The organism is Saccharospirillum salsuginis (assembly GCF_014651855.1).
Taxonomy (GTDB): Bacteria; Pseudomonadota; Gammaproteobacteria; order Pseudomonadales; family Natronospirillaceae; genus Saccharospirillum; species Saccharospirillum salsuginis.
The window spans coordinates 1-54,762 of the sequence record NZ_BMXR01000003.1; the positions used below are offsets into that span (position 1 = coordinate 1).

A 54,762-nucleotide genomic window follows, 5' to 3' on the forward strand; every position below is an offset into this window, starting at 1 on the left:
GCCGGTTTTGTAGCGGCGGGCAGGCACTGGAAAGCTCCTTTTGAATAGCAAGCCGTGATTTTAACCTTAAAGAAGGGATACTTTCACAGCCTCACCGCCCACCAAGGAAATATAAATCGCCACCCGAACTGAAACACGGACACAAAACCTGACCACTAACTCAAACAACCAACCACCTCACATAAATCGAAAACACAAGGAAAAAGTTTAGCGATATAAACTTTTGTGCTTGAGCTAGAACGGATGTTGTTTTAACCTAAGCCCTGTTGTCGAAGTTCGGACAACAGCAACCACAAACCAATCACGAATCACGAATCACGAATCCATTTAAACAGGCCGGAGGAAAAGCGATGAATAACCAAGCTCTCGCAAATTATACCTCCTGCTCCCGTTGGAACATGCCAACCGGAGTACGAGCACTGTTGCACCCGCGATTCGTGTAATCTTGCCACACGAGCCGCGGATTCATGCCGCGGCACTGTAGGTAAGTTATATCCCCCTACCTGTTAAAAGCATGACTCCGCAGCTCCAGCGGCAAACTGACCATTGCCTGGAGAAAGACATGCAACTCGTTAACTTTTTTCAATTGATCCAACAGCGTCGTGCCTTGAACAAATGGTTGAAGGAACAGCGTGAAGAACGTTTCGTCGCCGAGCATCTGAACGATCACATGCAGCGTGACATTGGAATTGGCCAACAAGGCGTGCAGGCTCCTTTGACCTGGAAGGAACCCAAGCGGGAGACCCGGGAGCAATCTCGAAGTATCAAGGAAAGAGCCGGGCCCAGTAGCGCTTAAGCCAGGGGGACGTCGGCTAAGTCAGCCAGGCTGTCTGACTCGGCGTACCCCCAACACCAGGATGGAATCCAGGGAGACCATCGATTCCGTCCTGTTGTCTTCAGCACCGTTCCGGGTGCTGAAGGTTTTGTATAACCCATCCCTCGATGCCTTTTCTGTGTTTGACCCTCTCTGCCCCCGGTGGTAACTGTTAACGCCTTGCTGATTCTCGTCTTTGCAAGGAACTCGATATCAGGAGCCGTCGATGAATATCTATCTGTTGTGTACCGCCCTTTTGGTGTTGTTGTACTTCACCCTGAGTTTTAACGTGTCCCGGGTTCGGGGCCTCAACCGCAAACAAAACGTCGATAAGGATGTATTGCTGAGCAAGGCGATCCGTGCTCATGGCAATGCCAGTGAGTACATTCCGTTGTTTGTTTTGGCCTTTCTGTTTTATCGGGAATCCGCGTCCTGGATTTTGCTGGCATTGACGGTCGTCGCCACGGCGGGGCGTGTGTCGCATGCACTGGGCATGCTGACGGCGGACCATGCTCAGCAAAAGAACCCCATGCGCTACATGGGCGCACTCGCTACGTACATCGGACTGCTTGGTTTCGGTTTGGTCTTTCTTATCGATGCCTTTACCGATTTTCCCATGGCGTGATTGGAATGAGGCGTTACAAGGGACGGATCATTCTGGTCGTGATCGCTGTAATCGTGTTGGTCGGTTTGTTGCTGCCGGAGCGTCGCTGGATGCCGGTCGACGGTGCGACCTCGGCGGATTGGCATCCACAAACCTTCTGGTATGAGCCCTGGGGGACGAGCGGTACGCACAAGGGCATCGATATTTTTGGCGAGACGGGGACGGCGGTCGAGGCGGCCACCGGTGGCTGGGTGGTGTATTCCGGGACACTGAGCAAGGGCGGTCAGGTGGTGGCTGTGCTCGGCCCCAAGTGGCGATTTCATTATTACGCCCACCTGGACACCCGGGCTGTTCGGACCGGTGAATGGGTCGCCGCCGGGCATCGCCTGGGCCGGTTGGGGGCCAGTGGGAATGCGGCGGGCAAGCCGCCCCATTTGCACTACGCTATTGTGTCGCTGGTACCGTTACCCTGGCTCGCGACGACCGAGTCTCAGGGTTGGAAACGCGCTTTCTTTCTGGATCCCGGCCGTTGGTTAACCGACTCTGGAGCATGACCATGAACGAACTGCTGGAACGGTTGTACCAAACCGAATCCCGACCGGTGCTGGCGACGCTGATTCGTCTGCTGGGTGATTTCGATCTGGCCGAGGAGGCGTTGCACGAAGCCTTCGCCGCTGCGCTGAAGCAATGGCCACAGAGCGGCGTTCCGGATAACCCTCGAGCCTGGCTGGTGTCCGCCGGTCGGTTCAAGGCCATCGACCAAATACGTCGTCGCGCCAAGTTCGACGCTCATTTGAATGAGTTGGCAACCCAGCTGACCATCGAGGCGGAACAGGCGGGCGATGAGGAACCGCCGGACATCGAGGACGATCAATTGCGGCTGATCTTCACCTGTTGCCACCCGAGCCTCGGCACGGAAGCGCAACTGGCGCTGACCTTGCGCGAGGTCTGCGGCCTGACCACCGAGGAAATCGCCCGCGCCTTCCTGACCAAGCCGAGCACCTTGGCGCAGCGCATCGTTCGCGCGAAGAACAAGATCCGCGATGCCGGCATTCCCTATGAAGTACCGGAAGCCCGTGAACTGCCGGAGCGGCTCCATGCGGTCCTGCAGGTCGTCTATCTGTTGTTCAACGAAAGCTATTCGGCCTCGAGTGGCGATACCCTGATCCGCACCGATCTGTCCCGCGAAGCCATCCGGCTCGGCCGTTTGCTGTGCCAGTTGCTGACGGCGAACGAAGCCCGGGGACTGTTGGCCCTGATGATGTTGCACGACGCCCGACGGGCCGCCCGGACCGACGATGCCGGCGACCTGATTCGTTTGGAGGACCAGGACCGGTCGCTGTGGCATCACGAGCAGATCAGGGAGGGAGTGGCACTGGTCCAGGACGCGCTGGCGTCCGGTCCCGCCGGCCCCTATTGCCTGCAGGCCGCCATAGCCGCTGTCCATGCCGAGGCCCCGTCCGTGGCCGAGACCGACTGGGGCGAAATCGTGGGCCTCTACGATCTACTGTTCGAGCGAATGCCGAACGCGGTGGTGGCGCTGAACCGGGCCGCCGCCATCGCCATGCGCGACGGGCCCGAAGCCGGCCTGAGCCAGATCGAGTCGCTGCTCGCTCAGGGGAATCTCGCCAACTATCACCTGGCGCACGCCGCACGGGCCGACCTCTACCGGCGTCTCGGTCGGGTCGAGGACGCCCGCCAAGCGTACCGGACCGCCCTGGCCCTGACCGAGCAAGGTCCGGAACAACGTTTTCTGGAGCGCCAACTGGAGGCATTAACCGAGTGACGATTTTTCAAATTGGATGTCGAATCGCGCTCACCGGATTCGACTAGGGAAGGAACCCGACACCCATCGGTGTCATTGAACCCAACCCCGATACGGAGGGAATCACCATGAGATTCATGATTCTGCGCAAGGCCGACGATCAGACCGAAGCCGGTGTGATGCCTGGAGAGGCACTGATCGAGGCCATGGCCAACTACAACGACCGGCTGATCAACGCCGGTGCCATGGTCACCGGTGAAGGCCTCAAGCCCACACGCGAGGCCGTTCGGATCACCTTCAAGAACGGCGAACCGGTGGTTACCGACGGCCCCTTCGCCGAGACCAAGGAACTGCTGGCCGGCTACACCCTGATCGATGTCGCCTCGAGAGAGGAAGCGATCGAATGGGCCAGACAATGGCCACCGGAAGACGGTGACGGCAACGCGACCATTGAGCTGCGTCCGGTCTATGGTCTGGAGGACTTCGAACCCGGCCCGGCCATGGATCACATTACCCATCAATTCGAACGCGAGCAGCGCCAGCCGACCAGCGGCGCCATACATCTGAGCTTCGACGGCAATTGCTCGGAAGCCTTCGATTTCTACGCCGAGTGTCTGGGCGGTCAGATATTGGACCGGTTTCTCCACGGTGAGACACCAGCCGGTGAAGAGGTGCCGGACAACTGGCAGGACAAGGTTCTCCACACCACGCTCAGCATCGGCAAACTGACCCTGATGGGAGCCGACGCACCGCCGGGATACTATCAATCCCCGCAGGGGTTTAACGTCCAGCTCGACATCGACGATCCCGACAAAGCCAAATCGACCTTCGAGCGTCTGGCGGAGGGCGGCGAGGTCTTCATGCCGTTCGAAGAGACGTTCTGGGCTCGAGGTTTCGGCATGGCGCGGGACCGTTTCGGCATCCCCTGGATGATCAACAGCGGTAAGAAGTGAGGAGCAACACCATGAAATATCTCGCCCTGGTCTACCAATCCGAAAAAGCCATGAACGCCATGGGCCAGCAAGCCTGGGACGCCCTGAACCAGGAATGCATGGCCTGCGGTGCGGACCTGACCGGCAGCGGCCACATGCTGATGGGTCAGGCGCTGCAGTCGGTCGAGACCGCCACCACGGTGCGCGTGCGCGACGGCAAGGTCACCACCACCGACGGCCCCTTCGCCGAGACCAAGGAACAGTTGGCCGGCTTCTATCTGCTCGATGCCCGGGACCTGAACGAAGCCATTCAGCTGGCCTCGAAAATCCCGCCGGCGCGGCTCGGATGTGTCGAGATTCGCCCGGTTCGGGAACTGGTCGAGGAAGGCAATGCGCTTTATGGCAGCGAGGAAGAGGACACTAGTCAACCAGCCAAATGATGCCCAGCGTCACCAGGCCGACCAGCAGGGCCTTGCCGCCGCTGAGCAACCAATGGCCACCACCGATGCGTCCCAGGAAGACGCCCAGCAGAAACATCAGGGCCATGCCCGTGGTCATCGAGGTCAGCAAGGGGGACCAGGGAAACTGAAGACCACCGATGTGCAGTATGATCGGCAGGATGATCAACAGCGAGATGATCAGCGGCGACAGACCGTTGATGACTCCGATGACCCAGGGCGTCCACCGGGCGGCTCGGCCGTGGTCCGTGTCGCTCAGGTCCCGAGCCATGGCCTGTTCGATCTCGGCCAGGTCACGCTGGCGTTCGGCGGATTCGCTGATATAGGCACTGCTGATGCCGCTCATGAACAGGGCCACGGCACCCCCCATGCAAGCGCCGACGACGACGTCGAAATCGGTGGTGCCGCCGAGGAAAAAACCGGTGATGATACCCAGCATCGACAAGGCGCCGTCAAAACCATTGACCACGAAATAGCGTCGGGCGATGCCGGCCCCCTCGGAAAATTCAGCCAGGCGCAGTATCCGTTTAACCCAATTCATTCGGTGGTTCGGTATTCCACGACATCGATGCTGTGCAGCGACGCCCCCTGTTCATCGATGGCCTTTTCGATGGCCTCGAAATCCAGGTGTTCCCCGGTGAAGGTCAGTCGCAGCGAGTGCGTCTTTTCGTCCATCTCAACCATCTCCAGGTGCACCACCATGCCCTCGGCGGATTCAGCCAACAGTCTGGCGAAATCCAGCGAATTGGGTTGGTGGGGCTTGAGCACGTCCAACACCAGCTTGGTCAGTCGACTCATGAGGCAAGCACCCCTCGATTCAGTTTAATCCAGTCTCACGTTAGCAGGTGGACCGGTAACTACCAACTCCGGCATCCAGGAAGCTGTCCGAGAGCAGACTGCCTAGGCTGGATCGGGAATCGCCCATCGCATTCACCGGCTGGGAGGATTGGGACGACGCGGGCGAGCTGGTTTCAGCGCACCCTCAATACTGGCGGTTGTGACACCACTCAGCGACCCAAAAGCCGGGCGACATCGGGGTCGGTCTTCGGGTGCAACGCCACGCCCAGTCGCCGGATCCTGAACGGTTCCGGCATGACATCGCCCAACGGCAGGCATTGCAGGTCCGGCCATTGGTCCTCGATATCGTCGCTGACGGCCATGGCCGTGACGCCCTGCCGGTGACGCACCAGGCTGACGGCCAGGTCCTCGGTATCGACTTTGAGCTGGGTACGTTCGGCCAGCATCGGCACCAGGTCCAGGAAATGGTCCCGCAATTCACAATCGAGACGATCGATCCAGGGATAGACCAGCACGTCCTCCATGCGGACCGGTTTGGCGATGGGCCAGGCCGTGGGTGCCAGGAGCCGATATTCCTGATCCAGCAAGGGGATGAATCGATATTCCGTCGGACACAGGCGAGCACTGGTCAGCCAGAGGTCGGGCGCTTGCGCCGGGCTTACCTGTACGTCCAGACGATAATCGCCCAGTGTTTTGGCGACCACTTGCAGCAGGTAGCCACTGTCGTGGCTCGCCAGCTGAGAATGGATGCCCAGGTGCAAGGGCGTCTTCGAGGTTGCTTTGAAGCGGGCTTCCATCTGCCGCGCGGAGGTCAGTAATCGATTGGCTTCGCTCAGGAAGATCTGTCCGTCCGGAGTCAGTGCGACCCCTTTCTTGCCCCGACTGAACAACCGGAGACCGAATTCGCTTTCCAGTTGGGCAATGGCGTTGGAAATGGACGGCTGGGCGACGTGGCACTGGTCGGCCGCAGCAGTGATGCTGCCTTGCTCGGCGGCCGACACGAAGTAGCGCAGGCTGCGTAGGTCCATGCGGAGTCAGTCCTCGAATTGCGGAAAACGGGCCAGGGTGTCGGCGACAAACTCATCGTGGGCCGGGATGATATCCAGGTCCGGCTGGTCACGACTGAGCCGATGAATGCGCTGGAGCACCGACAGATTTTGCTCGCGATCCGCATCGACCCCGGCCAGCCATTGTACCAGCTTGGGCCTGGGCTGCGCCTGTTCGACACCGCGCAGGGTCCAGCTGGTGTCGCCGATGAAAAACAGGTCGCGACCGGAATCGAGATGAATGAAGAGGCCGACCTGACCATGCGCATGACCGCTGAGATCGACCAGGATGAGTCGGCCGTCTCCGAACAGGTCGAGGCTGGGTCCGAAGCCCCGATAAGCCGGACCGGTCAATTCGAGGGTCGTCCAGTCTCCGGCGGCGTTGATCTGCTCGACCAGAAACGCCGGACGATGACCGTGTTCGGCTTCGGTCAGGGCCTGCTGCGGCGCCCAGACCGGCGTCTGCGGGAAATCCGGCGGCCCGCCGACATGGTCCCAATGCAGATGGCTGGGAATAATGAAGTCGATGTCGTCCCGGGTGTAACCGGCCTCGCGCAGCTGGTCGACGGCCGGGTTCAACTGCTCGTAGTCGAGCAGGGAGCGATGCCACCAACGGTTATCGGCGAAGGCGTCGTTCGTGGTTCGCCCCAGACCGGTATCGTACAGAAAACGCCCGTCGGGATGCTCGACCAGTAAGGCGGCGTGAATAAGATGCCGCTCCGTAAACAGGCGGCCGCCTTTGACGACCAACGCCTCGGCCGCGCCGGAGGACTGGGCGGTTTTGATCAGCGAAATACGCAGGCCGTCCGGGGGCGGGGCGGCGCCCAAACGGCCCAACAACGCCAGGCCGACGAGCAGGGACAGACCAAAACCGTGGATACTGCGAATCATGTGAGGCTCCATGTGCTTAACTGTTGGCACCAGTCTGCGCCTGCTCTGACCATATATAAATTATAGTTTTTATGGGTTTATCCAATAATTTTTATAGATTAATTGAACGCCTCTCCCATTAAACCTCCGCACTAGGCCCAATGAACCTGAAGTCAGCCGGGTTTGATGTTGTGGTTCATCCGGAACAGATTTTTCGAGTCCCACTGCGCCTTGAGCGCGCGTAAACGCCGGTAACCCTGAGGGTAGGTTTTATCGATCGCCTCGGCGTCGATCGGCTCGAAGTTCAGGTACCCCCGGTCTTCGGCATAGGCGCCCATACGCTCGCACGTCTGCCGGGTCCAGTCGATGTTGGTGTCGGACTCGCGCGGGTCGTCCCAATTGGATTCGATGCCCAACAGGTATTCGGGCGCGCGATGCTCGAACGCGGTGTCGCCACTATTGGCGCGGGCCATGGCGCCGCCCAAATGCCAGATGTCCACTGTGGTCAGCGACGACGGGCGCTCTCCGGCCAGTGACAGGACCTGCTCGATGGCGTCATCCGAAAGCGCCGTCATATAGAGTGACTTCCAGTAATAGTGCCGGCCCTCGGGGTAGTCGCCATCCAGCAGTTGCTGGACATCGACGAACGGCATGACGTCGCTCATATCGTGCATGGGCGTTCCGAGCTCTCGCAGCGGCTGCAAGGTTCGGGCACCCGTTTCGGCCTCCCCGGCATAACAGGCCGCGATCAGCACATAGTCACGCCCATGCAGTTCGGTCGGGAAATCGGGTTCGTCCGGAATGGTGCCGCAGATGGCGAACGAACTGACGGCATCCGGCGCGGTTTCCGTAAAGGCACGGTATCGCTTGAGCACATCGACACCCTGTTCGGACGGATAAAAGGCGGCGACGAACATCACGTCCGGCCCAACCGGGTGACAGTCGAATTCAAACCGGGTCACCACGCCGAAGTTGCCACCGCCACCGCGAATCGCCGAGAACAATTCCGGCTCGTGACGGGCATCCAGCGTGCGGAGCTCGCCATCGGCGGTGACCACATCGAGCGCCCGGACGTTGTCGCAACTGAGCCCGAATGCGCGGCGCAACCAGCCAATGCCACCGCCCAGGGTCAAACCGGCGACGCCGGTGGTGGACACCACGCCACCCGGCACCGCCAGGCCGACTTTCTGGGTGGCGGCGTCCAGCTCGGCCCAGGTCACGCCGGCATCGACCCGGATGCGTCGTTGCCCGGCATCCAGTTCGATGCCTTTCATCGGGCTCAAGTCGATCACCAAGCCACCGTCGCACACAGCCAGACCCCCGACATTATGGCCGCCGCCGCGCACGGCGGTCAGCAGTTCATGACGAGCGGCGAAGCGCACCGCCGTCGCTGCATCGCCGGCGTGGCGGCAGCGCAGAATCAGAGCCGGACGACGGTCGATCTCGCCGTTCCAGACCCGGCGGGCGTCGTCGTAATCGCGGTGTTCGGGTGTGATGACATCACCATCGAACTCGGCGCGCAGCTGCGTTACCGCGTCGTCGGCTAATGCTGTGGCGTCACCGTTCAAAGTCACTGCGTTCAGGTTGGACATAAGGCCTCCCTTTCGGTCTTGGTCAGCCGGATGCGGGCGCGACATTCTCGTGCGCGAATCCGGCTTTCAACAGATTGCGATAGGAATCCTGTGAGTCGCCGCCCGGTAGCTCCAGCCCCAGGCGATCAATCAGTTGCGAATCGGCGGCGGTATGAAGCTCTACCAACACCGTCCGCTCCAGAGACTCGGCCCGGTGGACCGTTTCTGTCGGTGTCGGGGACTGTTCTTGTTGCGTGGTCATCAGCGCTCCTCCCATCGGTTTTCGTAACATACCAACTGGTTGGTATAAAAATAGAAGGACACTCAACTGGATCAAGTACGTCGTTGTTACGGCGTGTAATGCAGGTAAGCGGGTATTGGACAGGGTGTTAGAAGCTTGAAACCGACCAGTCAGTCTACTACTTTTCAGGACAACTCAGTTGTTGGAAGCACCCATGCCCAGAGACGGTTCGTCCACGCGGCTGCGCATCATGGATGCCGCGGAAGCCTTGATCCTGGAAAAAGGGTTCGCCGCAACCTCGGTGGACCGCATTCTCGAACGTGCCCAGGTGACCAAGGGCTCGTTCTTCTATCATTTCGACACCAAGCAGGCCTTGGCCGAAGCGCTGGTGGACCGCTACAGCGAGCTGGATCTGTCTCACTTGCACGGCAATCTCGAGCGGGCGAGGACGCTGAGCCGGGACCCGCTGCAGCAATTGCTCATCTTCGTGTCCCTGTTCGAGGAATCGGCCCGCGCGCTGACCGAGCCGTATCCCGGCTGCCTGTTCGCGTCCTATTGCTATGAGTCGGATTTGTTCGATGCGCGGATTCACGAGGTCATCGTGCGCAACATGCAGACCTGGCGCACGGAAATCAGCCAATTGCTGTCCGTTGTGGCCAAACGCTATCCACCCCGCCTCGATGTCGATCTTGGCAGCCTGGCCGACGCCATTACCGTGGTGTTCGAAGGGGCCTTCATCGTCTCCAAGACCCATCGGGATCCACAGGTCGTGGCCCAGCAGCTCCGGCACTACCGAAATTACCTGGATCTGCTGTTCAGTCCGGATCTGGAAGCGCGCTAGCCAAATTCGGCTAGACTGTGGGATACGACAGACGCGTCGGACCCATTCGGGCCGACCCTTCGTTGAACCAACGAGGAGGGATTCGTCATGGCAACGTCCGTAACGCCGCATTTGATGTTCGAAGGTGACGCCGAAGAAGCCATGAACTTCTACACGTCTTTGTTCGACAGTGCCGGCATCATTCAACTGGAACGCTACAGTGCCGGTGAACAAGGCCGGCAGGGGGCGGTTAAACGCGCGCAGTTCTCGTTGTGCGGTCAGTTGTTCGATTGCATCGACAGCCCGGTCAAGCACAACTTCGGTTTCACGCCCTCCGTCTCGCTGTTCGTGGAATGTGACAACGCCGACGAACAACAAAAACTGTTCGATACCCTCTCCGAGGAAGGAAAAATACTGATGCCGCTGGATTACTACGGCTTCAGTCCACGCTTCGGCTGGGTGGAGGATCGCTTTGGCCTGTCCTGGCAGTTGAACCTGGCGGGGGAGTCGTTCTGACCCCTCCCGGTGCCGAAGCACTCAACTAGAGGAACGGCGCCACGTCGCTCGCGTACAGGGAATAGCCGGCACTGCCCAGTTCCGAGACATGATGTTCGATCATCATCGTACCGGTCACCGACATCGGTTCGTCCAGCGACGGCAACTCGAACCCGCCCTGGGTCTGCACGTAAACGATCTGGTTCGATGGCGGCGGCGGGGTGTGGATGCAGGCGCCGAAGTAGGGCACCAGCAGGAAATTCAGCACCCGGTCACCGTCCATATCGAGCGGGACCACAAAGCCGGCCAGGCGCACGTTCACGCCGGCGAAGCGGTCCACCACCGGCGCGTTGGCCAGCAGCTGTTTCATGTCCTCGAACAGGCGCTGGGCTTCGGCATCCTCGTCCGACAGGTCGTCGAGGTCGTACTGGCTGTAGTCGATTTGCTCGCGCACGCTCTGAAAGCTGAAGTCCGCCGGCACCAGATCGTCCCAGCGCAATTCCACCGGGTCGCGTCCCGCGCCCAACGCCTGGCCGCCCAGTACGAGGCCAATCAAAACCACGATTCTATAAATCATAACGACTCCTCAGGTTCGCGCCGTCAGGCCATCGCTGAGCGATTGCCGGTAGGCTTTCCAGCCCGGTACCAGACCCACCAGAAAACTGATGGTCAGGAACACGGCCAGAGCGATCAACAACGTCGGTTCGGGCCAGCCCACGGTCAGTTCGATGCCGTAGGCCGGTTGCACCCAGAGTCCGGCGACGGCCATCAGGCCCCAGTGCACCGCCAGCCCCAGAACAAGCCCGATCACACCGTAAAAGCCGGATTCCAGCACCAGCAGGCCGAGTATATGCGGCGGCCGGGCGCCCAGGGCCCGCAGAATGGCCATTTCCCGGCGGCGCTCGTTCAATCCGGCGAGAATCACCGTCACCATGCCCATCATGCCGGTGACCACCACCATGGCGGAGACAGCGATCAGGGCGTTTTCGGCAATGGCGATCATCTGCCACAGCTGCTGCAGGGTCGCTCCCGGTATGATGGCACTGAGTGGTTCCTGGCGATACTCATTGATGCGTCGCTGGAACTGAAAGGTCTGGATGCGCGATTTCATCCCGACCAGTGTGGCGGTAATCGACTCGGGGGTCAGATCCCGTTCCAGCGCTTCGTCCGCGCTTATGTTCAAACCCGGCACCTTGACGCCCGCCTGCCAGTCGACATGCATGGCGGTGATGCCCTCGAGTGGCACGTGCAGGGTCCGGTCGACCGGGGTGCCGGTCGGTTCGAGAATGCCGACCACGGTGAAGGGTTTGTCGTCATGGTTCTCGAAGGAGGTGCGTCCCAGACCGTGGGAGACGACGATCTCCCGCCCCGGTTCGTAACCCAGTGTCTCGGCGACCTCGGCCCCGAGCACGGCCTCGTATACGCCCTCGAAAGCGCGGCCTTCAGCCAGTTCCAACGGCTGTTTGCGACCGTACTGGTAGTGGTCGAAATAGTCGTTGGTGGTGCCGAGCACGCGAAAGCCCTGGTGTGAATCGCCGAGCGAGATCGGTACCGTCCAGGCCACGGCGTCGTTGGCGCGGATGTCCTGATAAGTCTGCCAGCTGATGTTGTTGGTGGCGTTGCCGATGCGGAAGACGGTGTACAGCAAGAGGTTCAACCCGCCGGTGCGGCCGCCGACGATCAGGTCCGTACCGGAGAGGGTGTTGGCGAAGCTGGACCGGGTGTCCTGACGCACCCGGTCGACGGTCAGCAGCATGCACAGGCTGAGCGCGACCATGAAGACGGTCAGTATCGCGGTGGCGCGGCGGTTCCAGAGGCTGTGCAGGGCGAGGGACAACCAGTTCATGAGGCCACCTCCGCGTTCCGCGCGGCATCCAGCGTCAGGTGTTGGTCGAACCAGGCGGCCAGATGGCGGTCGTGACTGACAAACACCAGGGAACTGCCGATGGACCGGCACTGTTCGGTCAGCACCTTCATAAAGTTATCCACATTGTCCTGATCGAGCGCCGAGGTCGGTTCGTCCGCGATCACCAGCTCCGGCGAGCCGATCAGTGCCCGGGCACTGGCGACCCGCTGCTGCTGGCCGACGCTGAGCGCCGATACCGGTCGCGACCAGAGCGATTCGGGAATGTTCAGCCGGGACAGCCAGTGCGCGGCCGCCGACTCCAGTGTCTGATGCTGATCCAGGGCGCGTTGTCGGCGCAGTCGGGATAACCGCGCCGGCAGCATCACATTGCCCTGAACCGAGAGATACGGCAGCAGATTGAACTGCTGGAAAATGTAACCGATGTGGTCGGCGCGGAATCGGTCCCGCGCCTTGCCGCGCTGGCGGGAAATCGGCTGGTCCAGCAATCGGATTTCACCGGCCTGCGGCACCAGGACACCGGCCATCAGGTTCAGCAGCGTACTCTTGCCGCTGCCACTGGCCCCCTGGACAAAGAGCGAGTCGCCCTGGGTCAGGGTCAGGGCCTCGATCCGCAACAGGGGCGCCTGTTGGCCGGGCCAGTTGAAGCGCAGGGAATCGATGGACAGTGCCTGGGTCATATCATCCTCCTGGTTCAGAAACGCAGCGACGGATTGGCGGGCGACAGCTCCTGTGCGCCCTGGGCGTTGTCCAGCAGGTACTGGGCATCCAGGTCCATCAGGTTCGGGAAGACGTCAAAGAGCCCGACGTCGATCCCGGTCAGGTCAGCCGGATTGTCGCAATGGAAGTGCCATTCGACGACGACATCGCTGTGGCCGCCTTTGGTTTCAGCTTCGCGTTCGTCATGATGGTCTTCCTCATGACCGTGTTCGTCCTCGTCGTGATGCTCATCGTCGTGGTCATGGTCGTCGTGATGTTGCTCTTCGTGACCATGCTCATCGCCGCCATGGTATTCGTCCTCATGGCCTTCGTCCGAGGCAAGCGCCGTTTCGACATGGCTGTCTTCCAGCTCGCAGGCGGCCGAACGGTTGACGGTCAACAGCTCGGCGCCGGCGTTCAACCGCGCCAGACCTTCCTCGACGGCAACCTTTTGTGCGTCCGTGGACGGCGCGTGTTCGAATCCGAACAGATTGTAGGCCGGTGAGTCCAGAGTGATGACCAGTTCGGAGCCCTCGGCGGAAACCAGCAAGCTGGCCGCGCCGTGCTCATGGGCGTCGTGCTGACGCTGGGTTTCGGCTTGGGCGGAGACAGCGACGCCGGCCACGGCTATCGCTAGAAGGGAAGTTTTCATCGGTGATCCTTGCTTGTACACACTAATTGAGAGGCCTGGGTTCAGGCGGTTGCGCACTGTCGGGTAGAGGGGGCTGTCCGAGAAAAACGCTCCGGTTGTCCAAGGCGTAAACCAACAGATTCTTTGTTGGTGCAGTCTGGATGTTGGATTACGCGCTCACGCGCTAATCCAACCTACCGACTGTTCTCGGGCAGCCTACCAGGTGGGCGGTCCCCGTGCTGTCGGCGGCCAATCGGGGGTAAAAGAGGATCCGGCGGTCTCCTTGAGCCGGAGAACCGAGTGAAGATCGGTGTCTTTATAGAGCTTAACCGATGAATCGGCCAGAGCCAGGGTCTTCAACGACACGCACACTTTACAGAGGCCGTGTACGCTATCGTCCGAACCATCCGGCTCACTGTTCGGGACCTCCACCTGAGTCAGCCGCTCGCCCAGATGCTCCAGCTCATGCCATTGCACGGCCGAGCCGAACTGCACCAGGCAGACGGCCAGCAACAGGCATACAGGCAACGCGGTGTAAGTGCGACAGATCATCTTGCGGACGGCTCGGTCTCATTAAAAATTCGAATTCGGCCAATAATGATACATTGTATCAAATTCTAATGTAAGAACTCATACCCAGGGTTATACTGAAAGGCATTGGCAAAGGACGATCATCAACCGGAAAAGGAGTCAGGACCGATGCCTACCATCAGTGAGTTCTTTGGGATACTGATCAGAATGTATTATGACGACCACAATCCACCTCACTTCCACGCGTATTACAATGGACAGGAAGCCCTGATAAACATTCAGACATTGGAAATGATGGAAGGGTCCCTACCTCGTCGAGCCCGATATCTGGTTACAGAGTGGGCTATCGAACATCGGGATGATCTGATGGCGGACTGGGAGAAGGCGGAGAAGCATGAGCCATTGCACAAGATTGAACCGCTGGAGTAAACGCTATGACCAGAGTAGTCAATGTACAAGCGAAACCGGGATATATACTGGACCTGACTTTCGATGACGGTACTCGGGGCGAGGTCGACCTGTGTGATCGCTTGTTCGGCCCCATGTTCGAGCCCCTAAAGGATCCCGACTACTTCGCCCAGGTCAGCGTGGATGAATTCGGCGCTGTCTGTTGGCCCAATGAAGCGGACCTTGCTCCGGATGCCCTGTATCGGAAAGTGACGGAGCACTGAGAGTCCCGACCGTCGGTCAAATGGTCCCTCCCACCTCGATCCGATAGCCGAGATCGATAGCCGTTTCTTTGACCGCCTGTCCCTGCAATCGCTGCAACAACTCCCGCGCCGCGCGTTCGCCGACGGCTTCACGCGGAGTGACCACGCTGGCCAGCCTCGGTGCCATGACCTGGCCGACGTCGTGGCCGTGGAAACCGGCGATCGCCATCTGCCCGGGAACGGTGACGCCGCGTCGCAGGCATTCGAAATAGGCGCCGACGGCGACGTCGTCGTTGGTGCAGAACAGGCCATCGGCCTCGGGATGGTGTTCCAGAATTTCGTCCATCAGGGTGGCGCCGACACTGTAGGAGGACCGTTCGGAGCGTCGCAGTGTCTGCGGTGTCAGACCCGCCTCGGTCATGGCCCGGTTGTAACCTTCCTGGCGTTGCAGGGTCCGGGCGTCGAGTCGCACGGCGAGGTAGAGGATGTGCCGGCGACCGCGTTCGATCATGGTGCGCACCATCTCGTAGGCGGCTTCGACGTTGTCGAAACCGACCGCTTGGTGGATGGCGTGGCTGTGGGTATCCATGATTTCGACGGTAGGAATGCCGGCGGTTTCCAGCATGCGCAAGGTGCGTTCGGTGTGCTGGCTTTCGGACAGGATGACGCCGTCGACGTTGTAGCTGAGCAGGGATGCCAGGCTGCGTTCTTCCAGCTCCTGGCTGTAGCCGTAGTGCGCCAGCATCAGGTGGTAACCGAGCGGTTCGGTCACGGTTTCGATGCCCTTGATGACGTCGGCGAAGACCTGGTTGGTCAGCGACGGCAGCAGGACACCGATGGCGCGACTGGTCGACTTGGACAGGATGTCGGGTCCGCGGTTGGGAATATAGCCAAGCTGTTCGGCCACCTCGAAGATGCGTTCGCGCAAGCCTTCGGAGACCGTTTCCGGGTCGCGCAGACACCGGCTGACGGTCATCTTGGTGGCGCCGACCTGGTCGGCGATGTCCTGCAGGGTGGGGCGTCGTTTTTTCACACGTCTCCGAACGTTTTCCTGATACAACCGCTCGCTATCATACAGGGTGTGGGCGTTGGGTGCTTTGGGGGCAGTGGAAATATCGGCGGTTTGTTTGCTTCCCCCGGTGGGCGGTGCCCACCCTACGGTCACGTCGAGTAGGGTGGGCACCGCCCACCAATAACCGAGCCTCGGGGTCCGACTATCGTCTCGGATTGGTCCGATTCAATCCTTTATACACTGCTGCCAAGCATTGGGTTAGGACTTGTTCGGCGGACTGCCGGATGTCGATGCGGATCGCTTCGTCGTCGCTCGGGGGTTCGAGCTGGGCGAACTGGCTTTCGAGCATGGCGCGGCCGTTGAAATAGTGGTCCTCGCGGCGGTCGAGCCGTTCCCAGATGGTGTCGATGTCGCCGTCCAGGTACAAAAAAGTCAGGTCCGGTCGCGCCCGGCGCAGCCGGTCCCTGTAGGCGCGACGCAGAGCGGAGCAGGCCAGGACCAGGCCGTCGTGGCGTTCGATCAGGCCGGCCAGGTCGGTCAGCCAGCCCTCCCGGTCGGCATCCGACAGCGGGATGCCGTTCGCCATCTTGCGCACATTGGCCGGGCTGTGAAAGTCGTCGGCGTCGTAAAACGGCTGGCCCAGCCGGTCCGCCAGCTGGGCGCCGATCAGGCTTTTGCCGCTGCCGGAGACGCCCATAACCACGATACTGTTCGAGTTCATTCATTCCATCCTTGTTATTGCCACCAGAGCGCCAGTTGCGGAAAGGCGATCAACAGCGCCAGAGCGACCAGTTGAAGCCCGATGAACGGCAACAGCGAACGGAAGATCTCGCCCAGGGAGATGTCTTTGGGCGCGACCGATTTCAGATAGAAGGCGGCCGGACCGAACGGTGGCGACAGGAAGGACACCTGCATGTTCATGCAGAACACCACGCCGAACCAGATCGGGTCGTAACCCAGTTCCTTCACGATGGGCACGAAGATCGGCATGGTCAGCAGGGCGACGCCGACCCAGTCGAGAAACATGCCCAGCACCAGCAGGATCAGCATCATGAACAGGATGGTGGCGAGACCGTGGCCGCCGCTGACGGCGAAGACGGTGTCGCGCACGAATTCGATGCCGCCCATCAGGTTGTAGACGCCCACCAGGGCGGTGGCGCCGATGCCGATCCAGATGATCATGCCGCAGGTCCGCAAAGTGGTGATGCAGGCCTTGCGGATCATGGCGTAATTCAGTTCACCGCGAATCAGGGTACTCAATGCGATGCCGAGTACCCCCAAGGCCGAGGCTTCGGTCACCGAGGCGACGCCGGTGTAGATGCTGCCCAGTACGACCATGACGGACAGGACCGGGAAGAACAGCGCCTTGAAGAAATTGGGCGCCGGGGTGTCGTCTTCGTCGGCCTGATCGGACGGCAATGGCGCCATCGACGGGTTCAGATGCGCCCGGGTCAACACATAGCCCATGTAGAGCAATGCCAGAATCAGGGCCGGCAGGAACGCGCCCTTGAACAGTTCGCCGATGGACACGTTGGCGGTCAAACCATAGATGATCAGCACGATGCTCGGCGGCAACATGGTGCCCAGCGCGCCGCCGGCGCAGGTGGTGCCGATGGCCAGACGCCGGTCGTAACCCAGACGCAGCATTTGCGGCAGGGCGAGAATGCCGAGCAGGACGGTTTCGCCGCCGATCACACCGGACATGGAGGCGAGAATGACCGCAACCACCAGCGTCTGAATGGCGACGCCGCCACGCAGCTTGCGACCGAGCCGGCTCATGGCGTCGAACAGGTCGCGGGCGATGCCCGAATGGTCGAGCAGCGCCGCCATCAACACGAACATGGGCACGGCCAGGAAGACGTAACTGCCGATGAAACTGTAGAGCCGGCTGCTGACGATGCCGAGCGCGTTCGGGCCGAACCAGCCCAGCGCGAACACCAGGGCGACAAAGCCGGTGACAAAGGCGAGCTGCATGCCGGTCAGCAACAGACCGATCATCAGCGCCAGCATCAACAGGCTGCCCCAGGCGATGCCGATCGAGGACAATTCAAACATCAGGCCTTCCTCAACAGTCGGATATCCCGCACCAGATGCAGGATGAATTGCACGGTCATGACCACGAAGGCCACCAGGATCAGCACCTTGATGTACGCCGGAAACGGCGGGTTCCAGGCCGAGCCGGACGTCTCGAAACGGATGTCGCCCCAGGGCGCCAGCACTGCCTTGCGTGCCATGGTCCAGCTGGCGAACAGCATCATGCCGCTGAAGGCGAGACCGAACAGGTGGTGCACGATGCGCAGCGCGGTGCGCGCCTTGTCCGAGACAGCGTCGTAAACCAGCACCACGCGAACATGACGATCGGTGGCGAGGGCGTACAGCCCGCCGAGAATGAACAACGCGCCGCCGAGAAAGGTGGCGGTTTCATGCACCCAGATGGTCGGATCGTCGAACAGATAGCGCCGGGCGATTTCGTAGCAGGACACCACGGCCACCAGCGCGAAGACCAGGCTGAGTTTCTGGCCCAGCCAGACAATGCCCCGGTCCAGGGCATTGCTCGCCCGTTCCGAGTCGATCTCGGACAGCGATTCCGGTGGATGGGATTCGGTCATGAGTATGCTCCCACACGTCGGATGGGACAGGAGGGGCAACGCCAGTGGCGTTGCGGTCTCCCATCCGTCATCCGTGTTACAGCAGGCCTTGGGATTCCAGGAAGGCGGTCACGGAGTCGTACACCTTCTGGGCGTTGGGGGACTGTTCCGCATAGGCTTCCCACTGGGTGCGGGCAATGGCGCGGAATTCCTTGCGTTCGGCATCGGACCAGTTGTGGATGGTGATATCCGGATTGGCCTGGGCCTCTTTCACCGCATCGACGTCCGCCATCGCCAGCTGGGTGCTGATGTCGTTGGCGAAATCACGCGCCGAGACCGTCAGGATGGCCTGAATGTCTTCCGGCAGTTCGTTCCATTCTTCCAGGTTCATCACCACTTCCAGCAACGGCAGGGAGTGGAAACCGGGATACACCGGGTGCGGGGCCACTTCATGCATACCGGCGGAATGGTTGGTGGAGAAGACGGTGTAGTCGGCCGCATCGATCACGCCCTTGCTCAGGCCGGTGAAAACTTCGGACCCGGGCAGGTTGACCGGAGAAGCCCCGGCCGCCGCGAAGACGGACTGCACCAAGCCTTCGGGGGCACGCAGCTTGAGGCCCTTGAGATCGTCGACACCATCGAGCGGTTTCTTCGACACGAAGGCTTCCAGACCCGTGGCGCCGCCACCGACGAACTTCACGCCATAGGGCTCATAGAGTTCGTTCATCAACTCATAGCCACCGCCGTAGTAAATGTAATCGATCAATTGGTCCGGGCTGGACCAGGCGCCGACGGTGTTGCCGATCAGGCCGAAAGCCGGATCCTTGCCGGAGAAATAGCCGGTCACCGAGATGTGGCCGTCGAGAATGCCCATTTCGATGGCATCCAGCGTTTCGGTGTGACTGACCACCGAGCCTACGGGCAGGATCTCGATCTCGACCCGACCGCCGCTCATGCGTTCGACACGCTCGGCCCATTGCTGTTTGATTTCGAAATTCTTGACCCCGGACGGGTCGGACGATTGGAATTTGAAGCTGTAGTCCGCCGCCTGGGCACCGAATGCCATGGCGGCACTGGCCAAACCGATAAGCCATGTCTGAGTCGTTTTCATCACTGTCTCCTGCGCGTTCTTTGTTGTTGTGGTGCGGTTGATATGAAACGAGTATACCGCAAAAGTTACCGGTAACATAGCCAATGATGTTACCGGTAACTTTTTGGAGTCTACCGAAGCGATTTCAGACTGACAAGGGTCCGGATGACAAATTCACATGTAAAAAATGCATCCAATCGTGTATCTGTGTCGTTTAGGTAATGAACCTAACAACAATCACGGAGACACACGGATGAAACTCGTTCCCACCCTGGGCGTCCTGATCGCCCTCAGTGCCGCCGTCCAGGCCGAATCGACGATGAACGTCGCCCACATGCACCTTGATCACGTTGGCACCGAATGGCCGGAAACGCCCAACCAGCTCGGACTGCTGACCACCGCGATAAACGAAGCCACTGTCGCGGAAACCCACATGACCCTCGCGCTCGACCACGGCGGCAACCTGGATACGCTGAAACAGCACGTCGGCCACGTGATTCACGCGCTCGATCCCGAGGAACAGGCCAGTGGGCCGGGTGCCGGTTTTGGTGTGATCGAAGGGACCGACGGCGCCGAGAAACACATGCTCTATGCCGCCCAATCCCCCGGCGCCTCGGACAACATCATCAACAACAACCTGTCGGTGCGTAACCCGTTGAAAAACGCCGAATCGCTGGCCAAAAAAGCGGTACGGCGTGGCAAGGCGGTGCTCGAAGCCGACTCCGTGGCCGGCGCGGAGGAAGATCTTCAGGCCATGGCCTGGTTGGTGAACGCCATGATCCACGGCATCGACGAAAACGGCGACGGCGTGATCAACGCGGACAAGACCGAAGGCGGATTGAACATCGCCCGCGAGCAACTGGCCGAGATCCGGGAAGCCGAGGGTTTGTAGGGTAGGTCGGCACGTCTGGTGAGGCTCGGTAATCTCCCCCGGTGGGCGTTGCCCACCCTACAGGGATTGACGCCGCGGGCTCGTAGGGTGGGCACCGCCCACCATTGGTATGAGACCGCAACGGCCGACCATTGGCTATTTTTCAAATTCGGGTGGTTGAATGACACCCCGATGGTGGCCAATGCCCACCCGGAGCCGTCACTCGAATGGGTACTTCAACCCCCAATCGGCCCGCATCTTATCCATCACCGCCATGATCGCCCGGCTCTCGTCCAACGGGATCACCGGGCTTTCGGTCTCGCCGGCGCGCAGACAGCGGGCCACCTCGGCGACTTCGTAAACAAAGCCGTTTTCCTCATGCATGTAGGGGTGAGAGGTACTGTCAAGAATCTCGTTGGTGCCGTCGTGGCGGTGGTGGATGAATTCCGGGCCAGACTGGAAATTGGGGTACTCGATGTAACCCTCGCTGCCGTAGACCATGACCTCCTGCTTCATCTTCAGGTTGAAACTGGTCGAAATCACGGCCGTGGCACCGGACGGAAACCGGAACAGATAGCTGGCGATCTCATCCACCCCCCGGTCGCTGAACCGGCACATCGACTCGATCTCATTCGGCAGTTCACCGACGAGATAACACAGCAGTGAAATCGGATAGATGCCCATATCCAGCGTCACCCCACCGGCCAGTTCCGGATCCTTGATGCGCGGTGCGTAATGCGGGGGCGCGAAACCGCCGAAGCTCGCCGTCAGGTGCTTCACCTCACCGACGATGCCCTCGCGCAATTGCTGTCGCAGCGCCCGCTGCGCCGGCAGAAACCGGGTCCAGATGGCTTCCATCAGAAACACCCCTTTGGCGCGCGCCTCGCTGATCAGGTCATCCGCCTCGGAAGCGTTCACGGTAAAAGGCTTCTCCATCAGGATCGGCTTGTTGTACGCCAGCGCCAAGCGGCCGTTATCATGGTGAAAGTTGTGGGTGGTGGCGATATAGACCACATCGATGTCATCGCGCTCCAGCAATGCTTCATAACTATCATATGCATCGATATCATAGTTTTCGGCAAATGATCGAGCCTTGCCGGGTGTCCTTGAGGCGCAGGCCACCATTTGGCTGTCCGCATCGTAGCGGACGGCATCGGCCAGTTTATGGGCAATGTTGCCGGCACCGAGGATGCCCCAACGAATCGGTTGCTGTGTCATAATCCCCTCCCAATCCTGAAAACCGTGCGTAAACGACCGCAAAAAAATGACCAATGGCCGTGCGCTGTCGGTTGCATTGTGTCAGTGTAAACCGCATTGATCGACTAGGATCAATGATAGAGGTACCCATGACCCGTCCGTTCATTTTGCTATCAAGGTTAAACACCATGTCACCCGTCATGCGCTTGCTGGCCGCCATCCTCGGCCTCGCCCTGCTCGTCTTTCTCTTCTGGATCGGGATGTTTGTCTTCCTGGCCTTCGCCGCCATCGGCGTGGGTCTGGCCGCGATCAACGCCATCAAGATGAAGCTGACCGGCCGCCCGCTCTTTGCCTCACGCTTCCAGAAAGCCTGGGAGGAACAGCAACGCCGCTACCAGCAACAACGCCCGGGCTCGTCCAACCGCTCAGACAGCGGTCGGGTCATCGAGGGCGAGGTTGTCGACAAAGACGACGACCACAAATCCTGAGTTACTCTGGTTCTGGATACTACTGTGGTACGGCCTTGGTGCCTGGGTTGAGTATTTTGCATATGGCCCGTACCAGGTGACGGGGTAGGCTCACTCGGGGTCGCCGTGAATACATCCATGTAGGCTAGACGGCAGCATCCATGCTGCCCACTTCCCCGATTGAGCCTACCCCGCCCCCTGGCACTCGCAGCAGTGCCAATTTCAACGTTCCATCCCTTCAAGTTCGGCATATTTATACGATGTTTGAGTAACCCGATGCGTAGATCCAGTCCATCTGATAGTCCTTGCTACCATTCAACTTTGTTTTTCAACGGATACGATCTGGGGGGGGGTTGTGACCCTTCTAGATATCAGTCCAATTCAATCAATACGTAAGCAGGGAATGGAGTAGCAGGCAATATTCTGAGTGACGGATGCCTGGGGTGTCTTCACCGGGGGAGTCGACGGCATGGATGCCGTCGTCTAGCCCCCATGGATGGGTTCACGGCGACCCCGGGGAAGACACCCCAGGTAGCCGGCACGGGCCATCGGCAAAAATCTCAACCCAGGCACCTAAGGCGGAGGCACTGTAGACCCCCGAGGCACTGGTCAAAGAAGCCGGAGCTCCCGGGGTTATTCAGCCTCGGCGGCTTCTTCTATGGATTTTTTCGGGATTAGGCGGCTGAACACCAGTCCGAGTTCGAACAGCAGCCACATGGGGACCGCCAGGATGGATTGGGATACCACATCCGGCGGGGTCACCAACATGCCGACGACGAAACAACTGACGAAAATGTAGGGTCGCTTGCTGGCCAGAGCCTCGGTCGTGACGATGCCGGCGCGTACCATCAGGAAGGTGGCGATGGGGATCTCGAACGCGAGCCCGAATGCGAAGAACAGCTTGAGGCAGAAATCGAGAACATTGCCGATGTCCGGCATCAGATTGATGTCTTCCGGCCCGACCGAGGTGAAAAAGCCGAACACCAGCGGCAGGACCACGAAGTAAACGAAGGCAACGCCCGCGTAGAACAACAACACGCTGGAGATGAACAGCGGAATGGCCACTTTGCGCTCGTGTTTGTACAGCGCCGGGGCAATGAACCCCCAAATCTGGTGCAACAGATAGGGCACGGATATGAAGATCGCCAGCACGATGGTCAGCTTCAATGGCACAAAGAACGGAGAGGCGACGCCGGTGGCGATCAACTGGCCGCCTTCGGGCAACAGGATCTCCAGCGGCCGGGCCAGAATCATGTAGAGGTCGCCGGCCAGGAAATAGAGGCCGAGAAAGACCACGAACACGACGATCAGGGATTTGACCAGCCGGTCGCGCAGCTCCTTGAGGTGCGCGACCAGGGGCATGGAGGAATCTTCAGGGTTTTCGGACTTCATCGTTGTCGGCATTCTCGTGAGCGGTTTCGGTCGCCGCGGATGGGTCGGCCGGTTTCGACGTGTCGGTCATCTTTGACTCCGACTCGGGCGGCGTGGACGGCACTTCGGCATCCTCACTGTCGTGGCTGGCCGGCGCCGGTTCGTCGTTGTTGCGGAAGGTCTGGCCTTTGGTCTCGGCCATGATCTTCTTGTTCAACTCGTCCAGTTTCACCTCCTGCTCCAACTGATTCTGAAAGTTGGACATAGTGCGGCGAACCTGACCCAGCGCACGCCCAATGGTACGGGCCACACCCGGCAGCCGTTCCGGGCCGATCACGACGATGCCGATGATGGCCAGCACCAGCAGCTCGGTAAAACCGATATCGAACATAGGGTTCTCTCAGCCGCTCAGTGCGTGCTCTTGTCGGTTTCTTTTTTGGTCTCGGAGTCCGCTTCGGAGAACTCGGCGTCTTTTTTCTCCAACGCCGCTTTGTCCTCGCTGTCGGACGCATTCTTGTCGTCCTTGGACTCATCCTCGTTCATGGCTTTCTTGAAGCTCTTGATCGCGCCACCGACATCGCCGCCCAGACTTTTCAGCCGCTTGGTGCCGAAAATCAGGATGACGATGGCCAGGACGATCAGTAATTGCCAAATGGAGATACCACCAAAACCCATCTTCTTATCCTCTCAGTCAATCTTCGTGAACGGCCACTGTGACGTGACGGTTCTGTATCAAGTGCTATTTGCGGTCAGACCAGGGCCGGCGTCAACCCCCGAAAAAATCGGATGCTCCCGCACCGGGATGGAATGGCGTCCTTCTCCTACTAAGGTAGCAGACGCTTAACCGCCCCTGACCTGTTATTGGGGGTCGCGGGCCGCCTTTTCATCCAGGCCGGACAGGCCGAATCGACGGGCGAGTTCGTTCAGAACGTCGTCGGGTTTCAGATCCAGCGCGGCCAGCATAACCAGGCTGTGAAACCACAGATCGGCCGTCTCGTAGACCAGCTTGTCTTTCTGCGCCGCGTCCGTGGAGGCGTTTTTGGCCGCCAACACGGTTTCGAAGGCTTCCTCGCCGACCTTTTCCAGAATCTTGTCCAGACCCTTGGCGTAGAGGGAGGCGACGTAGGAATCGTCGGCCGCCGCGCCCTTGCGAGCCTCCAGTGTCTCGGACAATTGTTGCAGAACATCGAGCATATGACACAACCTTTAACGTTTTATTGCAGTTTTCCCGTAATCCTGGGTGTCCTGCCGCCGACCACTCGTAGGGTGGGCATTGCCCACCATTCAAGGGTGTTGTAGTGCGGCCTGTCCATGGTGGGCGACCGAAACCGGGATGCCGGACCAGACGGACCGACCCACCCTACTGTTTGTGGTCGACTGGTCAGGGCCAGAGCAGCAGAACCGCGCCGAGCCCCAGGCCCGCCCATTGCTTTGGCGACAGGCTTTGCAACCAGGCCCCCGGATCGCCTGTCCAGAACACAAACAGAAGCAGCACGGCCGCGACCAGACGCCGCGTCAGCTTGCGGTTAGCGCGTTGTTGTTCGGCGCGGACTTCGCGCAGTTCGGCCTGGATACGCTGCTCCACACCGCCCACTTTGCGCAGGTTCATCAGGGTGTCGTGCACCAGGTCCGGCATCTGGGGGGCTTTGGCGATCCAGCCCGGCCCGTGTTGCTGGACGGCCTTGAGAAAGCGGGCGGGGCCGACCTGTTCGCGCACCCAGTTTTCCAGGAACGGCTTGGCTGTGGCCCAGAGGTCGAGCTGCGGGTACAGCTGGCGCCCCAGCCCTTCGATGTTCAGCAGCGTCTTTTGCAGCAAGACCAGTTGCGGCTGAACCGTCATGTCGAAACGGCGGGCGGTCTGGAACAGTCGCACCAGCAACAGGCCGAAGGAAATCTCGGCCAGCGGCTTTTCGAAAATGGGCTCGCAGACACTGCGGATGGCGGCCTCGAACTCGTTGACCCGGGTGTGCGCCGGTACCCAGCCGGACTCGACGTGCAGCTCGGCGACGCGGTAATAGTCCCGGTTGAAGAAAGCAAGCAGGTTCTGCGCCAGATAACTCTGGTCCTCGCGCGACAACGACCCGACGATGCCGCAGTCGATGCCGATGTACTGGGGCGATTCGGGGTGGGCCCGGTTGACGAAGATGTTGCCCGGGTGCATGTCGGCGTGGAAAAAGGAGTCGCGGAACACCTGGGTGAAAAAGATCTCCACGCCCCGCTCGGCCAGCAGCTTCATGTTGACGCCGGCCTGCTGCAACTGCTCGACATCGGCCACCGGTATGCCGCTGATGCGTTCCATGGTCAGTACCGACCGGCGGGTGTAATCCCAGTGCACCCAGGGCACATAAAGCGATTCCGATCCTTCGAAGTTGCGCCGCAAGGTGGCCATGTTGGCGCCTTCGCGGAGCAGGTCCAGTTCGTCCAGGATGGTCTTGCGGAAATCGTCCACAACCTCGATCGGGCGCAGCCGGCGACCGTCCGGGATGGTATTGACGAGGCGCGCCATCAGTTCCATCAACCGGATGTCCTTGAGGATGACCCGACGAATGGCCGGACGGATGACTTTGACCACGACCGATTGACCGTCCGGCAATTTGGCGGCATGCACCTGGGCCACCGAGGCCGAAGCCATGGGCTCTTCACCGAATTCCAGAAACAGGGTTTCGATTGATGCGCCGAGGGCTTCCTCGACCAGATGGCGCGCCCGTTTGCCCGGGAAGGCCGGCACCCGATCTTGCAGGTATGCCAATTCCTGGGCCATCTCCGCCGGCATCAAGTCGCGCCGGGTGGACAGAATCTGACCGAATTTGACGAATACCGGCCCCAGACTTTCCAGCGCCAGGCGCAGGCGACGGCCGTCGCTGCCGCGCGCCGGAATGATCCAGCGTAGCGGAAAGAACCACAGGGAAAAACGGATCAGCCAGGGCACCTGCTGATGGTTAAGCAGCGTATCGAGACGGTAGCGACTGAGTACCCAGGCAATGCGAATCAGGCGGATCAGGGTCACCGGCCGGTATCTCCCTCGTCCGGGCGGCGTTCGAGCCGCTGTTTCAAACGCGCGACACGCGCCGCCAGGCGGTCGGTGGCGAGCCGGGTGGCGTGAACCTGCTCGGCATGGTGCCGCCAGAGTGACGCGGGCACCAGCCAGCCACTCTCCTCGCGCAGGTAATTGCGCAGGGTGCGATCGACCGATCGGGTCTGGGCGCGGGCCATGCCACCGAAAAAACGCAAACCGTCGGCCAGCAGGTGCGCCGGCAGATCGCCGAGCCGGTCACCCAGCGCCATTTCCCAGTCGATATCGAGATCGGACAGGATGTCCTGCAGGGTGAAGAAGGTGCGGGTATCGCCCTGGATGTCGATGTGGTGGGCCATCATCGCCTGGGTCCGGTCCTGGGCGCGCAGAACCGCGAACAGATCGCTGGCACGGCCGGACACCCGGGCATGCACCTCGTCCGGCCGACTGAAGTCGACCAGCACCCGGGCCTGATGTTCGTCCCCGTCGATGGTGAGCGCCAGGGTAAGCGAGGGCTCACTCGTTTCCAGCATCAGGGTTTTACCGACCAGGGTGGTCAGCCGCCGTCGGGCGACCGGGTCGTACTCAAGCGCTCGGTTGATCACCGTTTGCAGCGGCAACGCCAGCAGACTCATGCCTTCACGCCTCGATGCAGGGCGACGACCCCGCCGGTCAGGTTGTGGTAGCGCACCTGGGCGAGGCCGGCGTCTTCCATCATTGCCTTGAGCGTGTCCTGATCCGGATGCATGCGGATGGATTCGGCCAGATAACGGTAACTGTCCGGGTCGCCGGTGACCATGCGGCCCATCAGCGGCAGCGCCTTGAAGGAATAGACATCGTAGGCCCGGCTCAACAGGTCGTTGCGAGGTTTGGAAAATTCCAGCACCAGCAGTCGGCCGCCGGGCTTCAGCACCCGGTTCATTTCCGACAGGGCTTTTTCCTTGTGGGTGACGTTGCGCAGACCGAAGGCGATGGTGATGACGTCGAAATGATTGTCCGGAAACGGCAGGCTTTCAGCGTTGGCCTGGACCGTCTCCAGGTTGCCGGCGATGCCCCGGTCCGCCAGCCGGTCGCGGCCGACCTTGAGCATCGAATCGTTGATGTCGGCGAGGATGACCTGGCCTTCGGGGCCGACCCGGCGGGCAAAGTCGTAGCTCAGGTCGCCCGTTCCGCCGGCGATGTCGAGCACCCGTTGCCCGGCGCGCACGCCGGACAGCTCGATGGTGTACTTTTTCCACAACCGATGGACGCCGAACGACATCAGATCGTTCATCAGGTCGTACTTTGCCGCCACCGAGTGGAACACATCGGCCACTTTCTTCTGTTTCTCGCCGGTGGCGACCGTCTGGTATCCGAAATGGGTGGTGTCTTTATCCGACATGGGCATAGGACCGGTAGCTGAAAGTGAAGTGGCCCGCATTGTAGCGACTTCACCGGTTCGGGGCGACTCTCGTTGGAGGTCTGAGACGGCGGAGAGGCAACTCACGATCTGTTATGCTACCCCCAATTCAAATCACCCGGAGCCATCACCCATGCGCGACTTCCCTCGCACCCGTATGCGCCGCTTGCGCGCCCACGACTTCTCCCGCCGCCTGGTGCGTGAGCACCGACTGACCGCGGACGACCTGATCTACCCGGTGTTCGTCCTCGAAGGGGAGCAGCAGCGCGAGGCCGTGCCCTCGATGCCCGGTGTCGAGCGGCTGTCGATCGACCTGCTGGTCGAGGCGGCGCGTGAGTGGGTCGACCTGGGTATTCCGATGGTGGCGTTGTTTCCCGTGGTGCCGACCGGGAAGAAGTCGCTCGAAGCCGAGGAAGCCTACAACCCGGACGGCCTGGCACAACGTGCCGTGCGGGCCTTGAAAGCGGCCTACCCGGCGCTCGGTGTGATGACCGATGTGGCGCTGGACCCGTTCACCACACACGGCCAGGACGGCATCATCGACGACAGCGGCTATGTGATGAACGACGTCACCGTCGAGACCCTGGTGCGCCAGGCGCTGTCACAGGCCGAAGCCGGCGCCGATGTGGTGGCCCCGAGCGATATGATGGACGGCCGCATCGGTGCCATCCGCGAAGCCCTGGAAGACGAGGGCTGTCCGAACGTGCAGATCATGGCCTATTCGGCCAAGTACGCGTCCAGCTACTATGGCCCCTTCCGCGATGCGGTCGGTTCGGCCGGCAATCTGGGCAAGGCCAACAAATCCACCTACCAGATGGACCCGGGCAACACCGACGAAGCCCTGCACGAGATCATGCTCGACCTGCAGGAAGGCGCCGACATGGTCATGGTCAAACCGGGCATGCCGTATCTGGACATCGTGCGCCGTGTAAAGGAAGAATTCCGGGTACCGACCTTCGCGTACCAAGTCAGCGGCGAATACGCCATGCACCAGGCCGCGGCCCAGAACGGCTGGCTGGATTTGAACGCCGTTATGATGGAAAGCCTGGTGGCGTTCAAGCGGGCCGGGGCGGACGGTATCCTCACCTATTTCGCCGTGGACGCTGCGCGCCAGTTGGCGAAAAACGACTGATACGACCTTTTAGGGCTTGAAAACCGAAGGCGGTGGGGTCATGTTATGGGCCTCAGTCAATCGGCCGGACCTGATCCGCCTCCCGGGTAGATCCACGCCGGAGGGCTCCAACCCGGCGTTTGCGACAGACTTCACACTCTTCTTTAAACCAGGACGAACGGTACAGCACCTGATGAGCGAACATATTAAGAACGTAAGCGACGACAGTTTCGAATCCGATGTACTGGGCAGCGAGACGCCCGTACTGGTCGACTATTGGGCCGAATGGTGCGGACCCTGCAAAATGATCGCCCCGGTCCTGGAAGAAGTGGCCGACGAATACGCCGACAAGATGACCGTCGCCAAGCTGAACATCGACGAGAACCCCAATACGCCGCCGAAATACGGCATCCGGGGCATTCCGACGCTGATGATGTTCAAAGGCGGTGAAGTCATCGCCACCAAGGTGGGCGCGTTGTCCAAGACGCAACTGATCGAGTTTATCCAGGGCAACTTGTGATAGACTGTTTCGGGCCGGTTTTGCCGGTCCGAAACTTTTCTGGACAGCCCGGGCGACTCCGCCTATAGTGTCCCTGATCCATTTTTTCCAACGCTTTCCAACCACATCTCCGGGCGGCCTGCCCGATCATCATCCCAAGACAATACAACCTCAAACCCTATGAACCTGAGTGACTTAAAAATAAAACCTGTGCCCGAGCTCTTGGAAATCGCCAAGGACATGGGCCTCGACAATGTTAACCGTGCCCGTAAGCAGGACCTGATTTTCACCATTCTCAAAAAACACGCCAAGAGCGGCGAGGATATCTGGGGTGATGGTGTCTTGGAGATCCTGCAGGACGGTTTCGGTTTCCTGCGGTCGGCCACGGCTTCCTATCTGGCGGGCCCGGATGACATCTATGTGTCTCCGAGCCAGATCCGGCGCTTCAATCTGCGCACCGGCGATACCATCTCCGGCAAGATCCGCCCGCCGAAAGAAGGCGAACGCTATTTCGCGCTGCTCAAAGTCGACAAGATCAACTACGAGCCGCTGGAAAGCACGCGCAACAAAATTCTGTTCGAGAACCTGACGCCCCTGTTCCCGCAGGAACGTTTGATGCTCGAATCCGGCAACGGCTCCACCGAGGACCTGTCCGGCCGAATTCTCGACCTGGTCTCGCCGATCGGCAAAGGCCAGCGCGGTCTGATCGTCTCCCCACCCAAAGCGGGTAAAACACTGATGTTGCAGCACGTGGCCCAGGCCATTACGCGCAACAATCCGGAGACACACCTGATTGTGCTGTTGATCGACGAACGGCCGGAAGAAGTGACCGACATGCAGCGCTCCGTGCGCGGCGAGGTCATCGCCTCCACGTTCGACGAACCGCCGGCGCGTCACGTCCAGGTCGCGGAAATGGTGATCGAGAAGGCGAAACGCCTGGTCGAGCACAAGCAGGACGTTGTTATCCTGCTCGACTCCATCACTCGTCTGGCGCGTGCCTACAACACCATCGTACCGAGTTCCGGCAAGGTGCTGACCGGTGGTGTCGACGCCCACGCCCTGGAGCGCCCGAAGCGGTTCTTCGGTGCCGCGCGGAACGTCGAGGAAGGCGGTTCGCTGACCATCATGGCCACCGCCCTGGTCGATACCGGCTCGAAGATGGACGAAGTGATCTACGAAGAGTTCAAGGGCACCGGTAATATGGAAGTGCACCTGGACCGCAAGATCTCCGAAAAACGCATCTTCCCCGCCATCAACGTCCGCCGCTCCGGCACCCGCCGCGAAGAGCTGCTGACCAGCCAGGAAGAACTGCAACGGTTGTGGATCCTGCGCAAGCTGTTGGCCGAAATGGAAGACGTCGCCGCGATCGACTTCCTGATCAACAAGCTCAAGCAGACCAAGACCAACGAAGAGTTCTTCAAATCGATGAAGGGGTAAAAAAGCCCACGTTTATCAAAGCATGCTTTGATGGGCTTTTTTACGACCGGCCAAGGATGGCCGGGCTGGAACAGCGAACAAGGACGTGGCTCCCTCCGAATTAAATCGAACCTCATGCATGCTTTGATGGGCTTTTTTTACGGCCGGCATGGATGGCAGGCCGAATTGTAATGTTGGATTACGCGCATACGCGTTAATCCAACCTACGGGTCGGCTTTTGGTATAGATACCGGGCTGAATTGCATTGTTGGATTACGCGCTCACGCGCTAATCCAACCTACGGTTGGCGCCGGTAGTAACCTTAAGAGTAGGTTGGATTAGCGCGTGAGCGCGTAATCCAACATCCCGACCCTTACTCCCAACCAACCCCTTCCAAACGCCCGGGCTCAACCGCCCATTCTTCCGAATACACCCCCAACCGCACAAACTTCCGGAAACTCGAATACGGCCAATCACCGGCTCGTGCCACATACCCATGCTTCACGGGGTTGTAATGGATGTAATCCACATGACGGGCGACATCCTCATCGTCACGCAACGTATGCTCCCAATATCGACGTTGCCAGACTGAAGACTGTGATGCCTTACCAACCTCAGAGTGTTTCGAGAACCAGGTTTTGATCAGTCTCCAACGCCGAGCAAAGTCCGCATCATCTATTGGGAGAGACCAAATACAATGGAGGTGGTCCGGCAATACAACCATCGCGTCCAATTCGAACGGGTACTTGTGGCGAACATGTCGAAGGGCGTTTCTGAGGGTGTTGATTGAGTCGTCGGTTGTGAGAAGCGGTTGTCGATTGTGGGTCACGACCGTGAAAAAATAACGGCCGCCCGCTACGAAGTTCCTTCTATAGCGCATGGGGCTTCCTTGGTGGTTGAGTATTGTTGGATTACGCGCTGACGCGCTAATCCAACCTACCGTGTGAATTGACCCGGAATATTTGTAGGTTGGATTAGCGCGTCAGCGCGTAATCCAACACCCGGCGATCAATCCATCTCCTTCGCCGACCGAATCACCTTCTTAACAATCCCGTACTCGATCGCTTCATCGGTGGTCATCCAACGGTCGCGTTCGATGTCCTTGCGGATCTGTTCGATGGGCTGGCCGGTGGCTTCGCTGATGATCCGCGCCAGGCGTTCGCGCATGCGGATGATCTGTTCGGCCTGGATGGCGATGTCGCTCGCCTGGCCGCCGACACCGCCGGAGGGCTGGTGGATCAGGAAACGGGTGTTGGGCAGGCAGTAGCGGTCTTCCTTGTCGGCGGCGAGGAAGATGTGCGTGCCGGCGCTGGCGACATAGCCGGTGCCGATGACCTTCACCTTTGAATCGACGTACTGAATCATGTCGTGGATGCTGTCGCCGGCTTCGACGTGACCGCCCTGGCTGTTGATAAAGAGGGTGATGTCGTCGTGGGATTCCTCGTCCATGGCCAGCAGCTGGCCGATAACCTTCTTGGCCATTTCCTGGTCGATTTCTTCACAGATCAGGATCTTGCGACCCTTGACCAGACGGTCAGCCACGGGGTCGAGCTTTTGTTCGGTTTTCTCGTCTTTCATTGGATTCTCCAGTCGGTATCGGAGCCTTCATCCAGGGGGACAAATGCGACACCCTGGTTGAACATCAGGCTTGACAATTCGTTTTATTCACATTTTCACACAGTGGCCACTTAGGCCGCTATTTCTCGGGTACTGCTTGAATGTCAACCCATAAACCCTTGATTTCATGGGCTTTTCAGCGTCGTCTAATTTTAGACCAGAATCGGCGAAGGCGTTGAAGACGGGCCTCGGGGCAATGTGCACAAAGCTTATCCAACAACTTATCCACAGATTATGTGGATGCCTCCGCCGCTTCCAACTCCTCGGACAGGCTCAACCACTCCTGCTCCAGGGCGTCCACCGTTTCGCGCCATTCGCCCTGCTCCTTAAGCCGGGCCTGGAGGCTGTCTTTGCGGTCTTCCTCGTACAGTGACGTGTCGCCCAGCTGGTTCTCGATGTCGTTCAACCGCTGCTGGGCTTTGTCCAGATCGGTCTCGATCTTTTTCAGTTTGCGCATCAGGGGCTTCAAACGTTCGCGCTCGGCGGCCTTCTGCTGACGCAGGGTCTTTTTATCCACCGTGGGGGCCGCCACCTCGGTCTCGCGCCGCTTCAATGTCTCCGGCTGTTTCAACAACATCTGAAAGTAGTCGTCCAGATCGCCACTGTACTCGGTCACGCGACCGTCGTGGACCCACCAGAAGGTATCGGCGGTGTTGTTCAACAGGTAGCGATCGTGCGAGACCAGAACCACAGCGCCGTCGTAACTCTGCAAAGCGAAGTTCAACGAGTCGCGAACTTCAAGGTCGAGGTGGTTGGTCGGCTCGTCGAGCAACAGGACATTGGGTTTGCGCCAGGCGATCAGGGCCAGGGCGACGCGCGCTTTCTCGCCCCCGGAGAATTGCCCCACGGGTTCGTCGGCCCGTTCGCCGGAAAACCCATAGCGGCCGATGAAGTTGCGCAGTTCCTGGTCGCGCACGGTCGGGTCGAGCCGGCGCAGGTGCTCCATGGCACTGGCCGAACTGTCGAGCGACTCCAACTGGTGCTGGGCGAAGTAGCCGATGTGCAGGTGCTGACCGCGAATCAGATCACCTTTCATCGGCTCCAGCGTGCCGGCCAGGGCTTTCACCAGGGTCGACTTGCCGGCACCGTTCAACCCCAACAAGCCGACACGCATTCCCGGGTGCAACGTCAGTTTGACGTCCTCGATCACCGGCCGGTCGCCATACCCCAGACTGACCTGGCTCAGGCTGATCAGCGGGTCGGAGACCTTGTCGTGGCAGGGGATGCTGAGGTTGTAGCCGTTATCCACATGCGCCGGCGCGGTCAGCGTCATCCGCTCGAGCATCTTGACGCGGCTCTGGGCCTGCTTGGCCTTGGTGGCCTTGGCCTTGAAACGATCGACGAAGCTCTGAATCTCGGCGACACGGGCTTGCTGTTTCTCGTACTCGGCCTGCTGCAACCGCAACCGCTCGGTTTTCTGCCGCTCGAACTGGGTGTAGTTACCGCGATAGGAGACCAGTTCGCCCTGTTCCAGGCTGAGGACACTGGTGGCGACGCCGTCCATGAAATCCCGGTCGTGCGAAATGAAAAGCAGGGTTCCGGGGTAACGCTGCAGCCAGCGCTCAAGCCAGTAACAGGTATGCAGATCGAGGTGGTTGGTCGGTTCGTCGAGCAACAACAGGTCGGCCGGCGCCATCAGCGCCCGCGCCAGATTGAGTCGCACCCGCCAACCGCCGGAAAAGTCCGACACCGGACGCTTGAAATCGGTGACCTGAAAGCCGAGACCCATCAATAACTGTTCGGCCTGGCTGCTCTTCTGGAAGGCCTGGTAGGCGTCCAGCGCCCCCAGGGCGTGCGCCATACGATCGTCGTCACCCGTGGCTTCGGCGGCGGCCAGTTCGGCTTCCAGCGAGCGCAGATGGGTATCGCCATCCAGCACGAAGTCGAGCGCGAGCCGGTCGACGGCATCGACTTCCTGAGCCATGTGGGCGATTTGCCAATTGGCCGGTACCCGGGCTTCGCCACCGTCCAGGCCGAGGTCGCCCTGCAGGACCTGGAACAAGGTGGATTTGCCACTGCCATTGGGACCGATCACGGCCGCGCGCTCACCCGCGTGCAAGGTGGCGGATGCCTGATCCAGCAACGGTTTGCCACCGCGCTGGATGGTGATGTTCGATAGTTTGATCATGGCGCGGAGTTTACCAATGCTCTGTGGTAGTGTCTCTAAGAGCCTCGGCATTACCTGGATCGATCATGGATTCGCTGAACCATCACCCCTTGTGGCGCTTCGCACTCGACGTGTATCCACGCGCTCAATCGTCTCTGTTGCATTGGCAGGATAGCTACGGCATCCACGTCAACGACCTGTTGCTGTTGGCGTTTGCCCGGGATCGCGACCAGGGGTTGGACCTGGGGCGCTGGTACCGGATCGAAACCGGCCGACCCCGGGCGCTGTTACGCCGCGTGCGTCGGCTCCGCTATCGATTGAATCGTGATGACCCGAGACGGGATGCCGCCCTGCGTTGGGAGCTTCAGTTGGAACAGATCGACCTGGCGTTGCTGGCCGAATGTCTGGATGAGAACGGCACCGACATGCCGCGCAGCGCCGCGAGGCTAGCCCGGCATTGGCGATTGGACGAGCAACAAACAGTCGTGGACTGGGTACGGTCGATAGGATAGCGGATAAGGCGGAATACCGACGGAAGCGGAAGGTCCGCTTCCGTCGGGTAAGACATCAGGCGTCTTTTTTCGGATCGAACAGGCTGCGGCCTTCACCGGAGGGGACGGTGTTCACCAGCGGCTTGTTGTCATCCTTGTCCTTCTGGGTTGTATCCTGGTTGTCCGCAGGCTTTTCACCGGCCTTGTCATTGGACGGCTTGGGCGGTTCGGACGGAGTTACCGGAGCCTTGGGCGCGGACGGTTTCTCCTCGGGTTTGTCCGTGCTCGGCTTTTGCTCCACCTTGGGAGCAACCGGTGTCGGCGCTTCAGCTTTGGCGGGAGAGGCCTTAGGGGCTACCGTCGCTTTTTTGGCCGCAGGCTTCTTCGCAGCCGTCGACTTTTTAGCGACTGTTTTCTTGGCGGCGGACTTCTTGGCTGCGGTTTTCTTCGGTGCCGCTTTCTTAGTGGCCGCCTTTTTGGCCGTGGTCTTCTTGGCAGCGGCCTTTTTAGCGGTGCTACCAGCAACAGCCTTGGTGGCGGTTTTCTTCGCTGTGGTCTTCTTAGCGGCCGTCTTCTTGGCTGCGGTCTTCTTCACCGCAGTCTTCTTGGTAGCCGCTTTTTTCTTGGCGGTGGTTTTCTTGGCCGCGGTGGACGGGGCCGCCGCTTTCTTGGCCGTGGATTTCTTGGCTGCGGTCTTCTTGGCGGCGGCCTTGGGCGCTTTCTTGGCCTTCTTGGCTTTTGCTTTGGCGGCTTTCTTCGCCTTGGCGGCCGCTTTCTTGGCCTTGGCTTCGGCTTTCTTCGCTTCGGCCTGGCGCACCTTGTCCAAGGCTTTATTCAACGCATCGGCGGCTTGCTTTTCATCTTTGGACGCCTGGTACGCTTCCTTGGCGGCATCGAGCTCGGTCTTCAGAGACTCGACAGCGGATTTGGCGGCGTCCAGTGTCGCCTCGGCCTTGGCTTTCTGATTCAGGGCGGCCTTGGTTCCGCTGGCCTTGGCGCGTGCGGTGGCGGCTTGTTGCTTGGTTTTTGCCGCCGCCAGGTTTTTCTTCGCCGTGGCCATGCGTTTGGTCAGTTGGTCGCGCAGTTTTTCGGCGTCTTTCAACGCCTTGTCGCGCGCTTTATCCAACTCCTGTTCCAGCTTGCCGATTTCGGTTTTCAGCAACTCGACCGGAGACGCCATTACCTGGGCGGCAGGAGCGGTTTTTTTCGCGGCCGGACGACGCTTGGCAGCGGTCTTCCGGGTTGTGGCTTTTTTTCTTACTGCTTTCTTTTTGGCGGCGGCCATGAGTCTATCCCCTCAGTCTTTGCCTAGTGTCCTGTACTATTGTCAGGGCGTTTAAAAAATTCAAGCGATTGACGGCAATTTGCACCGGTTTTTTGGAAAAAAATGGTCGTAGAGACCGGATTGCAATTCACCGTGACGATTGTCAGTCCTGATCGATCCAGTCGATCAGTTTTTGCCAGTCCGACAAATCGTTTTGACGGGCATTGTCCAGATCATGCAAGCCGAGCCCATATTCGGATGCGCGTACATAGTACTGGGTATCGCGGAAGGTGGCGATGAAGGGAATGTTCAGGCTGTTCAGGAAGAGTTCGAGTTTGGAATACACCAGGGTGTTCTTGCGGACCCGGTTCGCGACCACGGCGACCCGTTTCGGCGTCGTACGATACGCCGGACAAAGCAGTAAATCCTTGATGAAGAAGGTGGTGGCGCGAATGTCGATCGGCGAGGGTGTGACCGGAATCAGTACGATATCGCACTCGCGCACCAGTTCATTGAGCAGGGATCCGTTCAACCCGGACGGCGTATCGATGATGACCTTGGATGTATCGGCCGGAATGTTGCGCAGATGAAAGGAGCGGGTGACCTGGGCCGTGGACTTGCGATAGGCGGCCACGCCATGAATGGACTTGCGTTCCGACTGGCGCGACTGCAACCATTGGCTGGCGGAGCCTTGCGGATCGTAGTCGATGAGTACGGCCGTTTCATTGCGGTTCGCGAACAGGCTCGACAGATTGGTGGCAATGGTGGTTTTCCCGCTGCCACCCTTGGCGTTGGCGATCAGGATGCGTGTAGGCTGTGGCGCCGCGATAACGCGGGTCGTGGCTTTGGATTCATCCGGTGTATAGGCTGACATCCGTTCTATTCCCACCCTGCGTTCAACAATATACGAACCGGAGTATAGCCGCTGATTTCAGTTTTGATTCGCGTGGTATCCATCAACCGACTGCTCAAGGTTAGATCCTCTGGTTGTGGGCGGCCTAGAAACGATACAGGTAGCCGTCCGATCCAATGACCCATAGTCCGTCATTACGCCAGGTCATATCAAGTACCGTGGCCGATTGATAGGTATTTTGCCAGAAGTTGCCGATCTCCCATTGGCCGGTTCGCTTCCCGGTTCGGGTGTCGTATTGCAGCAGGCGACGATGGGTGGTGCCCAGCAGGAGTCGGTTGTTGGATTCGAAGCGGGCGCTGTAGATGCGATGGTCGTCGACCGGCAGCTCGACCTGCTTGGCCTGGTTGGCGATGTCCCAGACCTCGGCCGATTCGCGGGCGGGGGCGATCAGCGCCTGGCGACCGTCGTCGCTGAGTTCGACCAGGGTAACCTGGTTGCTCATCGAGAAGGTGCGCAGGTTGTCACCGCTCTGGACGTTCCACAACCGGGCGGTGAGGTCTTCGGAACCGGTCAGGGCGCGGGTGGCTTCGGCATCGATGGACACGCTGATGACCGGACCGCCGTGCGCGAATTCGCGCAATATGCCGCCGTTGATGGCATCGAACAGGACCGCCCGGTTACTGCTGAGACCGACCAAAGCGAAGCGTCCGTCCGCGGACAGGTCGACCGCCTGGATGCGGGCGGGCGCCGACCAGTACCAGACATTTTCACCGGTTTCGACGTCCCACAAAACCAGGGTGTGGTAGTCCGCGGTCATGGCGTATTGGCGGTTGGGGGAGAAGGCCGTGTAGAGGATTTCGGTGTAACCGTCAGGACGGTGATTCCAATCGAACTGCCGGGCCGGAGGGTCGACTTGCCAGAGGCTGCCGCCGTGATGAATGGCGCCGACGACCAAGCGATTGCCGTCGCGGCTGAGCGAGCCTTGATAGGCGCCTTTGATGGCGACTTCCCAACGTTGCTCGTAGCCTTCCACGCCACAGCCGCCGAGCACCAGGACGGACAGGGCGAGGAACCAACCCGTCACTCCGGCCGTGAACTTCGACATCATCGCTGGCTACTCCCGGTTCTGGAGGCGATGGCTCGCCCCAGGGGTGTGGCCGTCAGGCCACCTGTTCTCGATGTATGTTGTGCAGCCGCTCGATCAACCGGTCTTCCATTTCGAACCGTTCGGTCATGTTCTCACCCAGGCGGGACAGATCGTCGGGGAGGTCGTCGACGTGTTGGGCGGTATGTTCCTCGGTGTCGTACTTGTCGTTGAAGTCGAGAATCACCTGGGTGGTGGCTTCCAGTTTCGGATACAGCTCTTTGGCCAGATCCAGCCCGCCGTCATCGAATTCCTTGGCTTCACGCACCAGTTGCTCGTAGACCTCGAAGTGACCGGCCGATACGTAATCCATCAACAGGCCGCAAAACAACTGCAACTGCTCGGTTTGCTGATCGGCCGCGGTCTCGGTGGAGATGTCGAAAAAAGCCACCAGTGTCTTCTGACGCTCCTCGAGCCAGCGGTCGATCATCTGGTGAGTGCCGCCCCACCGTTCCTGCGCTGTCTTGCAATTTTCCAACATGGCATTCCCCGTTTGTCTGTCCGTACCCGTGATTCGGTGAGCACCGCATCGCGGGGTGTCGTATTCGGACTGTTCACTATAGGCCAGCGAATTCAGCGGAACAACTGGTCATAAAGTAAAAGGCCTTGAAGGAACGTTGTGGTAACGATGCCATTCGGAGCAATCCACTCTACACTAGGGACACAGGTTATAGATCGGGATACTCCATGCGATTGATCCGAATCAAACAATGGCTTCGTACCGCGCACGTTTTCGGCTTGGCGCCGCTGCTGCTGGTCGTCGGCCTGTCTGGACCGGTTCTGGCGGAGGAGGGCACAAACGGTGAAGACGCCCCTGCGGCGGGCACCATCTATGTGCCATTGGAACCCAACTTCACCATCAACTACACCGACAACAATCGGTTGCGCTACATGACGCTGGCTCTGTCGCTGGTGGTCGAAAACAACGAGGCGGCTCTGGACATCAATGCCCATTCCGATGCGTTGCGGCATGAGATCATCATGCTGGTCAGTTCCAAGTCGGACGAGACGTTCAAGACACACGAGGGTCGTGAGCAACTGCGGCAGGAGCTGCTGGAGCGCATTCAGGCGATTCTGGATCAGGAGGTGGGAGCCCCCCTGGTGAGCGAGGTTTACATTACCGATATGGTTCTGCAGGGGTGACGCTGCCGTCGGCGGCGATTGCCGACGGGCATCATGCGGAGAAGGAGCCCTGGGGGTTGGCGTAGCGGTCTTTTTTGCGGGCGCGCTGATGCTGTTGGTAACCGTCGTCCCAGCCTGCCTCCCAGGCGGCTACGAGCACGTCGTTTTGATAGCGGCATTCTTCCGCGCCACGGCCGGTCAACCCTGTCATATAGCCTTGTTGGTAGGCTTTGTTCAGCGTTTCCAGCGTCCAGTGCGTGGTTTCCATCCTGGTCTCAACTCCGTCGACTTACTGGCTGAATCATATCCGATTGGCATACCAATGCAGACAACTTGATCACATTTCCAGCGTTCCAAATCTCAAAAGCTGAACCAGTTCACATTTTTATGTCGTCAGTGTAATCGTCTGTAAGCCATTGTCGGATTCACGACAAATTACTGGCGGATGTATTGCGCCAGAAAAGTGTCAAAATCCCCGCTCGACGCTTCTTCCATGCGGCGTTGTTCGACCTGGCTGTCCGCCGCGGCCCGGGTCAGCGTCTCGAACACCGCCGCATCGTTATCGACCGCCATCATGCGCTCGCGGTGCTCCTCGGCCAATTGCAGCGCCGTTTGCCGGAAAGACCCCACGTCCTGAATACGCGCCAGGAAGCGAGCCGAAGGCGTGAGGCTGGCATCCTCGATCTTCGCGCGCTGGTGTTGTACGGCCCGGCTGTAACGGTCGTGTCCGTTGAACCCGTCCAGTTCCTCGGCCAGCGCCGCCATCGAGTCCAGCACCCGCTGGCCCTGATCGCGCAGTCCGACGGCTTCGCCCTTCACCGACAGCGTCAAAGCCGGGTCGCGCCCATTGGCGGCGACGCGCTGGTTGTTTTCGCGCAGTTGGAAACATTCGTCCCGGGGGATCATGTCGTTGTCCTGAACCAGACACCAGAACAGGAAGAGGTCGACGAAATGCATCCGTTCCTCGTCGATGCCGAAAGGCTCGAAGGGGTCGACATCCAGGCAGCGCACCTCGATGTATTCCACGCCGCGCTCGTTCAGGGCATGCACCGGCTTTTCACCGGTCCGGGTGACCCGCTTCGGCCGCAGGTCGCTGTAGTACTCGTTTTCGATCTGCAGCATGTTGGTGCTGAGCTGGCGATACTCGTCGCCCACCTTGACGCCGATTTTCTCGTAGGCCGGGTAGGGCGTGTGAATGGCCTCGGTCAGGGTTTCCGTGTACGTCCGCAGGTTGTTGAAACAGACGTAGAGGTTGTCCTGGGCGTTGTTGGAATAGCCCATATCGCTCATGCGCAACGTCGTGGCATACCGCTGGAACACGGTGTCGTCCGAGAGCTTTTCCAGATCGAAATGGTCATGCTGCAGAAAGCTCGAGTCCGCCGCCGGCGAGGCGCCGAACAGATACAGCAGCAACCAGGAATGACGCCGGAAGCCGCGGATCAGTGAAAAGTATTCCTGGTTGATGAAGGCCTGAAGGTCTCCATTCCAACCGACCCGGGCGGCCCAGTCGGCCCAGAAGGCATCGGGCATCGACCAGTTGTAGTGTACACCGGCGATGGTCTGCATCACCCGGCCGTAGCGGTACCACAGGCCGTTGCGATACACGGTTTTCAGGCGACCGATATGACTGCTGCCGTATTGGGCGATCGGGATGCGCTCTTCTTCGGGCAGGGCCGAGGGCATACTCGCCGGCCACAACCATTCCCCGGGGATATGGTTGTAGGTGTAACGATGCAATTGGCCCAGCTCGGTCAGCGCCTGTTCGGGGCTGGCGTGCACCGCCGTAATGAATTCAAGCAGCGCCTCGGAGTAATCCGTGGTGATCGAATCGTGGGTCAGGGCCGATCCCAGGCCGGCGGGGTGCGGTGTCTGGGCGATCCAGCCGTCGCGGTCCACTCGCAGGGTTTCGCGTTCAATACCGCGATTGAACTGCAGCCATTGGGGGTTCAGGTCGGCCAGTTGGCCCAGGCGGGTCAGGGTCGGCAAGGGGACTTCCTCATTTCAGACTGGATGCCGTTCTGGGGGCGGTCGGAAGAACTTCAAGCGACCGCCCTCCAAGAGGGTAGCTTATCAGAGCCGGCCGCCCTTTTTCTTCATCGCCTCTTTCATCAAAGCGGCCATGGCGGTCGGTTCTTCGGCCTTTGAAGGACGCGAACCGCGCGAACGGCCGTTACCGCCGCGTCCAGCCCCGGTTTTTCCTTCAACCTTGCCACCGGCTTTGCTGTCGGCGCCGGCTTCGTCGTCGAGCCGCATGGACAGGGAGATGCGTTTACGCGGTACGTCCACGTCCATCACCTTCACCTTGACGATGTCGCCGGCCTTGATCACCTTGGACGGATCGTCGATGTACTGGTGGCTCATCGCGGAGATGTGCACCAGGCCGTCCTGGTGAACGCCGACGTCGACGAAAGCGCCGAAATGGGTGACGTTCGTGGCCACCCCTTCGAGAATCATGTTCGGACGCAGGTCGGTGAGTTTCTCGACACCCTCCTGAAATTCGGCGGTCTTGAATTCGGGACGCGGATCCCGACCCGGCTTTTCCAGTTCCCGCAGGATGTCCGTGACCGTCGGCAGACCGAACTGATCGTCGGTGTAGTCTTCCGGTTTCAGACCGCGCAGATAGCGGCTGTCGCCAACCAGGTCGTTCACGGCCCGGCCGGAGGTCGCCACGATGCGCTCGACCACCGAATAGGATTCCGGGTGCACGGCGGAAGCGTCGAGCGGGTTTTCGCCGCCGACCACCTTGAGGAAGCCCGCTGCCTGCTCGAACGCTTTCGGGCCGAGCCGGGAGACGTCCTTCAACTGCTTGCGGTTGCGGAAGGCGCCGTTGGCGTCGCGGAAGGACACAATGTTGCCGGCGATGGTCTGATTCAGGCCGGACACCCGGGTCAGCAGCGGTGCCGAGGCGGTGTTCAGGTCGACACCGACGCTGTTCACACAGTCCTCGACCACGGCGTCCAGCTGACGCGCCAGCGCGACCTGGGACACGTCGTGCTGGTACTGGCCGACGCCAATGGATTTGGGGTCGATCTTCACCAGTTCCGCCAGCGGATCCTGGAGGCGACGGGCGATGGAAATCGCCCCGCGAATGGTGACGTCCAGATCGGGGAATTCCCGGGCGGCGAACTCGGAGGCCGAATACACCGACGCACCGGACTCGTTGACCATGACCGACTGGGCCTTGATCTCCGGATGAGCCTTGAGCACGTCTTTGACAAAACGCTCGGTCTCCCGGCTGGCGGTGCCGTTGCCGATGGCGATCAATTCGACATTGTGCTTGGCGCACAGCGCGACGAGCACCTGCTCGGCTTCCTTGATTTTGTTCTGCGGCGGCGTCGGGAAGATGGCGCCGTGGTCGACCACCTTGCCGGTCTCGTCGACCACGGCGACCTTGACGCCGGTGCGCAGCCCCGGGTCCAGGCCGATGGTGGCCTTGGGACCTGCCGGCGCCGCCAGCAACAGGTCTTTCAGATTTTTGGCGAAGACATCGATGGCCGCCTGCTCCGCCGCCTCGCGCACCCGGTTGAACAGGTCGGTTTCGATGTGGGTGAGCAGCTTGACGCGCCAGGTCCAGCGAACGACTTCGGACAGCCAGCGATCGGCCGCCCGGTTCTGGTCTTCGAGCCCGAAATGTTCGGCCACCAGCACTTCGCCCTGGCTGCCCCCGCGCGGCTCCTCGCCGGGCAGCACCAGCGACAGTTGCAGCACGCCCTCGTTGCGGCCACGGAACATGGCCAGCGCCCGGTGACTGGGGACTTTCCTGATCGGCTCGTTGTGTTCGAAATAGTCGCGGAACTTGGCGCCTTCCTCTTCCTTGCCGTCGACCAGACGCGCCTGCATCTCGCCGTGTTGCCAGAGGTATTCGCGCAGCTTGCCGATCAGGCCGGCGTCCTCGGCGAAACGTTCCATCAGGATGGCGCGGGCGCCGTCCAGGGCGGCCTTGGTGTCCGCGATATTCTGGTCCGGGTTCAGATACTGTTCCGCCTGCTGTTCCGGATTCAGCGTCGGGTCCGCCAGCAGGGCGTCGGCCAGCGGCTCCAGACCGGCCTCGATGGCGATCTGGCCCTTGGTGCGCCGCTTGGGCTTGTACGGCAGATAGAGGTCTTCGAGTTCGGTCTTGGTGTCCGCCGTGCCGATGGCCTTGGCCAGTTCGTCGGTGAGTTTGCCTTGCTCGTCGATGCTGGCCAGGATGGTCGCGCGCCGGTCTTCCAGTTCGCGCAGATACCGCAGCCGGTCTTCCAGGGTGCGCAGCTGGGTGTCATCGAGCCCGCCCGTCACCTCTTTCCGGTAACGGCTGATGAAGGGGACGGTGGCGCCTTCGTCCAACAGGGCCACGGCGGCGGTCACCTGGGCGGCGCCCACGTTCAGTTCCTGGGCAATACGGTGTTCGATGCTGCTCATAGAAAAACGGACTCGATGCTGGCTGAAAGAAAGGCGCATCATTAGCCAAAGCGGGGCCTATTTCAAGGCCTGAAGTGTTGACCTAAACCCTTGATTTGACGCAAAAACCGGACATTGGTCACACTGTGCGTCGCGAACGGGCAAGGCGGCTGTCGAGCCGGATCGCGTATTGATATTCTCCACGATTCACCCTTCCGACCCGCCGTATCCGTCGGACTGCACTATACTCACTAGCGTCAAGCGTCCGGGGGCCTTCATGTCACGCATCTTGGTAGTCGAGCAGTCGCCCACCATGCGGTACTCGCTCGTCAAGCGGCTAAAAGCACAAGGGTTCGAACCCGACACTCTGGAAGATTTCCGCCAGGCCCAGGCCATCCTGAAAGGCGAATCCCAAGCCTTCGGCACCCTGGTGCTCGGCTGGCCGCGCAACACCAGCAATGCCGTCGACGACCTGCTGGTTCTGCTGGAGGAACCCGGCTTCCATCACCTGGTGGTCATCGTGGTCAGCGAGGAACAGGATCCGGCGCGCAAGAGCTGGGTCACCCGCCGACCGCATTCCGCCCTGCTGCTGTGGGAGAACATCGAGGAAATCCCGGAGTGCATCACGGCGCTGAACAAACTGAACGCGCCGCAACCCAACACCAATCAGGACATCGACCGGGCCAGCATCAAGGTCCTGCTGGTCGACGATTCACCAACGGTCCGCGTGACCTACAACCGTTTACTGACCGGCCACGGCTACCAGGTGGAAACCGCCGCCTCGGTCCGGGAAGGCTACCAGAAGGCGCTGGACACACCCTTCGACCTGGCCATTATCGATTATTTCATGCCCGAGCAGACCGGCGATGAACTCTGCCGGCTGCTGCGCGACGACAGTCGCACCGCCGGTGTGACCACCTCCATCCTGACCGGCACCTACATGGACAATGTCATCCAGTCGTCGCTCGGGGCCGGGGCCGTCGAATGCATGTTCAAGAACGAAGCGCAGGCCCTGTTTCTCGCGCGTGTGGACGCCATGAGCCGCTCGGTGCTCGACCGTCGCGTGATCGAACGGGAAAGCAAGCATCTGGAGGGATTGCTGAACTCGGTGGGCGACGGCGTGTACGGCGTCGACAACCGGGGCCGCATCACCTTCATGAACCCGTTGGCGCGGTCGCTGCTCGGTTTCACCGAAGACGATGTCGTCGTCGGTCGCGACCCCCACGCCCTGTTTCACCATTCGTTCAGCGACGGCACCCCCAAACCGTCGAACCGCTGCTTCCTGTCCCAGTCCTACCAGACCGGCGAACGCCTGTCCGACTGGCACACCCTGTTCTGGACCCAGGCGGGCAACAGCTTCCCGGTCGAAGGCACCGTTTACCCGGTGCAGATCGAAAACGACCGCCAGGGCTCGGTGGTCGCCTTTCGCGATGTGACCGCCCGCCATTTGATGGAAGAAGAACTGCGCTGGCAGGCCAATCACGACGCCTTGACCAAGTTGCTGAACCGCCACTATTTCGAGGAGGAACTGCAAAAGGAAGTACAGCGGGTGTCGCGCTCGAAAAACTGCAGCGCCCTGTTGCTGATCGACCTGGACCAGTTCAAGTACATCAACGACACCGCCGGCCACGCGGCCGGCGACGAACTGCTGATTCAGGTCAGCCACCGGCTGAGCAACCGGCTGCGCAGTCAGGACACCCTGGCGCGGCTTGGCGGCGACGAGTTCGCGCTGATCCTGCGCAACCTGGACCGCACCCAGATCCAGAACGCGGCCGAATCCTTCCGGCAGATGCTCGCCAACCACAGCTTCTGCTACGGCGACATGCACTACAACATCAACGGCTCGATCGGCATCGCCATGATCGATGCCGATGCCGAATCCCCCGGCGAGGTGCTGGCGCACGCGGATGTGGCCGTGCACATCGCCAAGGAAAAGGGCCGCAACCAGACCCACCTCTATTCGCCGGAGAACGAACACCGCCGATTGATGGACCGGGATCTCGGCTGGTCGAACCGCCTGCGCGCGGCCATTGAGAACGATGAATTCGAACTGGTGTTTCAGCCGGTCTTTCCGGCCTCGCAGACCCTGCGGGACGGAGACGACCCGGACCCGGACGCCTGCTGGGACCGGCTGCACGACCTGGCCGGACCGGACCAATTGCAATACGAGGCGTTGCTGCGCCTGCCCGGTGAACACCAGGAACTCATTCCGCCGGGGGCCTTCCTCAATGCCGCCGAGCGGTTCAGCCTGATGCCGGCCATCGACCGGCTGGTGGTGGAAAAAGTCATCGCCCTGCTCGCGCGCGAACCCGAGGCGCCGGTGCGCAACATCGCCGTCAATCTGTCCGCCCAGACCATGACCGACCCGGAACTGGTCGATGACATCACCCGACTGTTGATCGACTATCGGGTCGATCCCGGCCGGCTGTCGTTCGAGATCACCGAGACCACCGCCATCACCAATTTGGACGCGGCCCAGCAACTGATCACCCAGCTGGGCAGCCTGGGCTGCACCTTCGCGCTGGACGATTTCGGCAGCGGCTTCAGCTCCTTCGGCCAGCTCAAACACCTGGAAGTCGATTACATCAAGATCGACGGACTGTTCATTCAGGGTCTGGTCAGCGATCCGATGGATCGCCACGTGGTCCTGGCCATCACCCAGATCGCGCATTCTCTGGGCAAGAAAACAGTGGCCGAGTTCGTCGAAACGCTGGACGTCATGGAAGCGGCCCACAAGTGCGGCGTCGATTACATTCAGGGCCACTGCGTCGGCCCGGCCCGCCGCTGGTCCGACATTCGTGGCGACTGACGGGTCGGTTGCCTGAGCCGCCACTCACCCGCATAATCCTGCCCCAGATTCTCCACCTTGAGCCCGATTTTGCGCGACGACATCGACGCCCGCCTGGACCTCTTCCTGAACGACACGCCTCTGATGGACGTGCGCGCACCGGTCGAATTCCGGCAGGGTGCCTTCCCGAATGCCACCAATCTGCCGCTGCTGGACGACGAACAGCGCGAAGCGATCGGCATTCGCTACAAAGAAGCGGGTCAGCAATCGGCCATCGAGCTCGGGCTGGAACTCGCCACGCCCGACATCCGGGAACAGCGCCTACGCGCCTGGAGTGAATTCGCCCGCGCCCATCCCGACGGCTACCTCTACTGTTTTCGCGGCGGGCTGCGTTCCAACACCACCCAGGCCTGGTTGCGCGAGGCCGGGATCAACTACCCCCTGATCCGGGGTGGCTACAAGGCCTTGCGCCGTGTCCTGCTCGACGCCCTGAGTACCCGGCTCGACAGCCAGCCGTTGCAGGTTCTGGCCGGGCCGACCGGCAGCGGCAAAACCGAATTGATCCAGGCCTGGCCGACCAGCCTCGATCTCGAAGGCCGGGCCAATCACCGGGGCAGCGCCTTCGGTCGAACCTTCACCGAGCAACCCAGCCAGATCGACTGGGAAAATCGCATCGCCATCGACTGGGCGAAGCTGGATCGGGAACCACACGGCCCGGTTCTGGTCGAAGACGAATCCCGCCTGATCGGCCGGATCAATCTCCTGCCCGAGCTGCAGTCGCGTATGTTGGCGGCCCCACTCATTGTGCTGGAAGCGGACATACAACAGAGGATCGACCGTTTGAAAACCGATTATGTCCGCCACGCCCTGGCGCACTTCGAAGTCGCCGAGCCCGAGGCGCCCTTCGAGGCCCTGCGAGACTATATCGCCAACAACCTCCATCGCATTCGCAAGCGTCTCGGCGGTCTGAAACACCAACAGTTGCAGGACGTGTTGCCTCAGGCGGTGCAGGGTCTGGAAAAACACAGCGACTGGGCAGGCTTCGAGTACGTGATCGAGTCGCTGCTGACGGATTACTACGACCCCATGTACCGCTACCAGTTGGAGAAACGATCCCACCTGGTGATTTTCCGGGGGCGGCACGACAACATCCTCGATTGGCTGGCACGGCAGGCGGCATGAGCGAACGCGATCTGGTCCTGGTTGGCGGCGGCCACGCCCATGCCCTGTTGATTCGGAAACTGGCGATGAAACCCCTGGCCGACGTACGCGTCACCCTGGTGTCCGAATCCCGGCTGACGCCCTATTCGGGCATGCTGCCCGGCCTGGTAGCCGGACATTACCAGCCTGACGACGTCCACATCGATCTGAACCGCCTGTGCCGTTGGGCCGGCGTTCGCTTCGTTCAGGGCCGCGTCTCCGGGCTCGACCCGGACCGCAAACAACTCGACATCGAGCACCAGCCACCGCTGTCCTACGACAAGGTGTCCTTCGACACCGGCTCAACGCCGAATCTCGCCCTGCCCGGAGCCCGCCAATTCGCGTTCGGCGTCAAGCCGGTCAGCCATTTCCATGAACAGTGGCAACGCCTGCTGGCCGATGCCGGAGCGGGAGCCGAACGCCATTGGGGCGTGATCGGGGCCGGAGCGGGCGGCGTGGAACTGGTGCTGGCCATGGCGCACCGGCTCGGTCCGAACCACTCGGTGCGGTTCCACCTGGTGTACTCCGGCGAACAGATTCTGTCCGGCTATCCGAAAGCTGTGGTTCGGGCCGCCGAACAGGCTCTGGACGACTATGACATCGAACGGCACCCGCGCTTCCGGGTCAGCTCCGTCACCCGGGCCGGTCTGCTGGCCGTCGATGGCAACGCCCTGACTCTGGACAAGACCATCCTGTGCACCCAGGCCAGTGCGCCCGACTGGCCCGCACACAGCGGCCTGGAGACCGCCAATAACGGTTTCATCGCCGTTAACCGTTCACTGCAAAGCACCTCCCATCCGGACGTGTTCGCCACCGGCGACGTCGCCGAGATGGTGTTCGACCCAAGGCCCAAAGCCGGCGTCTATGCCGTGCGGCAGGCCCCCTTTCTGTACGACAACCTGCAACGCGCCTTCGCCGGCGAACCGCTCAAACCGGTTGATCTGCAGCGTAATTTTCTGTCGTTGCTGAGCCTGGGCGGACAAAAAGCCGTGGGCAACAAGGGCCGGTTCGTCGTGCACGGCGACTGGGTCTGGCGCTGGAAAAACCGCATCGACCGAGCCTTCATGGACAAACTCCAGTCCCCGGGCGAACCCATGGCCATGGGAGACGACAGGCCCAATAAGATGCACTGCGCCGGTTGTGGCAGCAAACTGGGCCCGGCCCTGTTGCAAGAGACGCTGCCCCAACTGCCGCGCGCCGACCGGCCCGGCCTCAACCCGGCCCTGAGCCAGGCCGAGGACGCCAGCCTCTGGCAACCGACTCCGGGGCGCCTGCAGGTCCAGAGCCTGGACGGCTTTCGCGCCTTCTCGGACGACCTCTACCGGCTCGGCCAGGTCAGCGTGCACCACGCCCTGAGCGATCTCTACGCCATGGGTGCCGACCCCGTTTCCGCCCAGGTTTGGGTCAACCTCGCCTTCAACCACCCGCGTCTGCAACAGCGCGACTTCGCCCGACTGATGGCCGGCGTCGGCCGGGCCCTGCACGACCAGAACGTCGGCCTGGCCGGCGGCCACAGCACCGAAGGCCGCGAGACACACCTCGCCATCGTCGCCAACGGCGAACTGGAACCGGGCAAAGCCTGGAAAAAAACCGGTGCGCAACCGGGCGATGTGCTGGTGCTCACCAAACCCCTCGGCACCGGCGTCATCCTCGCCGCCGATATGGCCGCCCAGGCACCGGCGGAGGCGATGGATGCGGCTTGGGAAAGCATGCTGACTTCGAACCGGGAAGCGTTTGAGGCATTAAAGACCATCGAACCGCATGCGGTCACCGACGTGACCGGCTTCGGGTTGATCGGGCATTTGCTGGAGATGCTGGTCGAGGGAGACTTACGGGCGACGCTGAATGCCGCCGCCGTGCCGGCACTGACCGGCGCAATGAAATTGCTGGAGCGCGGCTGGCAATCCTCCCTGGCGCCACAGCTGGAACCCTATCGCCTGAACTGCGACATTGAGGCGTCCGTTGACGATACCATGACGCGCTTAATGTTGGATCCTCAAACCTCGGGCGGGTTGCTGGTCGCACTCAGTGAACCGGACTGGTCGGACTTCAAACGGCAGCAGCCCGACAGTATTAAGATCGGTCACTTTCAGGTCGGTAGCGCGAGCGAAAATCCGGTGCACATCATCGACTGAAGATTTAATAGCCGACAGCGGTTGCGACCGACACGATGGTAACGAGTACCCGTCATTCGCTACTGGAATGCACTAAAACCACAGCACCTAGTCGATCTTCGGCCTCGACACGCTGATGGGCAAGTACCGCTTCGTCCAACGAAAACGTCCGATCAACGACGGGGCGAATCTGACCGCTGGCCAACCACTGACTCAATTGGCGCAATTCGGCGATTGTTTCACCCGCAAAGGAGAAGATCGCCCGGCGTCGGCTGAACCACTTTACCCGTAAGGCGTTCAACATGTCGCTGATTCTCGGATTCGCCATCAGATATCGACCGGTAGGCGTCAAGGCATCGATAAAGTGCCGAAAGCGGCCCTGGGCAACCATGTTCAGAATGACATCGAAGGGCTCGCAGACTTGATAAAACGGCGTATCCCGATAATCCAGAAACACATCGGCACCGAGTGCCTGCAAGAAAGCGGCTTTGTGTTTGGCATCCACGACCGTGACATGTGCGCCTTTCAACTTGGCGATTTGTAGGGCGTAGCTGCCTATGCTGCCGCCGGCGCCGTTGATCAACACCCGCTGCCCCGGCTGCACGTCAGCCAATGTCATGAAGTGCAGGGCATTCAATCCGCCGAGCGGTACCGACGCGGCTTCCGCAAAACTCAGGTTCTCCGGTTTGGGTACCAAGGTATAGGATTCGGGCACGCACACGTATTCACCGTACCCCCCCAGCCGCAGCTGGGTACTGCCGAATACTTCGTCACCGACGTTAAACCCTGAAACGCCCTCGCCAATTTCATCAACAACACCGGCTACGTACCCTCCCAGGACAGGGCGTCTGGGTTTACGAACACCCAGAACCAACCGCAGGGGCACCGTGAACCATTTCACGGCAAAGCGAAAACGACGCAGCTCGCAATCGCCCTTGGTGACTTCACAGGCGTGAAGCCGTATGCGGATTTCACCTTTATCGGGTCGGGGTTCGGCCACATCGGCACTGTGCAGAACCGATGGCGGTCCATACTGATGATAAACGACGGCTTTCATAATGGTGTCCCGCCCAATAATGGTTCAGTAGCGCACAGGGTCTTCAGCCGGTGACTACCCGGTGCAGCGCATCCACCGCCTGTTTCAACTGCTCGGCCGTCACATAGGGCGCCGGACCCAGCCGCAGGGAATCCCCGCGACTGTCGGTAAAGACGCCTTCCTGCCGCAACCCTTGAACGATGTCGGCCGCTTTCGCGGTTTTCAACACCAGAAAACCGCCGATGGTGTCGAGTTCGTCGGTCGGCAACGTCAGATGGTCCGGCCAGTCTTTTTCCCGCAGCAGGCTGATCAGGTGTTGTTGTTGCCCCTTGTAGTGGGCATACAACACTTCGGGCGTCAGCGTCTGCTGCTCGAAAAAATCCAGCACGGCGGAGGCGCGGTAGTGGCTGGTCGGGTCATAGGTGGAACCTTCAAAAGCCCAGCGACCATTGCCGTATTGAACCTCACTGCCCGGCGATTGATGCAGGGTGGCGAACTCGGCGAACCAGCCGGTAACGACCGGTCGCCAATCGTTCTCCTTCGGCACCCGCAGGAAACAGTTGCCCTCACCGAACTGGCAGTACTTGTAACCGCCACCGACGATGAAGGCCTGCTCCAGTCCCAACTCCGGCAGATACCAGGGCAGCACGTTGACGGCGTGGTAGGCGTCGACCAGCAAGGGGATGCCCCGATCGTTGGTCGCGTCTTCGAGTTCGTTCAGCATCGGCACAACGCGGCCGGTCTGAAACAGGACGCCGGACAACATGACGGCCGAGGTGCGTTCATCCAGTTCATCGATGATGCGTTCCACCAGGGTGCCGACCGGATTCGCGGCGACCTTGACGACCTCCACCGAGGTTTCGTTCAAGCGGTCCAGCAGGCGACGCATAGAGTGGAACTCACCGTCGGTGGTGATCAGCTTCGGTTTCATATCCAGCGGCAGCGCCGACAACCAACGCACCAGCAGTTCCTGGGTATTGGTGCCGAGCACGTACTCGCCACTGATGTCGCCGAGCATTCGCGCATAGCCGGCACGCACCCGGTCCGCTTTTTCAAAGGCGACTGACCATTTGTCGTCGACAAACCGCGCGGCATCTTCAATCGCTTCCATCTGACCGTCAAAGGCGACATCCGGCCAGGCCTGGTGGGAATGGCCGGTCAACAGAATGCGTTCGTCGACTTTGAATCGACGATAGTGCTTTTGCAGATCCCGGGCCCGGTCCTGCCAGTCGCGGTTGGGTTTCATGTCGCTACTCCGATGCGGGCGCGGATGTCCCAGAGATCCGGGAACACCGGCTTGAACAAGGTTTTCATCAGATACTCGGCACCGGAGGAACCCCCGCTGCCGCCCTTGGTGCCGATGGTGCGCTGCACCATCTTCACGTGACGATAGCGCCACTCCTGCAAGCCCTCGTCCAGATCGACCAGCAGTTCGCACAGTTCGGACAACTGGTGATTGTTTTCATAGACGCGCAACAACGAGTCCTGCACGGTCTCGTTGGGTTCGGTCGGTGCCGTGACATCGACCTCGAACACGTCCTCGGGCACTGTGTATCCGGCACGCTGCAGGTATCTCAAAAACACCTGCCACAGCGACGGGCTGTGATACGCGGCTTCCAGCAATTCACGTCCGATGGAACCCTCGGGCTGAAACTGCATCGGTTGCGGACGCTTGTGGCCGAGCATGAATTCGACGACGCGGAACTGATAGCTCTGGAATCCGCTGGCGGTATCGAGCCGGCTGCGAAAACTCTCGAATTCGAGCGGGGTCATCGTCTCCAGAATATCGATCTGGGACACCAGCGTCTTGAAGATTTTCAGCACCCGTTTCAGGGTGTGGAAGGCGCGCGGCACATCGTCCTGGTCCAGCCGTTCCATCAGGAACGCCAGCTCGTGACGCAGTTGCTTGAACCACAGCTCGTAGGTCTGGTGGATGATGATGAACAGCAGCTCGTCGTGTTCTTCCGGTTCGCTGCGCGGGTCTTGCAGGTCGATCAGTTCATCGACCTTGAGATAGTCGGAGTAGGTCAGTTGAGTCATGGTGTCATTGGGCCAGTGTAAGACACCCTTAAACATGCATCGGGACGGGGACATTGGCAACTCCAACGGCCCCGTGATCGAGGTGTTACCGTGACCGGCCAGCTTTACACTTTCGGACGGTCGCGTTACCGGTCACCACACCGACGGGCATTCAGGGCTGCAGGCGCTCGACCTGCCACCGCCCCTGTTCCAGACGATAGACGAAGCGATCATGCAACCGGCTGGCCCGGCCCTGCCAGAATTCGATGTTGGTCGGCTTCACACAGTAGCCGCCCCAAAATTCCGGCGTCGGTACCGATTGATCGACGAAGCGTTCTTCCGTCGCCTTGAAGGTCGCTTCCAGAGCCTCGCGGGATTCAACCGGCTGACTTTGATGACTGGTCCAGGCACCGATCTGACTGGCGCGCGGGCGGGACTGAAAATACCGGTCGGACACCTCACCGCTCACCTTTTCGGCCTCGCCCTGTATGATCACCTGCCGTTCGATCGGCAGCCAGCCGAAATGCAGCGACACCTGCGGATTGCGGGCGATGTCCTGCCCCTTCAGGCTGTCGTAATTGGTATAGAACACAAATCCGCCGTCTTCCACACCCTTCAACAACACCACCCGCTGGCTCGGCTTACCGTCGGCATCCACCGTCGCCAGCACCATGGCCGTCGGGTCCGCCGTCAGCTCGGCGTCGATCGCCTGCTGCATCCAGCGCTCGAACTGCTCGAACGGCGAATCCGCCAGATCCTCCCGGTTCAGGCCGCCTTTCAAATAATCGCGTCGAATATCGTCCAGTTTCACAGTGACTCCTCGAATCAGTGCCTACCGCCCTCAACGAGGCTGGCAGGTCGGGCAGAAAAAGGTACCTCGGTTACTCGTACGGAACTCGCGAATCGTCGTCTCACAGCGCCGGCAGGGCAGACCGGACCGACCGTAGACGTTCAGCGACTGGGCGAAATACCCCGGTTTGCCGTCACCGCCGACGAAATCGCGCAAGGTCGTACCGCCTTCGTTGATCGCCAGCGCCAGCACCTGCTTCACATTCGCCACCAGGCGTTCGCTCTCTTTACGCGTCAACCGCCCGGTCGGTTTATGCGGATAAATCCCGCTCAGGTACAACGCCTCGTTCGCGTAAATGTTCCCCACCCCGACCACGATACGGGCATCCATCAAAAAAGTTTTGATCTTCGTCTTACGTTTGCGACTTTTTTGAAACAAATACTCGGCACTGAACGCCTCGGTCAACGGCTCCGGCCCCAAATGCGCGATCAACTCATGCTCCTCGATCGGCGCCTCGGTATACAACCAGGCCCCGAACCTGCGTGGATCGTTGTAGCGCAGCCGAATGCCGTTATCCAGCTCCACATCGATGTGGTCGTGCTTCCCGGGCGTCGGATCGTCCAACAGGACACGCACACTGCCCGACATCCCCAGATGCACAATCAACACGCCCCGTTCCAGCTCGATCAACAGATACTTCGACCGCCGGTGCGTCGCCAGAATTTTCTGATCCTGCACCTGCTCGGGCAATTCCGGCGGCACCGGCCACCGCAGACGACTGTCACGCACGGTCAACCGACTGATCCGCCGCCCCAGGATATGCGGCTCGATCCCACGACGGGTCGTCTCAACTTCAGGTAATTCAGGCATAGTCACTCTCGAAATCAATCGCGGGCAATTATCGCACAGCGAATACCAGGAGCCAGGCAATAGCCGGCCAAATTTACCTGGAGCGGTGGCAACTAAAGGTGCGGGGGACGAGGGTAGGGGGTGAACCTCTCCGGGGATGTCGAC

Annotated in this window: 59 protein-coding genes; 20 read left to right on the forward strand and 39 right to left on the reverse strand. The window is 60.4% G+C overall.

What is annotated here, in order from left to right; all coding sequences use genetic code 11:
• The first annotated feature begins 562 nt into the window (after window positions 1-562).
• The 6 genes from IE111_RS06150 (at window position 563) to IE111_RS06175 (ending at window position 4,555) form a co-directional block, all read left to right on the forward strand.
• A complete protein-coding gene (locus IE111_RS06150) occupies window positions 563-796 on the forward strand; it encodes a hypothetical protein (protein ID WP_189607645.1) in 234 nt (77 codons plus the stop codon).
• A gap of 244 nt (window positions 797-1,040) precedes the next feature.
• Window positions 1,041-1,439, forward strand: coding sequence for an MAPEG family protein (locus IE111_RS06155; protein ID WP_189607646.1), 399 nt, complete (start codon window positions 1,041-1,043; stop codon window positions 1,437-1,439).
• Window positions 1,440-1,444: 5 nt separating this feature from the next.
• Window positions 1,445-1,972 (forward strand): M23 family metallopeptidase, encoded by a 528-nt coding sequence (locus tag IE111_RS06160; RefSeq protein ID WP_189607647.1) that lies wholly within the window; start codon window positions 1,445-1,447, stop codon window positions 1,970-1,972.
• 2 nt (window positions 1,973-1,974) lie between these two features.
• Window positions 1,975-3,204 (forward strand): RNA polymerase sigma factor, encoded by a 1,230-nt coding sequence (locus IE111_RS06165; protein WP_229805262.1) that lies wholly within the window; start codon window positions 1,975-1,977, stop codon window positions 3,202-3,204.
• Window positions 3,205-3,311: 107 nt separating this feature from the next.
• Window positions 3,312-4,136, forward strand: a complete 825-nt coding sequence (locus IE111_RS06170; protein WP_189607649.1) for a YciI family protein — start codon at window positions 3,312-3,314, stop codon at window positions 4,134-4,136.
• A gap of 11 nt (window positions 4,137-4,147) precedes the next feature.
• Window positions 4,148-4,555: a YciI family protein gene (locus IE111_RS06175; protein WP_189607650.1), complete on the forward strand. Its 408-nt coding sequence runs from the start codon at window positions 4,148-4,150 to the stop codon at window positions 4,553-4,555.
• Here the strand turns inward: IE111_RS06175 and IE111_RS06180 are convergent.
• From IE111_RS06180 to IE111_RS06205, 6 genes are all read right to left on the reverse strand, one after another.
• Window positions 4,536-5,114 (reverse strand): hypothetical protein, encoded by a 579-nt coding sequence (locus IE111_RS06180; RefSeq protein ID WP_189607651.1) that lies wholly within the window; start codon window positions 5,112-5,114, stop codon window positions 4,536-4,538. The genes IE111_RS06175 and IE111_RS06180 overlap by 20 nt on opposite strands.
• On the reverse strand, window positions 5,111-5,371 hold the full coding sequence (locus tag IE111_RS06185; RefSeq protein WP_189607652.1) for a DUF211 domain-containing protein: 261 nt from the start codon (window positions 5,369-5,371) through the stop codon (window positions 5,111-5,113). The genes IE111_RS06180 and IE111_RS06185 overlap by 4 nt, the downstream gene beginning before the upstream one ends.
• A gap of 209 nt (window positions 5,372-5,580) precedes the next feature.
• Window positions 5,581-6,399 (reverse strand): LysR family transcriptional regulator, encoded by an 819-nt coding sequence (locus IE111_RS06190; RefSeq protein ID WP_189607653.1) that lies wholly within the window; start codon window positions 6,397-6,399, stop codon window positions 5,581-5,583.
• 6 nt (window positions 6,400-6,405) lie between these two features.
• Complete coding sequence (locus IE111_RS06195; RefSeq protein ID WP_189607654.1) at window positions 6,406-7,308, reverse strand: MBL fold metallo-hydrolase; 903 nt, start codon at window positions 7,306-7,308, stop codon at window positions 6,406-6,408.
• A 152-nt stretch (window positions 7,309-7,460) separates the two neighbouring features.
• Window positions 7,461-8,879 (reverse strand): FAD-binding oxidoreductase, encoded by a 1,419-nt coding sequence (locus tag IE111_RS06200; RefSeq protein ID WP_189607655.1) that lies wholly within the window; start codon window positions 8,877-8,879, stop codon window positions 7,461-7,463.
• Window positions 8,880-8,901: 22 nt separating this feature from the next.
• Window positions 8,902-9,120, reverse strand: coding sequence for a hypothetical protein (locus IE111_RS06205; protein ID WP_189607656.1), 219 nt, complete (start codon window positions 9,118-9,120; stop codon window positions 8,902-8,904).
• Window positions 9,121-9,313: 193 nt separating this feature from the next.
• On the opposite strand from IE111_RS06205, the gene IE111_RS06210 reads away from it, so the two are divergent.
• A complete protein-coding gene (locus IE111_RS06210; RefSeq protein ID WP_189607657.1) occupies window positions 9,314-9,940 on the forward strand; it encodes a TetR/AcrR family transcriptional regulator in 627 nt (208 codons plus the stop codon).
• Between the two features lie 87 nt (window positions 9,941-10,027).
• Window positions 10,028-10,435, forward strand: coding sequence for a VOC family protein (locus IE111_RS06215; RefSeq protein WP_189607658.1), 408 nt, complete (start codon window positions 10,028-10,030; stop codon window positions 10,433-10,435).
• 25 nt (window positions 10,436-10,460) lie between these two features.
• Here the strand turns inward: IE111_RS06215 and IE111_RS06220 are convergent, their stop codons facing one another.
• The 5 genes from IE111_RS06220 to IE111_RS06240 form a co-directional block, all read right to left on the reverse strand.
• Complete coding sequence (locus IE111_RS06220) at window positions 10,461-10,991, reverse strand: DUF3299 domain-containing protein (RefSeq protein ID WP_189607659.1); 531 nt, start codon at window positions 10,989-10,991, stop codon at window positions 10,461-10,463.
• A gap of 9 nt (window positions 10,992-11,000) precedes the next feature.
• On the reverse strand, window positions 11,001-12,260 hold the full coding sequence (locus tag IE111_RS06225; protein ID WP_189607660.1) for an ABC transporter permease: 1,260 nt from the start codon (window positions 12,258-12,260) through the stop codon (window positions 11,001-11,003).
• A complete protein-coding gene (locus IE111_RS06230) occupies window positions 12,257-12,958 on the reverse strand; it encodes an ABC transporter ATP-binding protein (protein WP_189607661.1) in 702 nt (233 codons plus the stop codon). Before IE111_RS06230 ends, IE111_RS06225 begins: the two co-directional genes overlap by 4 nt.
• A 14-nt stretch (window positions 12,959-12,972) precedes the next feature.
• Entirely contained in the window at window positions 12,973-13,629 is a 657-nt protein-coding gene (locus tag IE111_RS06235) for a DUF2796 domain-containing protein (protein ID WP_189607662.1), read from the reverse strand.
• Between the two features lie 195 nt (window positions 13,630-13,824).
• Complete coding sequence (locus tag IE111_RS06240; RefSeq protein ID WP_189607663.1) at window positions 13,825-14,160, reverse strand: hypothetical protein; 336 nt, start codon at window positions 14,158-14,160, stop codon at window positions 13,825-13,827.
• 147 nt (window positions 14,161-14,307) lie between these two features.
• Here IE111_RS06240 and IE111_RS06245 point away from each other — a divergent pair, with 147 nt between their 5' ends.
• Window positions 14,308-14,568: a DUF4160 domain-containing protein gene (locus IE111_RS06245; protein WP_189607664.1), complete on the forward strand. Its 261-nt coding sequence runs from the start codon at window positions 14,308-14,310 to the stop codon at window positions 14,566-14,568.
• Window positions 14,569-14,573: 5 nt separating this feature from the next.
• The gene (locus tag IE111_RS06250; protein WP_189607665.1) at window positions 14,574-14,810 is read left to right on the forward strand and encodes a DUF2442 domain-containing protein; all 237 of its coding nucleotides are present in this window, start codon (window positions 14,574-14,576) and stop codon (window positions 14,808-14,810) included.
• A 16-nt stretch (window positions 14,811-14,826) separates the two neighbouring features.
• Here the strand turns inward: IE111_RS06250 and gntR are convergent, their stop codons facing one another.
• From gntR to IE111_RS06275, 5 genes are all read right to left on the reverse strand, one after another.
• Window positions 14,827-15,822: a gluconate operon transcriptional repressor GntR gene (gene gntR / locus IE111_RS06255; protein WP_189607666.1), complete on the reverse strand. Its 996-nt coding sequence runs from the start codon at window positions 15,820-15,822 to the stop codon at window positions 14,827-14,829.
• Between the two features lie 181 nt (window positions 15,823-16,003).
• A complete protein-coding gene (locus IE111_RS06260; RefSeq protein WP_189607667.1) occupies window positions 16,004-16,522 on the reverse strand; it encodes a gluconokinase in 519 nt (172 codons plus the stop codon).
• A gap of 14 nt (window positions 16,523-16,536) precedes the next feature.
• A complete protein-coding gene (locus IE111_RS06265; RefSeq protein WP_189607668.1) occupies window positions 16,537-17,856 on the reverse strand; it encodes a TRAP transporter large permease in 1,320 nt (439 codons plus the stop codon).
• On the reverse strand, window positions 17,856-18,410 hold the full coding sequence (locus IE111_RS06270; RefSeq protein ID WP_189607669.1) for a TRAP transporter small permease subunit: 555 nt from the start codon (window positions 18,408-18,410) through the stop codon (window positions 17,856-17,858). Before IE111_RS06270 ends, IE111_RS06265 begins: the two co-directional genes overlap by 1 nt.
• Window positions 18,411-18,486: 76 nt before the next feature.
• The gene (locus IE111_RS06275; RefSeq protein WP_189607670.1) at window positions 18,487-19,500 is read right to left on the reverse strand and encodes a TRAP transporter substrate-binding protein; all 1,014 of its coding nucleotides are present in this window, start codon (window positions 19,498-19,500) and stop codon (window positions 18,487-18,489) included.
• A 232-nt stretch (window positions 19,501-19,732) separates the two neighbouring features.
• On the opposite strand from IE111_RS06275, the gene IE111_RS06280 reads away from it, so the two are divergent.
• Window positions 19,733-20,371, forward strand: coding sequence for a hypothetical protein (locus IE111_RS06280; protein WP_189607671.1), 639 nt, complete (start codon window positions 19,733-19,735; stop codon window positions 20,369-20,371).
• A gap of 198 nt (window positions 20,372-20,569) precedes the next feature.
• Here IE111_RS06280 and IE111_RS06285 read toward each other — a convergent pair whose 3' ends face one another.
• The gene (locus IE111_RS06285) at window positions 20,570-21,568 is read right to left on the reverse strand and encodes a Gfo/Idh/MocA family protein (protein WP_189607672.1); all 999 of its coding nucleotides are present in this window, start codon (window positions 21,566-21,568) and stop codon (window positions 20,570-20,572) included.
• 167 nt (window positions 21,569-21,735) lie between these two features.
• On the opposite strand from IE111_RS06285, the gene IE111_RS06290 reads away from it, so the two are divergent.
• A complete protein-coding gene (locus IE111_RS06290) occupies window positions 21,736-22,035 on the forward strand; it encodes a hypothetical protein (RefSeq protein WP_189607673.1) in 300 nt (99 codons plus the stop codon).
• A 612-nt stretch (window positions 22,036-22,647) separates the two neighbouring features.
• Here IE111_RS06290 and tatC read toward each other — a convergent pair.
• From tatC to ubiE, 7 genes are all read right to left on the reverse strand, one after another.
• Window positions 22,648-23,406: a twin-arginine translocase subunit TatC gene (gene tatC, locus IE111_RS06295; RefSeq protein ID WP_229805263.1), complete on the reverse strand. Its 759-nt coding sequence runs from the start codon at window positions 23,404-23,406 to the stop codon at window positions 22,648-22,650.
• A complete protein-coding gene (gene tatB / locus IE111_RS06300) occupies window positions 23,387-23,776 on the reverse strand; it encodes a Sec-independent protein translocase protein TatB (RefSeq protein ID WP_189607674.1) in 390 nt (129 codons plus the stop codon). Before tatB ends, tatC begins: the two co-directional genes overlap by 20 nt.
• A gap of 17 nt (window positions 23,777-23,793) precedes the next feature.
• Window positions 23,794-24,060, reverse strand: a complete 267-nt coding sequence (tatA, locus tag IE111_RS06305; RefSeq protein ID WP_189607675.1) for a twin-arginine translocase TatA/TatE family subunit — start codon at window positions 24,058-24,060, stop codon at window positions 23,794-23,796.
• 183 nt (window positions 24,061-24,243) lie between these two features.
• Window positions 24,244-24,579 (reverse strand): phosphoribosyl-ATP diphosphatase, encoded by a 336-nt coding sequence (locus tag IE111_RS06310; RefSeq protein WP_189607676.1) that lies wholly within the window; start codon window positions 24,577-24,579, stop codon window positions 24,244-24,246.
• A gap of 187 nt (window positions 24,580-24,766) precedes the next feature.
• Window positions 24,767-26,392: a ubiquinone biosynthesis regulatory protein kinase UbiB gene (ubiB, locus tag IE111_RS06315; protein ID WP_189607677.1), complete on the reverse strand. Its 1,626-nt coding sequence runs from the start codon at window positions 26,390-26,392 to the stop codon at window positions 24,767-24,769.
• Entirely contained in the window at window positions 26,389-27,033 is a 645-nt protein-coding gene (locus tag IE111_RS06320; RefSeq protein ID WP_189607678.1) for a ubiquinone biosynthesis accessory factor UbiJ, read from the reverse strand. Before IE111_RS06320 ends, ubiB begins: the two co-directional genes overlap by 4 nt.
• Entirely contained in the window at window positions 27,030-27,785 is a 756-nt protein-coding gene (gene ubiE / locus IE111_RS06325) for a bifunctional demethylmenaquinone methyltransferase/2-methoxy-6-polyprenyl-1,4-benzoquinol methylase UbiE (RefSeq protein WP_229805264.1), read from the reverse strand. The genes IE111_RS06320 and ubiE overlap by 4 nt, the downstream gene beginning before the upstream one ends.
• Window positions 27,786-27,930: 145 nt before the next feature.
• On the opposite strand from ubiE, the gene hemB reads away from it, so the two are divergent.
• The 3 genes from hemB to rho all read left to right on the forward strand — a co-directional run bounded on the left by hemB (window position 27,931) and on the right by rho (window position 30,844).
• A complete protein-coding gene (gene hemB, locus IE111_RS06330) occupies window positions 27,931-28,929 on the forward strand; it encodes a porphobilinogen synthase (protein ID WP_189607680.1) in 999 nt (332 codons plus the stop codon).
• Between the two features lie 172 nt (window positions 28,930-29,101).
• Window positions 29,102-29,428, forward strand: coding sequence for a thioredoxin TrxA (gene trxA / locus IE111_RS06335; protein ID WP_189607681.1), 327 nt, complete (start codon window positions 29,102-29,104; stop codon window positions 29,426-29,428).
• 159 nt (window positions 29,429-29,587) lie between these two features.
• Window positions 29,588-30,844: a transcription termination factor Rho gene (gene rho / locus IE111_RS06340; protein WP_189607682.1), complete on the forward strand. Its 1,257-nt coding sequence runs from the start codon at window positions 29,588-29,590 to the stop codon at window positions 30,842-30,844.
• A 352-nt stretch (window positions 30,845-31,196) separates the two neighbouring features.
• On the opposite strand, the gene IE111_RS06345 is transcribed toward rho, so the two are convergent.
• From IE111_RS06345 to IE111_RS06355, 3 genes are all read right to left on the reverse strand, one after another.
• Window positions 31,197-31,703, reverse strand: coding sequence for an REP-associated tyrosine transposase (locus IE111_RS06345; protein WP_189607683.1), 507 nt, complete (start codon window positions 31,701-31,703; stop codon window positions 31,197-31,199).
• A gap of 128 nt (window positions 31,704-31,831) precedes the next feature.
• Entirely contained in the window at window positions 31,832-32,401 is a 570-nt protein-coding gene (locus IE111_RS06350; protein ID WP_189607684.1) for an ATP-dependent Clp protease proteolytic subunit, read from the reverse strand.
• 271 nt (window positions 32,402-32,672) lie between these two features.
• Window positions 32,673-34,568 (reverse strand): ATP-binding cassette domain-containing protein, encoded by a 1,896-nt coding sequence (locus IE111_RS06355; RefSeq protein WP_189607685.1) that lies wholly within the window; start codon window positions 34,566-34,568, stop codon window positions 32,673-32,675.
• Between the two features lie 65 nt (window positions 34,569-34,633).
• Between IE111_RS06355 and IE111_RS06360 the strand changes: the two genes are divergently transcribed.
• The gene (locus IE111_RS06360; protein ID WP_189607686.1) at window positions 34,634-35,059 is read left to right on the forward strand and encodes a DUF2390 domain-containing protein; all 426 of its coding nucleotides are present in this window, start codon (window positions 34,634-34,636) and stop codon (window positions 35,057-35,059) included.
• 55 nt (window positions 35,060-35,114) lie between these two features.
• Here the strand turns inward: IE111_RS06360 and IE111_RS06365 are convergent, their stop codons facing one another.
• The 4 genes from IE111_RS06365 to rsd form a co-directional block, all read right to left on the reverse strand.
• Entirely contained in the window at window positions 35,115-36,323 is a 1,209-nt protein-coding gene (locus IE111_RS06365) for a histone H1-like repetitive region-containing protein (protein ID WP_189607687.1), read from the reverse strand.
• Window positions 36,324-36,465: 142 nt separating this feature from the next.
• Window positions 36,466-37,176 carry a nucleotide-binding protein gene (locus IE111_RS06370; RefSeq protein WP_189607688.1) on the reverse strand — a complete coding sequence of 237 codons (711 nt, stop codon included), beginning with the start codon at window positions 37,174-37,176 and terminating at the stop codon, window positions 36,466-36,468.
• A 124-nt stretch (window positions 37,177-37,300) separates the two neighbouring features.
• On the reverse strand, window positions 37,301-38,263 hold the full coding sequence (locus IE111_RS06375) for a WD40 repeat domain-containing protein (RefSeq protein WP_189607689.1): 963 nt from the start codon (window positions 38,261-38,263) through the stop codon (window positions 37,301-37,303).
• A 52-nt stretch (window positions 38,264-38,315) separates the two neighbouring features.
• A complete protein-coding gene (gene rsd / locus IE111_RS06380) occupies window positions 38,316-38,780 on the reverse strand; it encodes a sigma D regulator (RefSeq protein ID WP_189607690.1) in 465 nt (154 codons plus the stop codon).
• A gap of 206 nt (window positions 38,781-38,986) precedes the next feature.
• Here rsd and IE111_RS06385 point away from each other — a divergent pair, with 206 nt between their 5' ends.
• A complete protein-coding gene (locus tag IE111_RS06385) occupies window positions 38,987-39,442 on the forward strand; it encodes a flagellar basal body-associated FliL family protein (RefSeq protein ID WP_189607691.1) in 456 nt (151 codons plus the stop codon).
• Between the two features lie 31 nt (window positions 39,443-39,473).
• On the opposite strand, the gene rmf is transcribed toward IE111_RS06385, so the two are convergent.
• The 3 genes from rmf to IE111_RS06400 form a co-directional block, all read right to left on the reverse strand.
• Window positions 39,474-39,689 (reverse strand): ribosome modulation factor, encoded by a 216-nt coding sequence (gene rmf, locus IE111_RS06390; RefSeq protein WP_189607692.1) that lies wholly within the window; start codon window positions 39,687-39,689, stop codon window positions 39,474-39,476.
• Window positions 39,690-39,856: 167 nt separating this feature from the next.
• Window positions 39,857-41,407 carry a glutamate--cysteine ligase gene (gene gshA / locus IE111_RS06395; protein ID WP_189607693.1) on the reverse strand — a complete coding sequence of 517 codons (1,551 nt, stop codon included), beginning with the start codon at window positions 41,405-41,407 and terminating at the stop codon, window positions 39,857-39,859.
• 84 nt (window positions 41,408-41,491) lie between these two features.
• Window positions 41,492-43,822 (reverse strand): Tex family protein, encoded by a 2,331-nt coding sequence (locus IE111_RS06400; RefSeq protein ID WP_189607694.1) that lies wholly within the window; start codon window positions 43,820-43,822, stop codon window positions 41,492-41,494.
• A gap of 256 nt (window positions 43,823-44,078) precedes the next feature.
• On the opposite strand from IE111_RS06400, the gene IE111_RS06405 reads away from it, so the two are divergent.
• The 3 genes from IE111_RS06405 to IE111_RS06415 are packed head-to-tail and all read left to right on the forward strand — an operon-like array spanning window position 44,079 to window position 49,924.
• Window positions 44,079-46,610 (forward strand): EAL domain-containing protein, encoded by a 2,532-nt coding sequence (locus tag IE111_RS06405; RefSeq protein ID WP_189607695.1) that lies wholly within the window; start codon window positions 44,079-44,081, stop codon window positions 46,608-46,610.
• 57 nt (window positions 46,611-46,667) lie between these two features.
• On the forward strand, window positions 46,668-47,771 hold the full coding sequence (gene mnmH, locus IE111_RS06410; RefSeq protein ID WP_229805265.1) for a tRNA 2-selenouridine(34) synthase MnmH: 1,104 nt from the start codon (window positions 46,668-46,670) through the stop codon (window positions 47,769-47,771).
• Window positions 47,768-49,924: a selenide, water dikinase SelD gene (locus IE111_RS06415; RefSeq protein WP_189607696.1), complete on the forward strand. Its 2,157-nt coding sequence runs from the start codon at window positions 47,768-47,770 to the stop codon at window positions 49,922-49,924. Before mnmH ends, IE111_RS06415 begins: the two co-directional genes overlap by 4 nt.
• 52 nt (window positions 49,925-49,976) lie before the next feature.
• On the opposite strand, the gene IE111_RS06420 is transcribed toward IE111_RS06415, so the two are convergent.
• The 5 genes from IE111_RS06420 to mutM all read right to left on the reverse strand — a co-directional run bounded on the left by IE111_RS06420 (window position 49,977) and on the right by mutM (window position 54,618).
• Window positions 49,977-50,960, reverse strand: a complete 984-nt coding sequence (locus IE111_RS06420; protein WP_189607697.1) for an NAD(P)-dependent alcohol dehydrogenase — start codon at window positions 50,958-50,960, stop codon at window positions 49,977-49,979.
• Between the two features lie 43 nt (window positions 50,961-51,003).
• Window positions 51,004-52,185 carry a kynureninase/PvdN C-terminal domain-containing protein gene (locus tag IE111_RS06425; protein WP_189607698.1) on the reverse strand — a complete coding sequence of 394 codons (1,182 nt, stop codon included), beginning with the start codon at window positions 52,183-52,185 and terminating at the stop codon, window positions 51,004-51,006.
• Window positions 52,182-52,979: a tryptophan 2,3-dioxygenase gene (locus IE111_RS06430; protein ID WP_189607699.1), complete on the reverse strand. Its 798-nt coding sequence runs from the start codon at window positions 52,977-52,979 to the stop codon at window positions 52,182-52,184. The genes IE111_RS06425 and IE111_RS06430 overlap by 4 nt, the downstream gene beginning before the upstream one ends.
• A 151-nt stretch (window positions 52,980-53,130) precedes the next feature.
• Entirely contained in the window at window positions 53,131-53,769 is a 639-nt protein-coding gene (pdxH, locus tag IE111_RS06435; protein ID WP_189607700.1) for a pyridoxamine 5'-phosphate oxidase, read from the reverse strand.
• Window positions 53,770-53,799: 30 nt separating this feature from the next.
• Complete coding sequence (gene mutM, locus IE111_RS06440; RefSeq protein ID WP_189607701.1) at window positions 53,800-54,618, reverse strand: bifunctional DNA-formamidopyrimidine glycosylase/DNA-(apurinic or apyrimidinic site) lyase; 819 nt, start codon at window positions 54,616-54,618, stop codon at window positions 53,800-53,802.
• Window positions 54,619-54,762: the final 144 nt, after the last annotated feature.

Coding starts and splice junctions, on each gene's coding strand:
- IE111_RS06345 (WP_189607683.1), bottom strand. CDS start 31,703: ATGCGCTATAGAAGGAACTTCGTAGCGGGCGGCCGTTATTTTTTCACG.
- rmf (WP_189607692.1), bottom strand. CDS start 39,689: ATGGAAACCACGCACTGGACGCTGGAAACGCTGAACAAAGCCTACCAA.
- IE111_RS06290 (WP_189607673.1), top strand. CDS start 21,736: ATGTCACCCGTCATGCGCTTGCTGGCCGCCATCCTCGGCCTCGCCCTG.
- IE111_RS06310 (WP_189607676.1), bottom strand. CDS start 24,579: ATGCTCGATGTTCTGCAACAATTGTCCGAGACACTGGAGGCTCGCAAG.
- IE111_RS06205 (WP_189607656.1), bottom strand. CDS start 9,120: ATGACCACGCAACAAGAACAGTCCCCGACACCGACAGAAACGGTCCAC.
- ubiE (WP_229805264.1), bottom strand. CDS start 27,785: ATGCCCATGTCGGATAAAGACACCACCCATTTCGGATACCAGACGGTC.
- IE111_RS06190 (WP_189607653.1), bottom strand. CDS start 6,399: ATGGACCTACGCAGCCTGCGCTACTTCGTGTCGGCCGCCGAGCAAGGC.
- IE111_RS06155 (WP_189607646.1), top strand. CDS start 1,041: ATGAATATCTATCTGTTGTGTACCGCCCTTTTGGTGTTGTTGTACTTC.
- IE111_RS06210 (WP_189607657.1), top strand. CDS start 9,314: ATGCCCAGAGACGGTTCGTCCACGCGGCTGCGCATCATGGATGCCGCG.
- IE111_RS06200 (WP_189607655.1), bottom strand. CDS start 8,879: ATGTCCAACCTGAACGCAGTGACTTTGAACGGTGACGCCACAGCATTA.
- IE111_RS06285 (WP_189607672.1), bottom strand. CDS start 21,568: ATGACACAGCAACCGATTCGTTGGGGCATCCTCGGTGCCGGCAACATT.
- IE111_RS06220 (WP_189607659.1), bottom strand. CDS start 10,991: ATGATTTATAGAATCGTGGTTTTGATTGGCCTCGTACTGGGCGGCCAG.
- tatC (WP_229805263.1), bottom strand. CDS start 23,406: ATGAAGTCCGAAAACCCTGAAGATTCCTCCATGCCCCTGGTCGCGCAC.
- IE111_RS06260 (WP_189607667.1), bottom strand. CDS start 16,522: ATGAACTCGAACAGTATCGTGGTTATGGGCGTCTCCGGCAGCGGCAAA.
- IE111_RS06320 (WP_189607678.1), bottom strand. CDS start 27,033: ATGAGTCTGCTGGCGTTGCCGCTGCAAACGGTGATCAACCGAGCGCTT.
- hemB (WP_189607680.1), top strand. CDS start 27,931: ATGCGCGACTTCCCTCGCACCCGTATGCGCCGCTTGCGCGCCCACGAC.
- IE111_RS06430 (WP_189607699.1), bottom strand. CDS start 52,979: ATGACTCAACTGACCTACTCCGACTATCTCAAGGTCGATGAACTGATC.
- IE111_RS06150 (WP_189607645.1), top strand. CDS start 563: ATGCAACTCGTTAACTTTTTTCAATTGATCCAACAGCGTCGTGCCTTG.
- IE111_RS06405 (WP_189607695.1), top strand. CDS start 44,079: ATGTCACGCATCTTGGTAGTCGAGCAGTCGCCCACCATGCGGTACTCG.
- trxA (WP_189607681.1), top strand. CDS start 29,102: ATGAGCGAACATATTAAGAACGTAAGCGACGACAGTTTCGAATCCGAT.
- IE111_RS06165 (WP_229805262.1), top strand. CDS start 1,975: ATGAACGAACTGCTGGAACGGTTGTACCAAACCGAATCCCGACCGGTG.
- IE111_RS06170 (WP_189607649.1), top strand. CDS start 3,312: ATGAGATTCATGATTCTGCGCAAGGCCGACGATCAGACCGAAGCCGGT.
- rho (WP_189607682.1), top strand. CDS start 29,588: ATGAACCTGAGTGACTTAAAAATAAAACCTGTGCCCGAGCTCTTGGAA.
- IE111_RS06350 (WP_189607684.1), bottom strand. CDS start 32,401: ATGAAAGACGAGAAAACCGAACAAAAGCTCGACCCCGTGGCTGACCGT.
- IE111_RS06225 (WP_189607660.1), bottom strand. CDS start 12,260: ATGAACTGGTTGTCCCTCGCCCTGCACAGCCTCTGGAACCGCCGCGCC.
- IE111_RS06420 (WP_189607697.1), bottom strand. CDS start 50,960: ATGAAAGCCGTCGTTTATCATCAGTATGGACCGCCATCGGTTCTGCAC.
- IE111_RS06215 (WP_189607658.1), top strand. CDS start 10,028: ATGGCAACGTCCGTAACGCCGCATTTGATGTTCGAAGGTGACGCCGAA.
- IE111_RS06180 (WP_189607651.1), bottom strand. CDS start 5,114: ATGAATTGGGTTAAACGGATACTGCGCCTGGCTGAATTTTCCGAGGGG.
- IE111_RS06275 (WP_189607670.1), bottom strand. CDS start 19,500: ATGAAAACGACTCAGACATGGCTTATCGGTTTGGCCAGTGCCGCCATG.
- IE111_RS06365 (WP_189607687.1), bottom strand. CDS start 36,323: ATGGCCGCCGCCAAAAAGAAAGCAGTAAGAAAAAAAGCCACAACCCGG.
- IE111_RS06425 (WP_189607698.1), bottom strand. CDS start 52,185: ATGAAACCCAACCGCGACTGGCAGGACCGGGCCCGGGATCTGCAAAAG.
- IE111_RS06160 (WP_189607647.1), top strand. CDS start 1,445: ATGAGGCGTTACAAGGGACGGATCATTCTGGTCGTGATCGCTGTAATC.
- IE111_RS06175 (WP_189607650.1), top strand. CDS start 4,148: ATGAAATATCTCGCCCTGGTCTACCAATCCGAAAAAGCCATGAACGCC.
- tatB (WP_189607674.1), bottom strand. CDS start 23,776: ATGTTCGATATCGGTTTTACCGAGCTGCTGGTGCTGGCCATCATCGGC.
- IE111_RS06415 (WP_189607696.1), top strand. CDS start 47,768: ATGAGCGAACGCGATCTGGTCCTGGTTGGCGGCGGCCACGCCCATGCC.
- IE111_RS06375 (WP_189607689.1), bottom strand. CDS start 38,263: ATGATGTCGAAGTTCACGGCCGGAGTGACGGGTTGGTTCCTCGCCCTG.
- IE111_RS06385 (WP_189607691.1), top strand. CDS start 38,987: ATGCGATTGATCCGAATCAAACAATGGCTTCGTACCGCGCACGTTTTC.
- IE111_RS06240 (WP_189607663.1), bottom strand. CDS start 14,160: ATGATCTGTCGCACTTACACCGCGTTGCCTGTATGCCTGTTGCTGGCC.
- IE111_RS06280 (WP_189607671.1), top strand. CDS start 19,733: ATGAAACTCGTTCCCACCCTGGGCGTCCTGATCGCCCTCAGTGCCGCC.
- IE111_RS06250 (WP_189607665.1), top strand. CDS start 14,574: ATGACCAGAGTAGTCAATGTACAAGCGAAACCGGGATATATACTGGAC.
- IE111_RS06400 (WP_189607694.1), bottom strand. CDS start 43,822: ATGAGCAGCATCGAACACCGTATTGCCCAGGAACTGAACGTGGGCGCC.
- IE111_RS06235 (WP_189607662.1), bottom strand. CDS start 13,629: ATGAAAACTTCCCTTCTAGCGATAGCCGTGGCCGGCGTCGCTGTCTCC.
- IE111_RS06195 (WP_189607654.1), bottom strand. CDS start 7,308: ATGATTCGCAGTATCCACGGTTTTGGTCTGTCCCTGCTCGTCGGCCTG.
- IE111_RS06230 (WP_189607661.1), bottom strand. CDS start 12,958: ATGACCCAGGCACTGTCCATCGATTCCCTGCGCTTCAACTGGCCCGGC.
- mutM (WP_189607701.1), bottom strand. CDS start 54,618: ATGCCTGAATTACCTGAAGTTGAGACGACCCGTCGTGGGATCGAGCCG.
- IE111_RS06355 (WP_189607685.1), bottom strand. CDS start 34,568: ATGATCAAACTATCGAACATCACCATCCAGCGCGGTGGCAAACCGTTG.
- IE111_RS06185 (WP_189607652.1), bottom strand. CDS start 5,371: ATGAGTCGACTGACCAAGCTGGTGTTGGACGTGCTCAAGCCCCACCAA.
- IE111_RS06270 (WP_189607669.1), bottom strand. CDS start 18,410: ATGACCGAATCCCATCCACCGGAATCGCTGTCCGAGATCGACTCGGAA.
- IE111_RS06265 (WP_189607668.1), bottom strand. CDS start 17,856: ATGTTTGAATTGTCCTCGATCGGCATCGCCTGGGGCAGCCTGTTGATG.
- IE111_RS06360 (WP_189607686.1), top strand. CDS start 34,634: ATGGATTCGCTGAACCATCACCCCTTGTGGCGCTTCGCACTCGACGTG.
- IE111_RS06370 (WP_189607688.1), bottom strand. CDS start 37,176: ATGTCAGCCTATACACCGGATGAATCCAAAGCCACGACCCGCGTTATC.
- rsd (WP_189607690.1), bottom strand. CDS start 38,780: ATGTTGGAAAATTGCAAGACAGCGCAGGAACGGTGGGGCGGCACTCAC.
- tatA (WP_189607675.1), bottom strand. CDS start 24,060: ATGGGTTTTGGTGGTATCTCCATTTGGCAATTACTGATCGTCCTGGCC.
- IE111_RS06245 (WP_189607664.1), top strand. CDS start 14,308: ATGCCTACCATCAGTGAGTTCTTTGGGATACTGATCAGAATGTATTAT.